General features: G+C 67.4%; 61 protein-coding genes and 1 tRNA gene (2 of these 62 running past the window's edge). 39 read left to right on the top strand and 23 right to left on the bottom strand.

Annotated elements, in window-relative coordinates; translation table 11 throughout:
- From AVTE2539_RS06935 to AVTE2539_RS06950, 4 genes are all read right to left on the bottom strand, one after another.
- Nucleotides 1–967, bottom strand: partial view of a DUF1501 domain-containing protein gene (locus tag AVTE2539_RS06935; RefSeq protein ID WP_284409141.1) — the 5' portion only. Its footprint begins 302 nt before the window's first position; the window shows 967 of its 1,269 coding nt (coding positions 1–967); its start codon is at nucleotides 965–967; the stop codon falls past the left edge of the window.
- 88 nt (nucleotides 968–1,055) lie between these two features.
- On the bottom strand, nucleotides 1,056–2,642 hold the full coding sequence (locus AVTE2539_RS06940; RefSeq protein ID WP_284409142.1) for a DUF1800 domain-containing protein: 1,587 nt from the start codon (nucleotides 2,640–2,642) through the stop codon (nucleotides 1,056–1,058).
- A gap of 235 nt (nucleotides 2,643–2,877) precedes the next feature.
- Nucleotides 2,878–4,158: an MFS transporter gene (locus AVTE2539_RS06945; protein ID WP_284409144.1), complete on the bottom strand. Its 1,281-nt coding sequence runs from the start codon at nucleotides 4,156–4,158 to the stop codon at nucleotides 2,878–2,880.
- Between the two features lie 108 nt (nucleotides 4,159–4,266).
- Entirely contained in the window at nucleotides 4,267–4,695 is a 429-nt protein-coding gene (locus tag AVTE2539_RS06950) for a thermonuclease family protein (RefSeq protein ID WP_284409146.1), read from the bottom strand.
- 413 nt (nucleotides 4,696–5,108) lie between these two features.
- Here AVTE2539_RS06950 and AVTE2539_RS06955 point away from each other — a divergent pair, with 413 nt between their 5' ends.
- On the top strand, nucleotides 5,109–5,804 hold the full coding sequence (locus tag AVTE2539_RS06955) for a hypothetical protein (protein WP_284409148.1): 696 nt from the start codon (nucleotides 5,109–5,111) through the stop codon (nucleotides 5,802–5,804).
- Nucleotides 5,805–5,867: 63 nt separating this feature from the next.
- On the opposite strand, the gene AVTE2539_RS06960 is transcribed toward AVTE2539_RS06955, so the two are convergent.
- From AVTE2539_RS06960 to AVTE2539_RS06975, 4 genes are all read right to left on the bottom strand, one after another.
- On the bottom strand, nucleotides 5,868–6,830 hold the full coding sequence (locus AVTE2539_RS06960; RefSeq protein ID WP_284409153.1) for a tetratricopeptide repeat protein: 963 nt from the start codon (nucleotides 6,828–6,830) through the stop codon (nucleotides 5,868–5,870).
- A gap of 138 nt (nucleotides 6,831–6,968) precedes the next feature.
- Nucleotides 6,969–7,658, bottom strand: a complete 690-nt coding sequence (locus AVTE2539_RS06965) for a pseudouridine synthase (RefSeq protein ID WP_502868876.1) — start codon at nucleotides 7,656–7,658, stop codon at nucleotides 6,969–6,971.
- Nucleotides 7,659–7,740: 82 nt separating this feature from the next.
- Nucleotides 7,741–7,929: a hypothetical protein gene (locus AVTE2539_RS06970; RefSeq protein WP_284409155.1), complete on the bottom strand. Its 189-nt coding sequence runs from the start codon at nucleotides 7,927–7,929 to the stop codon at nucleotides 7,741–7,743.
- A 110-nt stretch (nucleotides 7,930–8,039) separates the two neighbouring features.
- Entirely contained in the window at nucleotides 8,040–8,972 is a 933-nt protein-coding gene (locus tag AVTE2539_RS06975) for a M23 family metallopeptidase (RefSeq protein WP_284409158.1), read from the bottom strand.
- A 291-nt stretch (nucleotides 8,973–9,263) separates the two neighbouring features.
- Here AVTE2539_RS06975 and AVTE2539_RS06980 point away from each other — a divergent pair, with 291 nt between their 5' ends.
- The 6 genes from AVTE2539_RS06980 (at nucleotide 9,264) to AVTE2539_RS07005 (ending at nucleotide 16,357) form a co-directional block, all read left to right on the top strand.
- Entirely contained in the window at nucleotides 9,264–10,493 is a 1,230-nt protein-coding gene (locus tag AVTE2539_RS06980) for a GGDEF domain-containing protein (RefSeq protein ID WP_284409159.1), read from the top strand.
- A 115-nt stretch (nucleotides 10,494–10,608) separates the two neighbouring features.
- Nucleotides 10,609–11,892 carry a phospholipase D-like domain-containing protein gene (locus AVTE2539_RS06985; protein ID WP_284409164.1) on the top strand — a complete coding sequence of 428 codons (1,284 nt, stop codon included), beginning with the start codon at nucleotides 10,609–10,611 and terminating at the stop codon, nucleotides 11,890–11,892.
- A gap of 216 nt (nucleotides 11,893–12,108) precedes the next feature.
- Nucleotides 12,109–13,071 carry an AAA family ATPase gene (locus AVTE2539_RS06990; RefSeq protein WP_284409166.1) on the top strand — a complete coding sequence of 321 codons (963 nt, stop codon included), beginning with the start codon at nucleotides 12,109–12,111 and terminating at the stop codon, nucleotides 13,069–13,071.
- Between the two features lie 10 nt (nucleotides 13,072–13,081).
- The gene (locus tag AVTE2539_RS06995; RefSeq protein WP_284409168.1) at nucleotides 13,082–14,269 is read left to right on the top strand and encodes a DUF58 domain-containing protein; all 1,188 of its coding nucleotides are present in this window, start codon (nucleotides 13,082–13,084) and stop codon (nucleotides 14,267–14,269) included.
- A complete protein-coding gene (locus AVTE2539_RS07000) occupies nucleotides 14,266–15,717 on the top strand; it encodes a TgpA N-terminal domain-containing protein (protein ID WP_284409170.1) in 1,452 nt (483 codons plus the stop codon). The genes AVTE2539_RS06995 and AVTE2539_RS07000 overlap by 4 nt, the downstream gene beginning before the upstream one ends.
- A 91-nt stretch (nucleotides 15,718–15,808) precedes the next feature.
- On the top strand, nucleotides 15,809–16,357 hold the full coding sequence (locus tag AVTE2539_RS07005) for a hypothetical protein (protein WP_284409172.1): 549 nt from the start codon (nucleotides 15,809–15,811) through the stop codon (nucleotides 16,355–16,357).
- Nucleotides 16,358–16,400: 43 nt separating this feature from the next.
- Here the strand turns inward: AVTE2539_RS07005 and AVTE2539_RS07010 are convergent, their stop codons facing one another.
- From AVTE2539_RS07010 to AVTE2539_RS07020, 3 genes are all read right to left on the bottom strand, one after another.
- Complete coding sequence (locus tag AVTE2539_RS07010) at nucleotides 16,401–17,297, bottom strand: alpha/beta hydrolase (protein WP_284409174.1); 897 nt, start codon at nucleotides 17,295–17,297, stop codon at nucleotides 16,401–16,403.
- A 172-nt stretch (nucleotides 17,298–17,469) separates the two neighbouring features.
- Nucleotides 17,470–17,802 carry a DUF2322 family protein gene (locus AVTE2539_RS07015; protein ID WP_284409176.1) on the bottom strand — a complete coding sequence of 111 codons (333 nt, stop codon included), beginning with the start codon at nucleotides 17,800–17,802 and terminating at the stop codon, nucleotides 17,470–17,472.
- A 122-nt stretch (nucleotides 17,803–17,924) separates the two neighbouring features.
- Nucleotides 17,925–19,736, bottom strand: a complete 1,812-nt coding sequence (locus tag AVTE2539_RS07020) for a glutamine--tRNA ligase/YqeY domain fusion protein (protein ID WP_284409179.1) — start codon at nucleotides 19,734–19,736, stop codon at nucleotides 17,925–17,927.
- A 166-nt stretch (nucleotides 19,737–19,902) separates the two neighbouring features.
- Between AVTE2539_RS07020 and AVTE2539_RS07025 the strand changes: the two genes are divergently transcribed.
- The 8 genes from AVTE2539_RS07025 to hmuQ all read left to right on the top strand — a co-directional run bounded on the left by AVTE2539_RS07025 (nucleotide 19,903) and on the right by hmuQ (nucleotide 25,477).
- Nucleotides 19,903–20,274 (top strand): hypothetical protein, encoded by a 372-nt coding sequence (locus AVTE2539_RS07025; RefSeq protein ID WP_284403508.1) that lies wholly within the window; start codon nucleotides 19,903–19,905, stop codon nucleotides 20,272–20,274.
- Nucleotides 20,275–20,412: 138 nt separating this feature from the next.
- On the top strand, nucleotides 20,413–20,856 hold the full coding sequence (gene aroQ / locus AVTE2539_RS07030) for a type II 3-dehydroquinate dehydratase (protein ID WP_272564006.1): 444 nt from the start codon (nucleotides 20,413–20,415) through the stop codon (nucleotides 20,854–20,856).
- Nucleotides 20,850–21,794 (top strand): alpha/beta fold hydrolase, encoded by a 945-nt coding sequence (locus AVTE2539_RS07035; RefSeq protein WP_284409181.1) that lies wholly within the window; start codon nucleotides 20,850–20,852, stop codon nucleotides 21,792–21,794. Before aroQ ends, AVTE2539_RS07035 begins: the two co-directional genes overlap by 7 nt.
- The gene (gene arfB, locus AVTE2539_RS07040; protein ID WP_272564004.1) at nucleotides 21,791–22,210 is read left to right on the top strand and encodes an alternative ribosome rescue aminoacyl-tRNA hydrolase ArfB; all 420 of its coding nucleotides are present in this window, start codon (nucleotides 21,791–21,793) and stop codon (nucleotides 22,208–22,210) included. The genes AVTE2539_RS07035 and arfB overlap by 4 nt, the downstream gene beginning before the upstream one ends.
- A 119-nt stretch (nucleotides 22,211–22,329) precedes the next feature.
- Nucleotides 22,330–23,172: a DODA-type extradiol aromatic ring-opening family dioxygenase gene (locus tag AVTE2539_RS07045; protein WP_284409183.1), complete on the top strand. Its 843-nt coding sequence runs from the start codon at nucleotides 22,330–22,332 to the stop codon at nucleotides 23,170–23,172.
- Between the two features lie 81 nt (nucleotides 23,173–23,253).
- Nucleotides 23,254–23,931: an alpha/beta hydrolase gene (locus AVTE2539_RS07050; protein WP_284409185.1), complete on the top strand. Its 678-nt coding sequence runs from the start codon at nucleotides 23,254–23,256 to the stop codon at nucleotides 23,929–23,931.
- A 225-nt stretch (nucleotides 23,932–24,156) separates the two neighbouring features.
- The gene (locus AVTE2539_RS07055) at nucleotides 24,157–25,044 is read left to right on the top strand and encodes a DUF3014 domain-containing protein (RefSeq protein WP_284409187.1); all 888 of its coding nucleotides are present in this window, start codon (nucleotides 24,157–24,159) and stop codon (nucleotides 25,042–25,044) included.
- A 130-nt stretch (nucleotides 25,045–25,174) separates the two neighbouring features.
- Nucleotides 25,175–25,477 carry a heme-degrading protein HmuQ gene (gene hmuQ / locus AVTE2539_RS07060; RefSeq protein ID WP_272564000.1) on the top strand — a complete coding sequence of 101 codons (303 nt, stop codon included), beginning with the start codon at nucleotides 25,175–25,177 and terminating at the stop codon, nucleotides 25,475–25,477.
- 84 nt (nucleotides 25,478–25,561) lie between these two features.
- Here hmuQ and AVTE2539_RS07065 read toward each other — a convergent pair whose 3' ends face one another.
- The 6 genes from AVTE2539_RS07065 to AVTE2539_RS07090 form a co-directional block, all read right to left on the bottom strand.
- On the bottom strand, nucleotides 25,562–26,383 hold the full coding sequence (locus AVTE2539_RS07065; RefSeq protein ID WP_284409189.1) for a M90 family metallopeptidase: 822 nt from the start codon (nucleotides 26,381–26,383) through the stop codon (nucleotides 25,562–25,564).
- 53 nt (nucleotides 26,384–26,436) lie between these two features.
- A complete protein-coding gene (locus AVTE2539_RS07070; protein ID WP_284409191.1) occupies nucleotides 26,437–27,225 on the bottom strand; it encodes a UDP-2,3-diacylglucosamine diphosphatase in 789 nt (262 codons plus the stop codon).
- A gap of 37 nt (nucleotides 27,226–27,262) precedes the next feature.
- Nucleotides 27,263–27,769 (bottom strand): peptidylprolyl isomerase, encoded by a 507-nt coding sequence (locus AVTE2539_RS07075; RefSeq protein ID WP_284402562.1) that lies wholly within the window; start codon nucleotides 27,767–27,769, stop codon nucleotides 27,263–27,265.
- Nucleotides 27,770–27,829: 60 nt separating this feature from the next.
- Nucleotides 27,830–28,414, bottom strand: a complete 585-nt coding sequence (locus AVTE2539_RS07080) for a peptidylprolyl isomerase (protein WP_284409193.1) — start codon at nucleotides 28,412–28,414, stop codon at nucleotides 27,830–27,832.
- On the bottom strand, nucleotides 28,411–29,694 hold the full coding sequence (locus tag AVTE2539_RS07085; RefSeq protein ID WP_284402560.1) for a L,D-transpeptidase family protein: 1,284 nt from the start codon (nucleotides 29,692–29,694) through the stop codon (nucleotides 28,411–28,413). Before AVTE2539_RS07085 ends, AVTE2539_RS07080 begins: the two co-directional genes overlap by 4 nt.
- Before the next feature lie 100 nt (nucleotides 29,695–29,794).
- Nucleotides 29,795–30,889: a L,D-transpeptidase Cds6 family protein gene (locus tag AVTE2539_RS07090; RefSeq protein ID WP_284402559.1), complete on the bottom strand. Its 1,095-nt coding sequence runs from the start codon at nucleotides 30,887–30,889 to the stop codon at nucleotides 29,795–29,797.
- Between the two features lie 213 nt (nucleotides 30,890–31,102).
- Here AVTE2539_RS07090 and cysS point away from each other — a divergent pair, with 213 nt between their 5' ends.
- From cysS to AVTE2539_RS07120, 6 genes are all read left to right on the top strand, one after another.
- Nucleotides 31,103–32,482: a cysteine--tRNA ligase gene (gene cysS / locus AVTE2539_RS07095; protein WP_284409195.1), complete on the top strand. Its 1,380-nt coding sequence runs from the start codon at nucleotides 31,103–31,105 to the stop codon at nucleotides 32,480–32,482.
- Nucleotides 32,483–32,544: 62 nt separating this feature from the next.
- Nucleotides 32,545–33,204 carry a DNA-3-methyladenine glycosylase family protein gene (locus AVTE2539_RS07100; RefSeq protein ID WP_284409197.1) on the top strand — a complete coding sequence of 220 codons (660 nt, stop codon included), beginning with the start codon at nucleotides 32,545–32,547 and terminating at the stop codon, nucleotides 33,202–33,204.
- Between the two features lie 88 nt (nucleotides 33,205–33,292).
- Nucleotides 33,293–34,270, top strand: coding sequence for an acetyl-CoA carboxylase carboxyltransferase subunit alpha (locus tag AVTE2539_RS07105; protein WP_272563991.1), 978 nt, complete (start codon nucleotides 33,293–33,295; stop codon nucleotides 34,268–34,270).
- 107 nt (nucleotides 34,271–34,377) lie between these two features.
- Entirely contained in the window at nucleotides 34,378–35,328 is a 951-nt protein-coding gene (tilS, locus tag AVTE2539_RS07110) for a tRNA lysidine(34) synthetase TilS (protein ID WP_284409221.1), read from the top strand.
- Nucleotides 35,329–35,425: 97 nt separating this feature from the next.
- The gene (locus AVTE2539_RS07115; RefSeq protein WP_284402556.1) at nucleotides 35,426–36,694 is read left to right on the top strand and encodes an aspartate kinase; all 1,269 of its coding nucleotides are present in this window, start codon (nucleotides 35,426–35,428) and stop codon (nucleotides 36,692–36,694) included.
- 42 nt (nucleotides 36,695–36,736) lie between these two features.
- Nucleotides 36,737–36,829: transfer RNA gene (locus AVTE2539_RS07120), tRNA-Ser, on the top strand.
- Here AVTE2539_RS07120 and AVTE2539_RS07125 read toward each other — a convergent pair.
- Nucleotides 36,797–37,123: a hypothetical protein gene (locus tag AVTE2539_RS07125; protein WP_284409223.1), complete on the bottom strand. Its 327-nt coding sequence runs from the start codon at nucleotides 37,121–37,123 to the stop codon at nucleotides 36,797–36,799. The two genes, AVTE2539_RS07120 and AVTE2539_RS07125, sit on opposite strands and share 33 nt — an antisense overlap.
- 81 nt (nucleotides 37,124–37,204) lie before the next feature.
- Between AVTE2539_RS07125 and AVTE2539_RS07130 the strand changes: the two genes are divergently transcribed.
- The 15 genes from AVTE2539_RS07130 (at nucleotide 37,205) to AVTE2539_RS07200 (ending at nucleotide 45,899) form a co-directional block, all read left to right on the top strand.
- Nucleotides 37,205–37,567 (top strand): hypothetical protein, encoded by a 363-nt coding sequence (locus AVTE2539_RS07130; protein ID WP_284409224.1) that lies wholly within the window; start codon nucleotides 37,205–37,207, stop codon nucleotides 37,565–37,567.
- Nucleotides 37,564–37,815, top strand: coding sequence for a hypothetical protein (locus AVTE2539_RS07135; RefSeq protein WP_284409226.1), 252 nt, complete (start codon nucleotides 37,564–37,566; stop codon nucleotides 37,813–37,815). The genes AVTE2539_RS07130 and AVTE2539_RS07135 overlap by 4 nt, the downstream gene beginning before the upstream one ends.
- A 1-nt stretch (nucleotide 37,816) precedes the next feature.
- The gene (locus AVTE2539_RS07140; RefSeq protein WP_284409228.1) at nucleotides 37,817–38,068 is read left to right on the top strand and encodes a hypothetical protein; all 252 of its coding nucleotides are present in this window, start codon (nucleotides 37,817–37,819) and stop codon (nucleotides 38,066–38,068) included.
- The gene (locus AVTE2539_RS07145) at nucleotides 38,065–38,289 is read left to right on the top strand and encodes a hypothetical protein (protein WP_284409231.1); all 225 of its coding nucleotides are present in this window, start codon (nucleotides 38,065–38,067) and stop codon (nucleotides 38,287–38,289) included. Before AVTE2539_RS07140 ends, AVTE2539_RS07145 begins: the two co-directional genes overlap by 4 nt.
- A complete protein-coding gene (locus AVTE2539_RS07150) occupies nucleotides 38,286–39,263 on the top strand; it encodes a replication initiation factor domain-containing protein (protein WP_284409232.1) in 978 nt (325 codons plus the stop codon). Before AVTE2539_RS07145 ends, AVTE2539_RS07150 begins: the two co-directional genes overlap by 4 nt.
- Nucleotides 39,260–39,793 (top strand): replication initiation factor domain-containing protein, encoded by a 534-nt coding sequence (locus tag AVTE2539_RS07155; protein WP_284409234.1) that lies wholly within the window; start codon nucleotides 39,260–39,262, stop codon nucleotides 39,791–39,793. The genes AVTE2539_RS07150 and AVTE2539_RS07155 overlap by 4 nt, the downstream gene beginning before the upstream one ends.
- Entirely contained in the window at nucleotides 39,790–40,119 is a 330-nt protein-coding gene (locus AVTE2539_RS07160; protein WP_284409236.1) for a hypothetical protein, read from the top strand. The genes AVTE2539_RS07155 and AVTE2539_RS07160 overlap by 4 nt, the downstream gene beginning before the upstream one ends.
- A 73-nt stretch (nucleotides 40,120–40,192) precedes the next feature.
- On the top strand, nucleotides 40,193–40,405 hold the full coding sequence (locus tag AVTE2539_RS07165) for a hypothetical protein (protein WP_284409238.1): 213 nt from the start codon (nucleotides 40,193–40,195) through the stop codon (nucleotides 40,403–40,405).
- A 3-nt stretch (nucleotides 40,406–40,408) separates the two neighbouring features.
- Entirely contained in the window at nucleotides 40,409–40,600 is a 192-nt protein-coding gene (locus tag AVTE2539_RS07170; RefSeq protein WP_284409240.1) for a hypothetical protein, read from the top strand.
- Nucleotides 40,600–42,093 (top strand): hypothetical protein, encoded by a 1,494-nt coding sequence (locus tag AVTE2539_RS07175; protein ID WP_284409243.1) that lies wholly within the window; start codon nucleotides 40,600–40,602, stop codon nucleotides 42,091–42,093. The genes AVTE2539_RS07170 and AVTE2539_RS07175 overlap by 1 nt, the downstream gene beginning before the upstream one ends.
- A complete protein-coding gene (locus AVTE2539_RS07180) occupies nucleotides 42,090–42,377 on the top strand; it encodes a DUF2523 domain-containing protein (protein ID WP_284409245.1) in 288 nt (95 codons plus the stop codon). The genes AVTE2539_RS07175 and AVTE2539_RS07180 overlap by 4 nt, the downstream gene beginning before the upstream one ends.
- Nucleotides 42,374–43,477 (top strand): zonular occludens toxin domain-containing protein, encoded by a 1,104-nt coding sequence (locus AVTE2539_RS07185; RefSeq protein ID WP_284409247.1) that lies wholly within the window; start codon nucleotides 42,374–42,376, stop codon nucleotides 43,475–43,477. The genes AVTE2539_RS07180 and AVTE2539_RS07185 overlap by 4 nt, the downstream gene beginning before the upstream one ends.
- 264 nt (nucleotides 43,478–43,741) lie before the next feature.
- Nucleotides 43,742–43,975, top strand: coding sequence for a hypothetical protein (locus tag AVTE2539_RS07190; protein ID WP_284409250.1), 234 nt, complete (start codon nucleotides 43,742–43,744; stop codon nucleotides 43,973–43,975).
- Between the two features lie 592 nt (nucleotides 43,976–44,567).
- The gene (locus tag AVTE2539_RS07195) at nucleotides 44,568–45,134 is read left to right on the top strand and encodes a recombinase family protein (protein WP_284409252.1); all 567 of its coding nucleotides are present in this window, start codon (nucleotides 44,568–44,570) and stop codon (nucleotides 45,132–45,134) included.
- A 384-nt stretch (nucleotides 45,135–45,518) separates the two neighbouring features.
- Nucleotides 45,519–45,899, top strand: a complete 381-nt coding sequence (locus tag AVTE2539_RS07200; RefSeq protein WP_284409255.1) for a hypothetical protein — start codon at nucleotides 45,519–45,521, stop codon at nucleotides 45,897–45,899.
- Nucleotides 45,900–46,006: 107 nt separating this feature from the next.
- Here the strand turns inward: AVTE2539_RS07200 and AVTE2539_RS07205 are convergent, their stop codons facing one another.
- The 5 genes from AVTE2539_RS07205 to AVTE2539_RS07225 form a co-directional block, all read right to left on the bottom strand.
- A complete protein-coding gene (locus AVTE2539_RS07205) occupies nucleotides 46,007–46,186 on the bottom strand; it encodes a hypothetical protein (RefSeq protein WP_272563984.1) in 180 nt (59 codons plus the stop codon).
- A gap of 284 nt (nucleotides 46,187–46,470) precedes the next feature.
- Nucleotides 46,471–46,917, bottom strand: coding sequence for a hypothetical protein (locus AVTE2539_RS07210; protein WP_284409257.1), 447 nt, complete (start codon nucleotides 46,915–46,917; stop codon nucleotides 46,471–46,473).
- A gap of 769 nt (nucleotides 46,918–47,686) precedes the next feature.
- A complete protein-coding gene (locus AVTE2539_RS07215; RefSeq protein WP_284409260.1) occupies nucleotides 47,687–48,106 on the bottom strand; it encodes an RNA-binding S4 domain-containing protein in 420 nt (139 codons plus the stop codon).
- On the bottom strand, nucleotides 48,103–49,563 hold the full coding sequence (locus AVTE2539_RS07220; RefSeq protein WP_284409263.1) for a sensor histidine kinase: 1,461 nt from the start codon (nucleotides 49,561–49,563) through the stop codon (nucleotides 48,103–48,105). The genes AVTE2539_RS07215 and AVTE2539_RS07220 overlap by 4 nt, the downstream gene beginning before the upstream one ends.
- Nucleotides 49,560–50,243: a response regulator transcription factor gene (locus tag AVTE2539_RS07225; RefSeq protein ID WP_272563980.1), complete on the bottom strand. Its 684-nt coding sequence runs from the start codon at nucleotides 50,241–50,243 to the stop codon at nucleotides 49,560–49,562. The genes AVTE2539_RS07220 and AVTE2539_RS07225 overlap by 4 nt, the downstream gene beginning before the upstream one ends.
- A 130-nt stretch (nucleotides 50,244–50,373) precedes the next feature.
- Between AVTE2539_RS07225 and AVTE2539_RS07230 the strand changes: the two genes are divergently transcribed.
- The 3 genes from AVTE2539_RS07230 to AVTE2539_RS07240 all read left to right on the top strand — a co-directional run.
- Nucleotides 50,374–51,333 (top strand): Bug family tripartite tricarboxylate transporter substrate binding protein, encoded by a 960-nt coding sequence (locus AVTE2539_RS07230; protein ID WP_272563979.1) that lies wholly within the window; start codon nucleotides 50,374–50,376, stop codon nucleotides 51,331–51,333.
- A gap of 134 nt (nucleotides 51,334–51,467) precedes the next feature.
- Nucleotides 51,468–52,034, top strand: coding sequence for a tripartite tricarboxylate transporter TctB family protein (locus tag AVTE2539_RS07235; protein ID WP_272563978.1), 567 nt, complete (start codon nucleotides 51,468–51,470; stop codon nucleotides 52,032–52,034).
- Nucleotides 52,034–53,130, top strand: the 5' portion of a protein-coding gene (locus tag AVTE2539_RS07240; RefSeq protein WP_284403549.1) for a tripartite tricarboxylate transporter permease. Its footprint extends 415 nt past the window's final position; the window shows 1,097 of its 1,512 coding nt (coding positions 1–1,097); it begins with the start codon at nucleotides 52,034–52,036; its stop codon lies off the right edge, out of view. Before AVTE2539_RS07235 ends, AVTE2539_RS07240 begins: the two co-directional genes overlap by 1 nt.

The raw sequence follows: 53,130 nt of genomic DNA on the forward strand, positions 1-53,130 counted from the left end.
GGTTCCACGCCGGCCCCATCTCGTCGGCGAAGGCCGCGAGGCCCCGGCCCAGCTCCTCGAAGCGGTTGGCGAGCGCGCCCGTGGCGTTGCCCTGGCCCACGTGCGTGTCCCACCCGCCCACGTCCACGAACCCCAGGTTGTAGCGCGACTGCATCAGCCGGGCCATGCGGCGTGCCGTGCCTTCGAAGCCCTTGGTGCTCAGCGCGTTGCGGCTGGCGGCATCCATCTCGCCCTGCATGGTGCGCGCCACCTCGTCGCGCGTCTGAAAGCCCTCGGCCACGGCGGCGGCCAGCGGCGTGCCGCCGTACATCGAGGCGATCAGCCCGGCCTGCCGGTCGTCGATGCCGGGCTTGGCCGCGCCCGCGGCGCCCAGGGCGGTGTTGGGCACGTCGTAGCCGCCACGCAGCACCAGCGGCAGCGTGTCGGTGAAGGCCATGGGCGACAGGTGGTCGTGCCAGCGCGGCTGCACGCCCAGTTCGGTGGCCAGGCGGTTGAGAAAGCCCGATCGGTAGTCGCGCCGCCCGCCCACGGGCTGGCCCAGTTCGATGCTGTCCTGCGTGTCGAAGTGGCTGCGCGTGAGGTCTTCGGTGCCCGAGAACGGCACGAACGCCACCTGCTTCTTCTCGTACAGCGGCATCAGCGAGCCCGCCAGCGCTGGGTTCAGGCCCCAGTCCGCGGTGAGCGGCAGCGCGCCCCCGGCTTCGCCTGGCTTGGCGATGGCGATGTTGGGCCGCGTCTCGTAGTAGTAGCTGCTGGAGGTGGGCACGAGCAGGCTGGCGCAGTCGTACCCGCCGCGCAGGAAGACCAGCAAAAAGCGTGCGTCCACCGCCTGCGGGGTGGCCGCGAGGCTGGCCTGCAGCACGCCCGGCGCGGCGAGCGCGGCCAGGGCCTGCAGGCACTGGCGGCGGGTGGGGGCGGGGCCGGCCCCGGAAGGGCCGGGGCGGCGTGGGGCGAAGAAGTGCGTCATGGCGAAGCCTTTCAGCGGAACAGCGAAACGGGGGGGCGAGGCGGACGATGGGCTGCGGGTGGCGGAGAGCGCCGTGCGGCCGGGCCGCTCAGGCGTACATGAACTCCGGCGCGCTGAGCAGGAAGGTGTTCCATTCCAGCGGCGAGGCCGCGCGCGCCAGCGCCACGCGGGTGGCCGGGGCCAGCTGCGGCTCCAGCGCGCGGTAGTAGGCGCTCTGGGCCAGCGCCGGGGGCGCCACGCGCGGCGGCGGTGCGCCGTCGGGGCGGTAGAGCGCGGCGGCGCCCGCGCCGGCCAGGGCCCGCGCCACCTCGAAGCGCACGGCCATCTGGCCCGAGCTGGTCCACGCGGCCGAATCGAGCGGGTAGCCGTCGGGCGTGGCGCGGCCATACAAGGGCTCGGCCAGGCGCTGCAGCCACGACAGGGCCGGATCGGGGTTGGCCAGCACGCGGTCGGCATAGCCCATGCGCAGGCCGGCCATCACGTACTGCACTGGGTCGCGCAGCCGCTTGCCCAGCGAGGCCTGGAACGGCGCGCTGGCGAACAGCGTCTGCAGCACGGCGGCGATGTGGCCGTCGCTGCGGGTGAACGACTCGGCCATGGCCTCCAGCAGCGCGGGCGGCGGCGCATCGCCCACGAGGTAGGTGGCGAGCTTGCGCGACACGAAGCGCGCCGTGGCCGGGGCGCGGGCCAGGCGGTCGAGCGCCTCGTCCAGCTCGGCCATGCCCTGGCCCTGCAGCGGCTGGCCCAGCAGCTCCTTGGGGCCCCAGTCGTGGCGCTGGGGGTGGAATTCGTACAGGCCGTGGCGCACGTACTGGCGCGTCCACTCGGCTTTGAGCTTCGGCGGCGGCTCGCCCAGCGGGCGCAGCGACACGCCGTGGCCGGTGAGCACGCGCGCCATCTCCTGTACGTCGCGCTGGCTGTAGCCGCCGTCCACGCCCAGGGTGTGCAGCTCCATCAGCTCGCGCGCGTAGTTTTCGTTGATGCGGTTGGCGGCGTTCTGCGCGTTGTCCAGGTAGCGCAGCATGGCCGGGTGGCGCACGGTGGCGCCGAGCAGGTCCCGAAAGCGCCCCAGCGCGTGCGGGCGGATGGCGCGGTCCTCGTAGTCGCCCACCATGGCGCGGATGTCGGCCTTGCCGGCGAAGACGCTGAAGTGGTTCATCCAGAACCAGGTCATCTTCTCCTGCAGCTGCGCGGGCGAGTACACGGCCCGCAGCACGAAGCGGCGCTCGGCCTCGCGCTGCAGGGCGCGCATGTCGCGCTGGTAGGTCTCCTGCGCGGCCTTGCGCGCCTCCTCGTCGGGCAGGTCCTTGATGGCCTGCTGGCGGCCCTGCATGTCGATGGCCAGCACCTCCATGGGGGTGCGGGTGATGGCCATGGCGTCGATCTGGGCCTGGGCCTCGGGCGGCAGGGCCGCGGGGGCGGAGCGCAGCTGGGCGGCCAGGTAGCCCGCCGTGCCGGCCTCAGCCAGCGCCTGCTGCGACGCCGCCGTGGCGCCCCACGAAAGGCGTTCCAGCAGGCGCACGCTGCCGGCATCGTCCAGCCCGGGAGGCGCGCCCCCCGGACTGCCGGCGGCCCAGGCGCCGCCGCCGCCGGCGGCGAGCGACACGGCGGTCCATCCCAGCCAGTGCCTGCGGGTGAGGGGCAGGGCGGTCGAAGCGGAGGGCGAGGGGGTCATGGCAGGGCTCCATGGGGAAAACGGTGCCCATGGTGCAGCGCGGCGCGGGGCGCGGCAAGGGGGGCCGCAGGGGTTTTACGCCCGGGATACAGATGTATCCGCGGCGGCCAAAAAAGCTTCAAGCCAAAACCGCCTGCAGCACAATATCCACTAGGGCATATTGCTATCGAAATATGAGCGAATGGGCGGGCTGCGGACTTTTTGGTAACCGCTGTCAACCGCCGGGCGTTCAGCGTCAGCGGCGCTGGCGTTCCTCGCTCGCTTCCTCGAAGCGGTCCACGTCGCGCAGGGGCTTGAACAGGAGCGTCCAGGCGCCCACCACCGCCAGGGTGCACAGCCCGCCCGCCACCGCGGCCGGCACGGCGCCCAGCCACGCGGCGCTGGTGCCGGCACGGAACTCGCCCAGCTCGTTGGACGAGCCGATGAACAGCATGTTGACCGCGTTCACCCGCCCGCGCATGGCATCGGGCGTGGAAAACTGCACCAGCGCCCCGCGGATGTACACGCTCACCATGTCGGCCGCGCCGGCCACCATCAGGGCCAGGAACGACAGCAGGAACCAGTGCGACAGCGAGAACACCAGGTTGGCCGTGCCGAAGATGGCCACCGCGATGAACATGCGCCGCCCCACGTGGCGGTTGAAGGGCCGCATCGTCAGGAACAGCCCCGCGCCCACCTCGCCGATGGCGATGGCGCTGCGCAGCGCGCCCAGGCCCTGCGGCCCCACGTGCAGCACCTCGTGCGCGTAGATGGGCAGCAGCGCCACCACGCCGCCCAGCAGCACGGCGAACAGGTCCAGCGAGATCGTGCCCAGGATGATCGGGCGCGTGCGGATGAAGTGGATGCCCGCGCCGAAGCGGTCCCACATGCGGCCCTGCGTCGACGAGGGCGGCGCGGCGTATGCCACCGTCACGCGCGACAGCAGCAGCGCGCCCAGCGCGAAGCCCGCACAGCACACGGGGTAGGTGAGCGAGGCGCCGCCGGTGGCATACAGCACCCCGCCGATCAGCGGCCCGGTGATGCTGGCCAGGCGCATCAGCATGCTGTTGGTGGCCATGGCCTGCGCCAGCTGGGCGCGCGGCACGATCTGCGGCAGCAGGCTTTGCAGCGCCGGTCCCGAGAACGCCCGCGAGCAGCCGAACAGCACCAGCGCCGCATAGATGCCCGCCACGCCCGCCGTGCCGTGCCCCGACAACCACCACAGCAGGGCACTGCACACCGCGCCCACCGACCAGCTCACGGCCAGGATGTGCCGGCGGCTGGCGCGGTCGATCAGGTCGCCGGCCGGCAGCAGCAGGCACAGCATGGGCAGGAATTGCGCCAGGCCCACGTAGGCCAGGGCGATGGGCTCGCGCGTGAGGTCGTACACCTGCCAGGCCACGACCACGGCTTGCACCTGGGTGGCGAACACGGCCACCAGGCGGGCGATCAGGAAGGCGAGGAAGCCGCGGTGCCGGTAGACGCTTTCGGTGGCAGGAACGGGGGGAGCGGGGGAGGCGGTGGGAAGGTCGGGCACGGCGCTGGGGAGGCTGGAGGGTGGCTGGCCGGAGCCTGCCCGGCCAGCGAACGGACGGACGCGGCGGGCGGCTCCAACGGTGGGAAGTCAGCGCCGCATGCTACCGGTTTATCCGCGCGGGTGCTGTCGCCGGTAGTCCCAGGGCGCGCGCGGGCGCTTTTGCGACCACAGCCCGGCGTGGCTGGCCTGGGCCTGGCGCTGCAGCGCCGCCAGTTGCGGGTAGGCGGCCGCGCGCGGCGTGTACACCCAGGCGAGCCCGGCGCGCACCTGGGCCGTGGCCGCATCGCCCTGGCCGCAGCGCACGTGCGCCACGGTGCGGCCGTAGGCGTCGCGGGCCACGGTCTGCAGCGTGGCTTTCTGCCGCAGGCACAGCCGCGCGAGGTTCTGGCGGGACGGCGGGCCGAACGCCTGGCGGCGCTCGGGCGCATCGATGGCGGCCAGGCGTACCTGGATCGGGCGGCGGTCGCCGCAGCGGGCGGTGAGGGTGTCGCCGTCGCTGACGGCGACGACCAGGCAGAGCAGGGTGGCGATGGGCACGGGGGATCGGGGCGGGGGATGGGATGCAATGAAGGCGGGCGCAGGGGCCGCGCCGGCCGCGCACTATAGCCGTACCCCGCAAAGGCGCCGGCCGCGCCCGGCCGCCACTGCCCAAAATGCAGGCACCGGGCTGCAAGCCACTGCCTGCGCCGATCCGGCGGGTTGTCCCTGGGGTTGTCCACAGAACGGCCCACAGAGGGCGGGCATAACTTCGGCATGCGGTGGAGGGGCGCTCGCAACGCAGGTGATCAAGGCGAAAAATGGTTCCAGGACAATCAGTACTAGGGCATTGCGCTATCAAAAAAGTAGCGTTTCACCGGCCAGCCTGAAACCACTGGATACACTGCCGTCCGCATGCGCCCCCTGACGTGGCTGCGCAGGCAGACATCGCACGACACGAAGGACACGAGGGCATGGCAACGGGGCACGACACATCCACATCCACATTCGATTTCGCGCGGGCGGCGTGCCGCCGTGGAAGGGTCCTGGCGGCCGGCATCGCGCTGGCGGGCCTGGGCGTGCTGGGTGCGTCGCTGCCCGCCCAGGCCAGCGGCGCACCGCAGTCCTGGGGCCAGCGCCTGGTGGAAACCCAGGAACTGCCGGCCGAAGCGCTGGCGAAGTTCGCACTGTTCCAGGACCGGAAAGACACCGCCGATTCGGCCCGTTCCGCAGGCGCACCGCCCCCGACCCAGGCCTGGACGGGCGAGGAGATGGCGCTGCCCCGCAGCGGCAACCCCTACACGCTGGTGGTGCGGGTCTCGGGCGTGGCGCTGGCCGACGGGGATGCCAGCGCGCGCTGGATGGCGGGCTGGTCCATCCATGGCGCACCGCGCGTGGGTGCCGTGCCCCAGGTCGCCGCGCGGGGCGTGCGCGCCGGCCAGGTCGTAGAGATGGCCGGCGCCGCGGCGCCCTTGAGCTTCAAGGAAGACCGCACGGTCCCTCCGGTGCTGGAGTTCGCAGGGGTGAGCAACCTGCGCATGGACCGGGTGCGGCTGGAGGTGTGGTCGGGCATGCGCTCGTCCAACCCCGTGGAGCGGCTCATGCCGTGGATGCCCCTTCTCACCGGGGCCGTGTTTCTCGGCCTGATGCTGTGGTGGCGCCGCCGTTGAGCGGGCGGTGGGACAGCGACGGTGGGGCAGCGGCGCCGAGCCTTGGGTCCCGCGCGCGTCCAGTCACAGGTCCAGCGGCTGCCCGGGCTTCCACGCATCGGCGCGCCGCCGCGCTTCGGCGATATCGACCGGGCCCATCCTGCGGGCCAGCAGCTGAAGGTGCACAGCCCCGTAGCGGGGCAGGGTGAGCGGGTCTTCCGGGTTGCCGCGACCCAGGCGTTCGGCCAGTTCCAGCAGCATGTAGGCGGCAACGGGCCGCTGGGCCACGGTGGCCGCGCCGTTGGCATAGAGATCGCCCAGCCGGTACAGCCCGGCCGCATCGCCCTGGCGCGCCGCGCGCAGGTACCAGTTCTCGGTCAGCGACATCTGGCGGGGTTCTCCGCCGCGGCCCTCCTGGTAGATGGCGCCCAGCCGCACCGCCGCCAGGCTGGAGCCCTGGTGGGCGGCCCGGGTCAGCCACTGCATGGACTCGGCATGGTCACTGGGGACGCCGTTGCCCTCGTCCAGCATGGCCGACAGCAGCACCATGGCCCGCAGGTGCCCTTGCTCGGCCATGGCCCGCACGGCGGGCAGAACGCCCAGGCCCTGGCCGCGGCGCCATTGGGTCTCGGCTGCACCGAGCCGGGCCAGTTGTTCCATGCCTTCCCGCTGCGCCGCGATCTGCAGGGCGCGCGCATCGCTTTCGGCGCGGGCGATGCGTTCGGCGGCCTGGGCCTTGTCGTGGTTCCACTTCCAGCCCATCAGCGCCATCAGCACCACCACGCCGCCGGCCAGGACGATCAGGGTCCAGGGCTTGTCGCCGGGGCCGGCGGCCGGCCGGGCGCGGGCGCCCTCGGGCTTTTGCCGCGCCGCCACGCTGGTGGGAAGCACCTTGTCGTAGGCCACCTCGCACCGCGGGCATTGCCAGGCCGGTGCGGTATCGGTGGCCTGGCGGGTGTGGCTGCAGCGCGGGCACACGCGCGCGGCAGCGGCGCGGGCGGCCTCGGGCGTCTCGACGGGTTCGAGCGAAAGATCAGGGGCGTTCACGGTTTCATTCCTTTTGGGGCAGCGATTGTGCTGCGCCTGCGCGGCCCGAAGCGCCAGCGGCTCGAATATTCGGTAAAAAGGCCGCCAGCACAATGAATTCTAGGGCATATTGCTATCAATTAAATAGCAATTTCTGCGCTATCCCCCAGGCTCTGCGGGCACCGCCGCCGCCTGCCAGGTCCCCGGCGCCAGCCCGTCCAGCGAATAAGGCCCGATGGCGGCGCGGATCAATCGCAACGTGGGCAGGCCGACCGCCGCGGTCATGCGCCGCACCTGGCGGTTGCGGCCTTCCTTGATTGCCAGTTCGATCCAGGCGGTGGGAATGCGCTGGCGCACGCGGATGGGCGGGTCGCGCTCCCACACGGCGGGCGGCGGCTCCATGCGGCGCGCCCGGGCCGGGCGGGTGGGGCCGTCGTTCAGCCGCACGCCGTCGCGCAGCGCGGCCAGGGCGGCTTCGTCGGGCGTGCCCTCCACCTGCACCCAGTACGTCTTTTCCATCTTGAAGCGCGGATCGGCGATGCGCGCCTGCAGCGCGCCGTCGCTGGTGAGCAGCAGCAGCCCCTCGCTGTCGGCGTCCAGCCGGCCCGCCACGTACACGCCGGGCATGTCGATGAAATCCTGCAGCCCGCGCCAGCGCCCCTCGGGCGTGAACTGGCTCAGCACGCCATAGGGCTTGTGAAACCGGATGAGGCGGGGCGTGCCGGGCGCGGCGGCGGCTGCCACGGCCCCCGCAGGGGATCGGGCGGAAGGGCGTGCGGCCGCTGGCCGGGGCGGGCGGGATGGCCGCAGGGGGCCAGGAGCGCGCGGTGCGCGGGGCGGGGTCGGCATGGGGCGGCAAGCATAGCGCGGCGGGCGGCCGACGCCGTGGCGACCGGCGCGGTACGGCAGGGCCTGCCGCTCGCGCGGGCTTTCAGTCGCTGCCGCCCGCCACGGCGCGCACGCCGGCCGCGCCCACGTCCACCGCCGTGCCCACCACCGTGGCGCCGATCTTCACCGTGGTCGCCACCACCGTCACCGCGGCATCGCCCACGGCCACCACGGCGCAGCCGCTGCACAGCACCGCCATCGCCGCGAGCGCGGCACCCAGAAAAGATCGCATGGAAACACCCAAAAAGGCCAGGGGATCGGAGGCGGAAATTGTCGCTGCCCGCTCCGCGAAGCGGCCCGTTCTTTACCTGCCCGTGTCGGCCCGGCGCAACGGGCGCCGGCTCACACGGGCAAGAAGAGCGCCGGGTCCACCATCGTGCGGTTGAGCATCACGCCCCAGTGCAGGTGCGGCCCGGTCACGCGGCCGGTGGCGCCCACCGCGCCCAGGCGGTCGCCGGTCTGCAACTGGTCGCCCACCTTGGCGTCGATGGCGCTCAGGTGGGCATACACGGTGAGCAGTCCGCCGCCATGGTCCAGCCACACGGTGCCGCCGCTGAAGAAGTATTCGCCGGTGTCGATCACCCGGCCCGGCAGCGGCGCGACGATGGCCGTGCCCTTGGCTGCGGCGATGTCCATGCCGCTGTGCGGATTGCGCGATTGCCCGTTGAACACCCGCCGCAGCCCGAACGAGCTGGACCGGGGCCCCGGCACCGGGACGTGCATGCGCAGGTCGGCCGGCTTGGGCAGCGGTGTGGAAAACGCTGCCGTCACCTGCCGCTGGTGTTCGCGCTCGCGCTCGAAGCGGGCGTTGTCCTCGGCGGAGAGGTCCACGGTGCGCGGCGCGACGCTCAGGCGCTGCTCGCGGTACTTCTTGGGCGCGATGGTGTAGGGCACCTTGCGCGCTGCATCGCCTTCGGTGGCCGAACCCCGCACCACGATCCCGGCGGCCCCCGCCTGGGCCGCCAGCGGGATGCCGACGATGGCCGTCCACTCGATCGCATCGCCCAGCACGAGCACCGGCACGTCGCCCGCGCCTTCGTCCACGTGCGCCACCGGCCGCGTGGCTGCCGGCCCCAGCGACAGGCGCGCCACGCCGCCGGGCACTTGCGATGCGCGGGGCCAGACGGATGGGGAGGGCGCTGACGAAGGCGCGCTGGCCCGGGGCTTGGCCGCTTGGACGGGGCCCTGCCAGGCCAGCAGGCCCAGCGTGGCCACGAGGGCGGTGCGCCGGCTGGCCTGCAGAGAAAGGGAGGGGGGAGTGCGGTGGTCTGCCATGGCGCGGGCGAAGGGAAGCGGGGATGCCGGCAGTTTAGCGACGGCGCCTGCGCCCGCGCGCGCCCGAAGCCCTGGCATGTGCGGACGGCTCGGGAGATACCCTGCCTTGGCCACGCCAGGGCCGCCGGGCGGCGCCGGCCCCGGTACGATGCCCTGCATGCGCCGCGCATGCCCGTTTCCGCCCTGCCATTCGGTTGCCGCGGGCCCTTGGCCGGGTCCGCTGGCACCGCCGTCACCGGCGCAGGCGCTGCCCTCCGGCTTTCGCCCCTTCAGCTCCTGAATTGCTGCGCCATGCCGCCTGCCGCCCGCCCCCATTCCCCACCGCCCGGCGGATCACCGGCGCGCCGCGCGGCCGATGGCGTCCTGCCGCCACCCCCGGGCCTGCGGGGCCGGATCGACCGGGCGCTGTTCGGCCAGAGCAAGCAGGTGCGCATCCGCATGTCGCAGTGCCTGCTGGCGTTCGGCCTGCTGTGCCTGATCGCCCTGGTGCAGCAGGCCGAGGTGATGCTGGGGCTGGTGGACGCCAGGCAGGCCTGTCCGCTGACCGCCTTCGCGCTGGGCACCAGCTTCGTCTGCTGCCTGCTCGTGCGCAGCGGCCAGGGCCGGCGGCTGTCGCCGCACGATCCGTCGCTGTCCATGCTGCAGTCGGTGCTGGCGGCCACGGCGCTCGGCTGGGCCTATGCCATCACCGGGCCGGCGCGCGGTGCGCTGCTGGGCCTGCTGGCACCGCTGTTCCTGTTGGGCGGCATGTTCCAGCTGCGGGCGGGGCAGACGCGCGTGCTCATGGCGTACTGGCTGGTGCTCGTGACCGGGGTCATGCTGTGGCGCACGTCGGGCGATCCGCCGCGCTACGACCCGCGCGTGGAGGCCATCCACTGGGCCTTTTCGCTCATCGTGGTGACGGCGGTGGCCGCGCTGGCCATCCGCATCGGCCGCCTGCGCAGCCGCCTGGCCCGGCAGAAGGCCACCCTCACCGAGGCGCTGGAGCTGAGCCGCAAACTCGCCGAGCACGATGCGCTGACCGGCCTGCTGAACCGGCGCGCCATGGGCGACCTGCTCACCCTACACTGGACGGTGGGCGCCGCGGTGCACCCTCAGGACGGCCGGCCGGGCGAGCCCGCCACGGCGCCGATGGCCATGGCCATGATGGACATCGACCACTTCAAACACGTGAACGACACGCACGGGCATGCGGTGGGCGACGCCGTGCTGCAGCGCTTCGCCGAGATCGCCCAGGCCGGCGTGCGCGGGCGCGACGTGCTCTCGCGCTGGGGCGGGGAGGAGTTCCTGCTGCTCATGCCCGGTACCGGCCAGAGCGGTGCGATGCGCGTGCTGGAGCGGCTGCGCGGCCAGATGGAGCGCGGCGGCTTCGAGGCGCTGGCCCCGGGCCTGGCGGTGACGTTCTCCGCCGGCGTGGCCGAGCGCGTGCCCGGCGAGCCCCACGCCGCCACCGTGGAGCGGGCCGACAAGGCGCTCTACCGCGCCAAGCACAACGGCCGCAACCGCTTCGAAGCCGGCTGACCGCCACAGGCCGGCGGCACGCCTGCGCAGTGCGCTGCCACGGCCCCCGTGCGCTGGCAGACTTGGAGGCGTGGGCTTACAAGCGCGCACCCGGCGCCCACCCACAATCGCGCACATGAAAAAAACAGGCCGCACCCTGCTCACCGTAGCACTCACCTTCGTGGCCACCACCGCCATCGTGCTGTTCGCACTGAACTTCACCGCCGGCGAGAAGAAAGTGCAGCACCAGATCCCGCGCCTGTACACCACCGCCCAGCCCCAGTACGAACGTGCCATGGGCAGCCTGCTGGGCCCGGGCATCACCAGCGGCAACGAGGTGGTGGAACTGCTCAACGGCGACCAGATCTTTCCGCCCATGCTGGCCGCCATCCGGGCCGCGCAGAAAAGCGTCACCTTCGAAACCTACATCTACTGGTCCGGCGACATCGGCAAGCAGTTCGCCGATGCCCTGAGCGAGCGCGCCCGTGCCGGCGTGAAGGTGCATGTGCTGCTGGACTGGGTGGGCAGCTCCAAGATGGACGAGAGCTACTTCACCGAGATGAAGGCGGCCGGCGTGGAGGTCGAGAAATTCCACAAGCCCCACTGGTACAACCTGGCCCGCCTGAACAACCGCACGCACCGCAAGCTGCTCGTCACCGACGGACTGGTGGGCTTCACCGGCGGCGTGGGCATCGCGCCCGCATGGACCGGCAACGCGCAGGACCCCGACCACTGGCGCGATTCTCACTACCAGGTGAAGGGCCCCGCGGTCGCGCAGATGCAGGCCACCTTCCTGGACAACTGGCTCAAGGTCACGGGCAAGGTGATGCACGGCGAAGCGTACTTTCCCGCCATCGCCCAGAGCGGCACGCAGAAGGCGCAGATGTTCTCCAGCTCGCCCTCCAGCGGCAGCGAGAGCATGCAGCTCATGTACCACTTGGCCATCACCTCGTCCGAGCACAGCCTCGACCTGTCGGTGGCGTACTTCGTGCCCGACGACCTGACCCGGCAACTCATGCTGGACGCCCTGGCGCGCGGCGTGCGCATCCGGCTCATCACGCCCGGCGAGCACACCGACACCGAAACCGTCAAGGCCGCCTCCCGCGCCACCTGGGGCGAACTGCTGCAGGCCGGCGCCGAGATCTACGAGTACGAGCCCACCATGTACCACTGCAAGGTCATGATCGTGGACCAGCTCATGGTGTCGGTGGGCTCCACCAACTTCGACAACCGCTCGTTCCGGCTGAACGACGAGGCCAACCTGAACGTGTACGACGCCCCTTTTGCCCAACGGCAGACGGTGGTGTTCGAGGACGACCTGAAGCGGTCGCGGCGGGTGACCCATCAGGACTGGCTGGACCGGCCGATGAAGGAGAAGCTGGCCGAGCGGATGGCGTCGCTGCTCGGCTCGCAGCTCTGATCCGCGGTGGCCGGCGGGGCACCTGCCCCAGCCGCTCGCGGCGCGTTGGCCGGCGGCGGGTGCCGTCTCGGGTGGCGAACTCCAGGGCGGCGCCGGCCTTGCATGGCGCGTCCACCGGCTCCCGGCCGGCCCGCGCTTTTGCGCTTACATTCCATGCTCCGAGAGGGCGAGACGCGTGCGTCGGCGCCCTGACTTCTTTGCACCAGGGCGGGAAAATTGAGCTCCACAACCGTATCGGCAGGCACCACGCCGCAGTGCGCGCAGCTTGCGCAGGCCATCGTTCAAAACGTAGAGAAGGTGCTGGAGGGCAAGCGCCCCCAGATCGAGCTGGCCTTGGCCGCGATCATGGCCGGCGGGCATCTTCTGATCGAAGACGTGCCGGGGCTGGGCAAGACGATGCTGGCGCGCGCACTGGCGGTGTCGGTGGGGCTGTCGTTCAAGCGCATCCAGTTCACGGCGGATTTGATGCCGTCCGACATCGTGGGTGGACCGGTCTACAACCCCAAGGATGGCAGCTTCATGCTGCGCCCCGGCCCGGTGTTCGCCAACATCGTTCTGGCCGATGAAATCAACCGTGCCAATCCCCGCGCCCAATCGGCGCTGCTGGAGTGCATGGAGGAAGGGCAGATCACCCTGGACGGGCAGACCCTGCCGCTGCCTGCGCCCTTCGCCGTTCTGGCCACGCAGAACCCCATCGACATGGCGGGCACCTACCCGCTGCCGGAGGCCCAGCTCGACCGGTTTCTGATCCGCCTGTCGCTGGGCTATCCCGACAGCGACACCGAGGCCGGGCTCATCACCAGCCAGCAGTTTTCCCACCCCATCCAACGCCTGCAGCCGGTCTGCGGCACCGGGCAGTTCGAGCAACTGGTGGCGGGTGCGCGCAACGTGTCGATCACGCCGGAGGTGGCCCAGTTCATCACCGCGATCGTGTCGGGCACCCGCAGGCATCCGGCGATCCGGTTCGGCGCCAGCCCGCGGGGCACGCTGGGCCTGGCACGCATGGCGCGGGCGCTCAGTTGCATCCGGGGGCGTTCCTATGTGGACCCGGCCGTCGTTCGCGAAGCGGCAGTGCCTGTGCTGGCCCACCGCATCATCGTGCAGACACAGGGCGCGCAGCCCAAGCCGGCGGCCGACCTGATCCAGGACATCCTGCTGTCGCAGCGCACGCCGGTGTAGGGCGCAGGGCATGGAGCGCTGGCTTTCCAGGTCGCGGGTGTTGCTCGCGCTGTGCGGGGTGCTGTTGGTCGCAGCACTCAATCGCCGCGACCCCATGGTCTACGGCATGTTCCTTTTTCTCGCGACCGTGACCGTGCTGGGGTTCGTGGTGCCTTGGCTTTCATTGCGCACCACCACCGTGCGGCTGCAGACCGCTGCCGGCACCGAGGTGATCGAAGGCACCGCATGCGATCTGAGCATCGTGGTGGAGCGGCGTGCCCGTTGGCCCGCCTTTTTGGTCGAGATCGAAACCGAGTGGGAGTGGGCTTCGCAACGCGTGGTGCTGCGCCAGACCTTGCCGATCGTACGGGCGCGTAAAAGCGCACCTGCATCAGGAACGGCGCTGGCCGGCGTGGTGCGCTTTCCGTGCCGCGGACATTACCGGCTGGTGGCGGTGCGCCTGTCCAGCGGCTTTCCTCTGGGATTGGTTCACGCACGCCACAGCATGCAGTGCCCGGACATCGCCCTGCATGTGCTGCCGCGTGCGCAACCGGTGTACTGGCCGCTGCCATGGAGCGTGGCGGCCGACCCGCGTGGCGAGTTGACCTTGCGGCAAAGGGGGGCGTCGTTCGAATTGGGCGCAATGCGCGCATACCAGCACGGGGATGCCGTGGGCCGCGTGAACTGGCGCGCGTCGGCCCGCGCTGGCGAACTGGTGATCCAGCACTTTCAGCAAACCGGTGCCATCCGCTTGCGCGTGGTGGTGCATGCCCCTTCGCTGCCGGCCTTGGGGAATGCGGACAGCGCGGGCGAGCAGGCCATTCGCCTGGCGGTTGGCGTGTGCGACGCGGCTGCGGCCCACGGTGCGCAGTTGTTCCTTTATGGGAGTGCCGACTTGTCGCCGGTGCAGGATGCTGCGTTGGCACGCCGTGCGCTGGCCGCAGCCTTGCCTGCCGGCGAAGACGGTTTGCGCTGGGCCAGCGCCCGCGCGGCGACCGACGCCGCTGCCGGGGAGCAGGTGGCGTTGGTGATCCCCTGCGATCTGCCGGTGATGGCGTTGCAGTCGGCGCTGGCCGAATGGAGCGGCCTGGATTGCGCCGTGGTGGTCTGCATCGCCCTCGGACGCGCCGGCACGACCGCGCAAACCACCGCGGCCGCGCAACTGCGTCGGACCGCCGCCAGCGCAGGGTGTGCCACTTTCATGGAGGTCGCAACGTGACGCCCGGTGACACCCCATGGGCCCTGCCCATCGCCGCCCGGAGACCTTCCGCACCGGCACCTTCGCCCGCGCTTCAGAGCCGTGGCGTGATCGTGTTCGTGGGATTGAGCTATCTTTTCATCGCGTTTGCGTTTTCGTACCTGGACCGCAGATTCAGGGGATTCGGCTTCGAAAGCCTGCTGTGGCTGGTGTGGGCCTTGCTTGGCTTCGGTGCGGGCGCGATCCATCTGAAGCGGCCCGAAGGCGCAGGCAGAACCCAGTGGCGTGTGCTGGGCTTGCTCGGGTTCGTCCTTGCGCTGTTTCCTGGCGTGGCGCTGTACGCCTTTCCCCGCTGGGTGTGCGTGGCCCTGCTCATCGTCATGGGAGCCCGCGCTGCCACGATGCGAACCCGGCGCGATTTCTACCTCACCCTCACGGTCGTCTTCGCCGTGAGCTTCATGGTGGCGACGCACTACAACGCCGACTGGAGCCTCTGGTTCTATCTGGGGCCGGCCTGGCTGTTCGGGGCCCTCGCGCTCGCATGGCTGCACGCGGAGGGCGTGGCCATTTCGCGCGCCACCAAACTGTCGATGGCGATCGGCTTCGTGGGGCTGTCGTTCCTGCTGGCGTCGATGCTCTTTCTGTTCGCGCCCCGGCCACCCGTGCTGGGTTTCGGCTTTTTGCCGCCCGGCGCCGACGTGCCCGGCCTGTTCGATAAACCGGCGGGCGACGCGGGAGGGGCGGCTGGCCAAAGCAGCCGGCCGGATGGCGGCGGTGCGGGGCCGGCACAGGGCGGTTCCGAGGGGGGCGCCACGCCACAGCCAGGAGGTTTGGCACAGCAGTGGGGCCGCATGCTGGACCACATGCGCGAGGCGGCGCGCGACCGTTCCGTGCCGCAGTGGCAGCGCAGTGTCATCCAGGGGGCGGTCGGTGTCGCCCAGGGGTGGTTGGATCGACTGGCCAGCACCCATGGCACGACACGGCCGGCGGGCGGTGCCGGGACCGGGGCGGGCGAGGGCGCAGGCACGCTGGAATCCCCAGCGACCACTGGCGCGGCCCGACGGCTCAGTCTCCTCGACCTGTTGCTCTGGGTGGCGCTTTTTCTGGTCGCCGTGCTGCTGTTCCGCTACCGTTATCGGATTGGGCTTGCGGCGGCACTGAGCGTGTCCTGGCTCCTGGCCCGGCCGTTTCCCGCGCAATCGATGCAGCTGTCTGCCCGGGCCATGACCTGGTGCCTGCGGGTTCGTGGCCATCCACCCCTGCCGGGCCAATCGGTGCGCGAGCACTGGTCGTCCTTCGAGGGTGCTGCGCCCCTGGCCGGTCAATGGCTGGGCTATGCCTTGGAGTGCTATTGCGCCACGCGCTTCGGTGGCGTTCCGGCCACCCGCCAGCGCGCGCTGCACATGCGGCAGGCGGTGCAGGGCACCTGCGACCTTCTGATGGGTGCGATGCCCGAGCTGGGACGTTGATGCCGGTCGCTCAACCGGGGTGGGCGTCGATCAGGTCGGAACCGGCCGGGGGGGCGTGCCATCCCCGTCAAACATACAAGGAAGCAACCGAATGAGTGAAAAGACCGTGCCCCAGTGGCTCAAGGGAGTGGTGCTGATTTTTCTGGTGCTGCTGGCGCTGATGGTGTTCACCAATCGCGACCGAATGGACGTGTACGGCCGCTATTTCCGCGAGACCTCGCCGTCCGTGACGCTGCGCCTGGCCGAGCTGTCGTCCACCATGGACGAAGCCGCGCTCAAGCAGCACTTCGCCGGCGTGCCTCTGCGCTGTGTGGGCCAAGCCCCGGGCGCGGACAGCCTGGGCGATCGCGTTTGCTACGCGACCGTCAGCCAGGCGGACGGCCACGGCGCCCTGACCTTGGCCAATTTCTTTCGGGAGGGCCACTTGGTGCGAACCATGGTGCACGTGCCCTGGTGGGTGCATGGCACCTGGATCGACCGTTTCAATGCGGCCTACGGCACGCCCTACCACGCAGGCAAGGTCTCCGACTGGGGCGGCCCGGTGCTGCGCTGGAACATGCCCAATGGCTATGTGGACTTCAACCGGGACCGCAGTTTCAATCCGCTGGAATGGAACGTCATCCTGTGGACGGGGCGCTGAGGCGCGTGCGAACGGGTGCATGTCCCGTGAGGGCCGCCCTGGTTTATCGCACTGGCGGCGTCGACTGAATGAACGCCTCCACATCGTCCACCACCGGCGCGACCCAGCGCAGCGGCCACGCGAATGCGCCGACGAGCGTGGTGTGGCTGGCCCGGGGATACGACTTCAGCGTGACCTGCACGCCAGCGGCCTGCAGCTTCTGCGCCATCTGCTGGGTGCTGCGCTCCGGGCTCACGAGCCGGTCGTTGACCGGGGCCGCCAGGAAGGTGCGCGGCGCACCGGGGTGTGCGAACTCGATGGGCTGGGCCTTGGGCGGGTAGTTCGGGTGAAAAAACACCGGCTGCGCTTGCGGGTTGTCGGTGGGAAAGAAGTCGTACGGCCCCGCCAGGCCGATCCAGCCGGCAAGATCGTTCGGCGTGTGGCCTGTGGGCTGCAGCCAGCGCGGGTCCAGCGCCAGCATCGCGGCGTTGTAGCCACCGGCGCTGTGGCCCATGGCGAACACCCGTTTCGGGTCGCCGCCCCACTGCGCCGCATGGTCCAGGCCATAGGCCACGGCCAATGCGCTGTCGTGTAGGAATTCGGGGTAGCGCACCTCGGGATAGAGGCGGTAGTCGGCCACCATCGTCAGCACGCCGCGTGCCGCGAGCGCTTCGCCCAGGAACAGGTAGTCGCCGCGCTCGCCGCTGTTCCAGGAGCCGCCGTAGAAGAACACCGCGACCGGCCAGCCGGCCGCTGGCGCAGTCGTTTTCGGCCGGTAGATGTCCAGTTGCTGGCGCGGCAGCGTGCCGTAGGCCACGCCGGCCTGGAGGGTATGGCTGTCCTTGGCCGTGAGTGCATTGAGCGTGCCGACGCCGGAGCAACCGGTCAGCCACGCGGCCAAGGCCAGGATGCCGGTGACTTGCCATGCCGCGCGGGCCCATGAACGGTGAGGGTGTTTCAATCGCGCCTCCAAGTGGGTGGTCCGGCGATCGGGCCGGGACACAGGCGACAGGCCGGTGCCGGGCGGATTATGGTTGGCGCGCCAGCGCCGTGGCCGTCAGAGATGACGCCGCCATGGAGCGGGTGTCACTGCCGAAATCGCGATGCTTCCGAACCGGCCTTGCCCGCGGATGTCAGGCGGCGGCCGGGAGCGCTGGTACCCGCTGCGCACGGTAGCTGGCCGTGCCGGACGCCCAGGCCACCAGACGGTCGATGTTGGGGTGCTTGCCGGGGTGGGCGTGTGCATCGGCCGTGTGCTCTGCGTACCACTCCAGGCCCAGGCTGGCCGCTGCGGGCGTGATGGTGCCGCCGTACAAGGTGGACAACGCGTTGTAGACGGCCAGAGAGCCCGCTTGTCCGGGCTTGTTTTCCAGCGTGGCGATGACCTGTCCGTCCGGGTCCAGCAGGTGCAGGGCGGAGAGGTCGGCAACGGATGGGAGTTGTTGAAGGCGCGCGGAAAAGTTCATTCTCGAAATCGGGAGTGCGATGCGTCCCTGGCGCTGGATGGCCAAGGACTGCCATCGTTGGATAACGGGACCGGCCCGCGACGGCGATGGCCGCCGTTGTCCGGGCCGGCTGTTGCGTTGGCTTACTTGCCCCAGGAGTCCTTCAGGCCCACGGCCAGATTGAACACCGGCTTGCCCGCCGCATGGTCCTTGCTGTCCGCCACGAAGTACCCGTGCCGCTCGAACTGGAACTGGTCGCCCGGTCGGGCGTTGGCCAGCGAGGGCTCCACGATGGCCGTCACAACCTTCAGGCTGTCCGGGTTCAGCAGCGTGAGGAAGTCTTTCCCGCCGGCATCGGGCTGCGCATCGGTGAAGAGCCGGTCGTACATGCGCACCTCCGCCTTCACGCCATCGGCCACGCCCACCCAGGTGATGGCGGCCTTCACCTTCACGGTGTCGGCGCCGGGGGTGCCGCTCTTGGTGTCGGGCACCACGGTGGCCAGCACTTCGGTGATCCGGCCATCGGCGTCCTTGTTGCAGCCCGTGCATTCGATCACGTAGCCGCCCTTGAGGCGCACCTTGTTGCCGGGGAACAGCCGCTTGTATCCCTTGGGGGGCACTTCCTCGAAGTCTTCGTGCTCGATCCACACCGCCTTGCCGATCGTGAAATGGCGCAGGGGCGATTCGGTGCCCTCGGGCGGGTGGGGCAGGGCGGGCAGGCTGCAGGGCTCCAGGTGGCCGGCACCCATGACCTCGTCCCAGTTGGTCAGCACCAGCTTGACGGGGTTGAGCACCGCCATGCCGCGGTGGGCCTTGGCTTCCAGGTCTTCGCGCAGGCAGCCTTCCAGCGTGCTGTAGTCGATCCAGCTGTAGTCCTTGGTCACGCCGATGCGTTCGCAGAACAGGCGGATCGATTCGGGCGTGTAGCCGCGGCGGCGCAGGCCGACGATGGTGGGCATGCGGGGATCGTCCCAACCGGTCACGATGCCGTTGTCCACCAGGTGCTTGAGCTTGCGCTTGCTGGTGACCACGTAGGTGAGGTTCAGGCGCGCGAACTCGTACTGGCGCGACTGCGGCGCGGCGATGAGGCCGCCTTCCACCAGGCGGTCCATGAGCCAGTCGTAGAAGGGGCGCTGGTCTTCGAATTCCAGCGTGCAGATGCTGTGGGTGATGTGCTCCAGCGCGTCCTCGATGGGGTGCGCGAAGGTGTACATGGGGTAGATGCACCACTGGTTGCCGGTGTTGTGGTGCTCGGCGTGCTTGATGCGGTAGATGGCCGGGTCGCGCAGGTTGATGTTGGGCGAGGCCATGTCGATCTTCGCGCGCAGCACGGCGGCGCCGTCGGGCAGCTTGCCCTCGCGCATTTCGCGAAATCGCGCGAGGTTCTCGGCAACGGTGCGGCTGCGGAAAGGGCTGTCCACGCCGGGTTTGCCGAAGTCGCCGCGGTTGGCGCGCATCTCGTCGGGGGTCTGCTCGTCCACGTAGGCTTTGCCGTTTTCGATCAGGTACTCAGCCGCGCGGTACATGAAGTCGAAATAGTTGCTGGCGTAGTACAGGTGGTCGGCGCCATCACCGCTGGCCTTCCAGTCGAAGCCGAGCCAATGCACGGCGTCAATGATGGCGTCCACGTACTCCTGGTCTTCCTTCTCCGGGTTGGTGTCGTCGAAGCGCAGGTGGCACACGCCGCCGTAGTCGGCGGCCAAGCCGAAATTCAGGCAGATGCTCTTGGCATGGCCGACGTGCAGGTAGCCGTTGGGTTCGGGGGGGAAACGCGTGCGGATCTTCGCCGGGTCGGGCTGCCCGCCGGCATGGTGCGCCGCATCGCCGGGCGTGCCGCCCCAGCGCGCCTGGGCATGCGTGCCCTTGGCGAGATCGCTCTCGATGATCTGGCGAAGAAAATTGCTGGGCTTGGCCGCGGCGTTGGAGGAGGGGTCGAGGGGGGCTGGGGAACTCATGGCGGCATTCTAGGCGGCGGTGCCGGGGGCGTTACCGGGTGAAACACAGCGCGCTACGTCCAGAAACAACATTGCAGGGGGTTTGTGCCATCCTTTCGGACATGTGATGCGTTGAGCATCCACGGGAGTTCCGCGATGGCGGGGCTCCCATCCAAAGGAGATTTCCATGACGAACAGCCGCTCTCTCTCAGCCATGGCCGCCACCGCCGGCGTGGCGCTCGCCCTCCTGGCGGGCACCGGTGCCGCCCAGGCACGCGATATTTCCTGGTCTGTGGGCATCGGGGCGCCCGGCGTGGCGGTCGGTGTCGGGGGCGGTGGTTACCCCGTCGTGGTGGCCCCGCCAGCCTATTACCCACCGCCCCGTCCCGTTTATTACGGCCCGCCCCCGGTGGTCTATGCACCCCCTCCCGTCTACTACCCGCCGCCACGGCCGGTGTACTACGCGCCCCCGCCTCCGGTGGTGGTCGCCCCCTACGGGTACTACGGCGGCGGCCGCCACTGGCACGGACGGGACCGGGGCTACTACTACGGTCGCTGAAACCCATCGCTGTCCCCCTGGCTGCCCATGCAGCCCCAACGGCCCCCTCGGGGCCGTTTTCTTTGGGAGCGCCACGCATAATTCGCCCTGTTCGCGTTCGCCGACTGGCGGCGACGCCTTGCCTGGAGTGCTGGCCCTGTGAAAACCGTCTTTGTCCTGAACGGACCCAATCTGAACCTGCTCGGCACGCGCGAGCCCTCGGTGTACGGCGTGCATACGCTGGCCGACGTGGAGCGGCTGTGCGCCCAGGCGTGCGAGCGCCATGGGTTTGCACTGCAGTTCCGCCAGAGCAACCACGAGGGCGACCTGGTGGACTGGATCCATGAGGCCGGCCGCCTCCACGGCGCGGGCGAGCTGGCCGGCGTGGTGCTGAATGCCGCCGCCTACACCCACACCAGCGTGGCACTGCTGGATGCCGTCAAGGGCACGGGCGTGCCGCTGGTGGAGTTGCACATCAGCAACGTGCATGCCCGCGAAGCCTTCCGCCACCATTCCTATCTGTCCGGCGTGGCGCGCGCGGTGATGTGCGGGTTCGGCGTGCAGGGCTATCCGCTGGCCATCGACGGCCTGGCGGGATGGTGACGGCGCCCTCCGCCCCAGCGACCCACCCCGGACCTGCCGGGGCCGCGGCGCCCGATGGCACCCCGCCCGAAGTGCGGCGCCTGCAGGCGCTGGCCACGCGGCACACCACGCCTTGCGGCGACGGCGATCTGGTGTGGCACGCCTGGGGCCCGGCCGTGCCCGGGCAGCCGCCGCTGGTGCTGCTGCACGGCGGCAGCGGCAGCTGGACCCACTGGGTGCGTAACATCGAAGACCTGGTCGCGGCGGGCCACCAGGTCTGGGTGCCGGATCTGCCCGGCTTCGGGGAGTCCGCTCTGCCCCCGGCCGGCGCCGATGCCGACGCGCTGGTCGAGCCGCTGTGCGAGGGCATGCGCGCGCTGTGGGGGCCGCAGCCCTGCGATCTGGTGGGGTTCTCGTTCGGCGGCATGGTGGCAGGCCTGCTGCTGGCAGACCACCCCGAACTGGCCCGGCAATTGGTCATCGTGGGCGCGCCGGCCATGGGCGTGGTGCCGCACCGCCAGTTCGAACTGAAAGGCTGGCGGCACCTGCCCCCGGACCAGCAGCCGCAGGTGCACCGCCACAATCTGGCCGTGCTGATGCTGCAGGACCCGGCGCTCATCGAAGGCCTGGCGCTGGGCCTGCACGTGGCCAACGTGGTGCGCGACCGCATGCCGCGCCGCCGGTTGGCGCACACCGACATCCTGGCGCGCTCGCTGCCCCGGGTGACCTGCCCGGTGCACGCCATCTATGGCCGCAACGATGCGCTCTACAAGCGCTGGATCGTGGAGCTTGAGGCGGCGTTCCGGGCCGTGGTGCCGGACTTCCGCGGCCTGGACTTCATCCCCGAGGCCGGCCACTGGGTGCAGTTCGAACAGCCCCGGCCCTTCATGGCCGCACTGCTGGCCGCGCTGGCGGATGGGGCACAGCCGGCTGCCGCACCCTTGGCGGCCGGCCGATGACCGCGCCGCCGGCGGCCTTCGTGCCCCAGGTGGACGAGCGTGAGGTGGAGATCACCGCCATGCGGGCGCAGGGCGCTGGCGGGCAGAACGTCAACAAGGTGTCGAGCGCGGTGCACCTGCGCTTCGACATCGCGGCGTCTTCGTTGCCCGACGGCGTGAAGGAGCGCCTGCTCGCTCTGCGCGACAGCCGGATCACGCAGGAGGGCGTGCTGGTCATCAAGGCGCAGCAGTACCGCAGCCAGGAAGCCAACCGCCTCGACGGACTGCAGCGCCTGCAGGCCCTGGTGGCCAGCGTGGCGCAGCCGCCGCGCACCCGCCGGGCCACGAAGCCGACCTACGGCTCCAAGCAGCGGCGCCTGGAATCCAAGAGCGTGCGCTCGGGCATCAAGGCGCTGCGCGGCCCGGTGCGCGACTGAAAAGGCGGTCAGCGCCACGGCGGGCGTTCGCTGGCCCGTGGCGGCACAGGCTGCGCCGATCGCCCAGGGGGTTGGAACCGCCGCCACCGACCCCATCTGTCTGCAACCGAGGAATCTTCATGTCCGATCTGGAACGGGCCCGCGCACCCACCGACAGCGGCAGGAATGCCGAACTCCCCGCGCTGTATCTCTCCCATGGCGCCCCGCTGTTCGCGGTGGATGCCGGCGAAACCGGCCCGGCCCTCACCCGCTGGGGCCAGGAGGTCCAGGTGCGCTTTCCGCACCTTCGCGGGGTGGTGGTCATGTCGCCGCACTGGATGCCGCGATCGCCGAAAGTGATGACCGGGCCGCAGCCCGCCACCTGGCACGACTTCGGCGGATTTCCGCCGGCCCTGTATGCCTTGCGCTACCCGGCCGCAGGCGCCCCGGCCCTGGCCGAAACGGTGCTGGCGCGCCTGCGTTCGGCCGGCATCGCGGCCGAAGGCGATGCCGAGCGGCCCTTCGACCATGGCGCCTGGGTGCCACTGATGCACCTGTTTCCCGACGCCCGGTTGCCCGTGGTGCAGGTGGCGCTGCCGTCCACCGCCGGGCCTGCCGAGGTCTACGCCATGGGCGCCGCCTTGCAGGGCCTGCGCAGCGAAGGCGTGCTGGTGGTGGGCTCCGGCAGCATGACGCACAACCTGGCGGAGTTCTTCGGCGGCGCCAACGAGCCCTTGCCCTATGTGACTGAATTCAGCCGCTGGATCGAAGACGCCATGCAGCGGCGCGACTGGCCCGCGCTGCTGGACTACCGGCGGCAGGCGCCACATGCCGAGCGCGCCCACCCCAGCGAAGACCATTTTCTGCCCTTGTTTTTCGCCCTGGGCGCCGCCGGCCCCGAGGCGCAGGCGCACTACCTGAGCCGGGAGGTCCGCTATGGTGCCCTGGCCATGGACGCCTTCGCCCTGCAGTCCGCGGCATGAACTCCCCGGGCCCCGATCCACTCCAACCCCGATTCGCAACCCTTCATCCCTGCCTTGAACGCCTTTTCAGGGCACCCATCGATGCTTGATCTGCCGCTTCCCTTCCTGAACCGCCCCGCCGCGGCCCACACCACCTCTCCCTGGCTGCTCGTTCTCATGCACGGCGTGGGCAGCAACGAGGGTGACCTGTTCGGCCTGGCCCCCTACGTTCCTCCGCATTTCCATGTCGTGAGCCTGCGCGCGCCGCATGCCATGGGGCCGGGCTCCCATGCGTGGTTCGAATTTTCCGTGCTGCCCAATGGCAGCCGTTCCATCCACGAGCCGCAGGAGGCGGCCAGCCGCTCGCTGGTGGCGCTCACGGTCGAGGCCGCTGCGCTGCAGTTGGGCGTGCCGCCCGAGCGGGTGGTGGTGGGCGGTTTCAGCCAGGGCGGCATCATGGCCTTGTCCCTGCTGTTCACCCGGCCGGAGCTGCTGCACGCCGCCATGGTGTGGCACAGCCGGCTGCTGCCCCAGGCGATGCCGTTCGCCGCCGCGGCCGAGAGCCTGCACGGCAAGCCGCTCTGGGTGAGCCATGGCGTGCAGGACAACGTGATTCCCCTGGCCCAGGCCCACGCCATCCGCGACCATGCCCGGGGGCTGTCGCTGGACCTGACCTACCGCGAATACCCAGGCGCGCACGAGATCCGGCAGGCCGAACTGACCGATGCCATGGGATGGCTGGGCGGCCTGCAGCACCCGCAGCCGCAGGCCTCGCGCTGAGCGGCTGACCGATGGGCCCCCGCGGGCCCACCGTTCCTTGCATGGACCCCGGCCGGCTTGCATCGGCCACCGCGCGGTGCACGACGCCCCCCATGCCAGCGGTGGCCGGACCCGTCACACGGCGTTACGGCCCGGTGGAGTCCATCGCTTCCAATCGATGGGCGGCCGCGGGGCGTCTTGTCTTTCTACTGCGGCTTTCCCGAAACCCAAGAAAAGGAGGCATTCATGCCTGAACGTGACACGGTGGAGTTGCGGCCCGCGCAGCAGGCTTCGCGCGCCTGGATTCCGTGGGTGCTGGTGGCTGGCGCACTGGGCGCCGGCGCGGCCTGGTGGTTCTGGGGGCGCACGGCGTCCGAGCCGGTGGCATTGCCGCCCGTGGCCAGCCAGTCCGCGTCCCCGGCCGCCGCGCCACCCGCATCCGCGGCCTCCGGCCCCCAGAACCCCATGGACACGGTGCAGCCGCCCGATACCAAACTCCCCACCCTGGCCGAATCGGACCGCCCCCTGACCGAGGCGGTCACGGGATGGGTCGGGGCGGACTCGGTCGCGTCGCTGCTGCGCATGGACGGCTTCGTGCAGCGCGCGGTCGCCACGGTGGACAACCTGTCGCGCCAGAGCGCGCCGTCCCGCCTGTGGCCCGTGCAGCCCATGCCGCAGCGGTTCCTGGTGGATGGCGAGGGCAGCGACACCGAGACGATCGCTGCCACCAATGCGGGCCGCTACCGCGCCTTCGTCATGCTGGCCGAAGCCATTCCGCAGGACCAGGCCGTTGCGCTGTACGCCCGGCTGTACCCGCTGTTCCAGCAGGCGTACGAAGAGCTGGGCTTTCCGCGCCGCTACTTCAACGACCGGCTGGTGGCCACGCTGGACAACCTGCTGCAGGCGCCCGAGCCCACCGGCCCGGTGCAGGTGCAGCTCACCAAGGTGACCGGCGAGGTGCCCTCCACGCGCCCTTGGGTGCGCTACGAGTTCGCCGACCCGAAGCTGCAGGCCTTGTCCAGCGGCCAGAAGATCCTCGTGCGCATGGGCGTGGAGAACGAGCGGCGGATGAAAACCGTGCTGGCCGAGCTGCGCCGCCGGGTCGCGACGGGCGAGATGGCGCGCAAACCCTGAGCGCCACGGGCGCGCCGACCCTGCTGCGGCGGGCGCGCGCCGCGCCTCGCCGTCCGGTGAACGCGGCCCCTCCTGCGGTTTCACTTCTGCGGTTTCATTTCTGATCTTTCACTTCGAGGAGCTTCCCACCATGTTCGTTGCCATGAACCGTTTCCGCATCGCCCCCGGCCGTGAGGAAGAGTTCGTCGAGATTTGGCGCCAGCGCGACAGCCATCTGGCGCAGGTGCCGGGCTTCCAGTCCTTCCACCTGCTGCGGGGCGACACGACGCCCGAGCACACGCTGTTCGCCTCGCACACCGTCTGGGCGTCGCGCGCGGATTTCGAGGCGTGGACCCGCTCCGACGCCTTCCGGGCCGCGCACGCGGGCGCGGGGCAAAAGCGCGATCTGTACCTGGGGCCGCCGCAGCTGGAACTGTTCGAATCCGCGCTGTGAGCGCCCGCGCCGGTCAGGCGGTTGATTGCTATATAAGTAGCAGCAATGAGGGCAATGAAATCTAGGGCGTGAAAGGGTTTTGACTCACAATCCCCGGCGGTAGAAGGCGTCCAGCGTGGGCATCAGGTCCGGGAACTCGGCGGCGAACGTCGCCCGGTCCACGAAGTACGCCTCGCACGCCACGGCGAAGAATTCGGCCGGGGCCGTCGCGCCGTAGGCATCCAGCCAGGGCCATTCGCCGCCAAAGCGCTCGGCGATGATCACGCGCTCCCGGAAGGCGTCATAGGCGGGCTGCCACGCCGCGCGCCAGGCCTGCCGCGCCGCCTGCGGGCCGGGGGTGCCCAGAAAGCCCGGCGGCAGGGGAGGGTAGCCGTCGGCATTGCCGTTGCGCATGTCCAGCTTGTGCACGAACTCGTGGATGACCACGCTCATGCCCCGGTCCTGGCCGCTGCCCGCGCTGTCCACGGCCGGCCAGCTCAGCATGACGGGGCCCCGGTGCATGGCCTCGCCCAGCAGCACCTCGGTGTAGTCGTGCACCACGCCGGCCTCGTCGGTGGACTGCCGGCGCGCCACGGCCTCGCCGGGGTGGACCACGATGCCCACGAAATCGTCGTACCAGTCGAGTGCCTGAGCGGGCGTGCCCCAGTGCAGCACGGGCAGGCACGCCTGGGCCGCGATGGCGACCGCCATGGCATCGGTGACCTGCAGGCCGTGCGCGCCGGTGAATTCCTTGCGCTGCAGAAAGAGGGCGCTGAGCGCCCTCAGCTTGGCCTGGTCCTGCAGCGGCAGGGCGGACAGGAACGGGTAGCGCTGCAGGGTCTGCAGCCAGAGCGGGGCGGAGATCTCCGGCACGGGGGCGACGGTCGCGCGCACGCGGTGCCAGAGTTTGTTCCAGAGAGCAGGCATGAAAGAGGGGGAGGGCCTGCTCGCGCACTCCCTGGCGGGAAAAGAGATGCCGCCTACATGGGGACGGCGGCGAGCCGTTCCAAGCCCCGGCCGGGCGACAGGCGCAGCACCTCGGCGCGCGGCGGGCGAGCGGCCGCGTCCCAGTCGCTCAGCACCACGCGCTGCAGGCCCGGCCCCACGGCGTGGACGGCGGGGCGGTGCGTGTGGCCGTGGATCAGCGTGCTGGCGCCAGCGGCCTGCAGCCACTGCTGCGTGGCCGGGCCGTCCAGATCGGCGTAGGCGGCATCGCCGGACTGCTTGCGCGCCTCGCTCTGCTCGCGGATGCCGCGCGCCTGCGCGCGCCGCACGGCCAGCGGCTGGGACAGGAACCGCTGCTGCCACTCCGTGCTGCGGGCCTGCGCACGAAAGCGCTGGTAGTCCACGTCGTCCAGGCAGAGCAGGTCGCCGTGGCTGAGCACGGTGCGTTCGCCGCCGAACTGCAGCACCGTCGGGTCGTGCAGCCCCGTCAGGCCACAGTGGGCCAGAAAGCGCTGCCCGACCAGGAAGTCGCGGTTGCCGTGCATGAAGAACACCGGCCGCTGGCGGGCTGCCTCGCGCAGCAGGGCGCCGCATTCGGCCTCGAAGGCGCCCTCGGCATCGTCGATGCAGTCGTCGCCCACCCACACTTCGAACAGGTCGCCCAGGATGAACACCGCGCTCGCGTCGGTGGTCCGCAGGTAGCGTCGCCAGGCGTCGAACGTGGCGGGCTCGCTGGCCTGCAGATGCAGGTCGGAAATGAATTCGACCGTGCGCCAGTCCGAAGGAGCGGCAAGCTCCTCGAACCGGGGCACGGTCGTGGACACGGGGCGGGCGGGGATGGGTGCGCCGCGGTCGCCGCGATTACAGGGCGACGGCCTTCTCGATGATCACGTCGTCCTTGGGCACGTCGTCATGGAAGCCCTTGCGGCCGGTTTTCACGCCCTTGATGGCATCGACCACTTCGGTGCCCTTGACCACCTTGCCGAACACGGCATAGCCCCAGCCCTGGGCGGACGGCGCGGTGTGGTTCAGGAAGCCGTTGTCGGCCACGTTGATGAAGAACTGGGCGGTGGCCGAGTGCGGATCGCTCGTGCGGGCCATGGCCACGGTGTAGTTGGCGTTCTTCAGGCCGTTGTTGGCCTCGTTCTCGATCGGGGCTTCGGTGCCCTTTTGGTTCATGCCGGGCTCGAAGCCGCCGCCCTGCACCATGAAGCCGGGGATCACGCGGTGGAAGATCGTGTTGTCGTAGTGGCCCTTCTTCACGTAGGCCAGGAAGTTCTCGGTGGACTTCGGCGCCTTTTCGGCATCGAGTTCGAGGGTGATGACGCCGTGGCCGGCGATGTGCAGTTCGACTTGGGGATTGCTCATGGGATTCCTTGGAAAGCGTTGGGGGCCGGGAGGGCCGTGGTGAAGAGGGGCCGCGGGCTCTTACTTGACCACGGTGGCGGAGGTGATGACGACGGGCGTCGTGGGCACGTTCTGGTGCATGCCCTTGTTGCCCGTGGACACGGCCTTGATCTTGTCCACCACGTCGGTGCCCGAGACCACCTTGCCGAACACGGCGTAGCCGTTGCCTTCACCGGTAGCGTTGAGCATGGCGTTGTCCTTCACGTTGATGAAGAACTGCGAGGTGGCCGAGTCCGGGTTGCCGGTGCGGGCCATGGCGATGGTGTAGTTGTCGTTCTTGAGGCCGTTGTTGGCCTCCAGCGGAATCGGTGCCTTGGTGGGCTTTTGCTGCATGTCGGGCGTGAAGCCGCCGCCCTGGATCATGAAGCCGTTGATCACGCGGTGAAAGACGGTGCCGTCGTAGTGCTTGTCCTTCACGTAGGACAGGAAGTTGTCCACCGTCTTCGGGGCCTTGGCGGGGTCGAGCTGGACCACGATGTCGCCCAGCGACGTGGCGAGCTTCACCTTGGGGGCGGCCGCGTCCTGCGCCTGGGCGGGTGCTACGGAAACGATAGCTGCCAGCGCCATGCTGGCCAGCGCCAGGGTCGAATTTCTTCTGGAAATCATCCAATCACTCCTTCGAAAAATATCTGCCATTGGTTGCCCTTGCGGGTCCAGTACTGGCGCTTGACGGGGCCGGTGCGGGCCCCTTCGATGACCTCGCCGAACGTTACCACCATGGTGTCGGAGGCATCCGTCCAGCGCAGCAGGGTCTTGTCCTTGAGCTGGATCGGCCGCCCGCGCAGCGCGCGCGTTTCCGCGCCCAGCTGCTTGGAAAACTCCTGCAGCGGCATCTTGCCGTAGCTCTGGAACGTGGGGGCGTAAAACCCCATCAGGCGCTGCAGGTCGCCCTGCGACTTGGCGGTGCGCCAGGCATCCAGCACCGCATCGAACGCCTTGCGGTCGGCCTGCACGCTATGGGGCGGTACCCATTGCAGCTGCCGTGCGATCACCACCGGTGTGGAGCGTGGCTCCACCGTGCGCAGGATGCGCTCCAGGTCCGGGTTGGCCAGGGCTAGGCACCCGTCGGTGGCCAGCGGCGCGCGCGAGAACTGGTCCGGCGGCGTGCCGTGCAGCCAGATGCCGCTGCCCGTCTTGCCGCGGCTCTGGTCCAGCGGATTGGGGTAGTTGATGGGCAGGGCGCCGGCACCATAGAAGTCCTTGAGCGTGGCCGGGTCCAGGCGGCTCGTGATGAAGTACACGCCCAGCGGCGTGCGCTGGTCGCCCTCGATGAGCTTTTCGATGCCGAGCTTGCCCACCGAGGCGTAGTAGTCGGCCACGAGCTCCAGCCCGTTGGGCGTGTTCTCGAACAGATAGAGCCGCGAGCGCGACGCATCGACCGCGATCGCGTGCCGTGAACGCAGCGACAGCTCGATGAACTGGGCGGGAATGGTGCGCGCCTGGGGGCGCACCCGCAAGGCGTCCGTGCGCTGGCGCGACTCCGCGCGCAGCTCGGCCAGCACGTCGGCGGCTTCCTGGGGTGGCGGGGCATCGCCCTGGCCGGCCGGTACGTCGCCCATCTGCCGCAGGGGGCGCGTGCGGGCCGACAGCAGGTCGCCCAGCGCCAGTTGCGCGAGCTGGAAGTTGGGGTGGTCGCGCACCAGGCTCTCGGCCTTGGCCAGGGCTTCCCGGCCCTTGCCTTCGCCGGTGAGACGGTAGACCTCCATGAGGCGCTTTTCCGCCTGCCCATCGGCCAGCGGGGCGATGCGCACGGGCGCCGTGCGCGCGTTCTTGCCGACGCCGCGCAGCTTGTCGCCCTGGGCGTGCGCGGGCCAGGCTGCCGCCAGCAGCGACAGCGCCATGCCCGCCGCAATGCCGCGGCTCCAGGGGGAACGTCCCGCAGGCATGCGAGGCTTCAAGCGGGAACGAATGCGGCGCGGTGCGCCAGCAGAGGGCAAGGGAGCATCCCGAAGGCGATGGTGGAGCGCGTCAACGAAACGATCGCCATCAACCGCCGGTGGCCTCGCGCACGATGGTCCACTGGCCGCCGGTGTTCACCAGGTCCAGGGTCTTGCGGCTGTTCACGCTATAGCTGCCGGAGCTGTAGCCCTGGCGAAAGCGCGCCTGCGCCTTGTTGCCGTTCACGGAAATGCGCAGATCGTTCACGCTGACATTGATCTTGGCGCGGCCGACGATGCGGTCGCGGCGCTCTTTTTCCCAGGCGGCGTGGCTTTGCTTGCCGTTGGGCGTGTAGTTCTTGTCGTAGGCGCCCAGGTAGGCGTTCATGTCCTGGCTCTCCCAGGCCTTGGCCCAGGCGTGCACTGCAGCGGACACTTCCCGTTCCGCCGCGGCGGCGGCGCTGGAGGCGGTGTTGCCCGTCACTGCGGGAGCGGGGGCCGGAGCCGGGGTGGGCGCCGGTGCAGCGGCCACGGCCGGTGCGGCCGGGGTGGGTGCGGGGGCCGGCGCAGGGGTGGCAGGCGCCGGGGAGGCCGCCACGGGCGCGGGTGCCGGTGCAGGGCGGGGAGCCGCTGCTGCCACGGGTGCAGCCGCGGGCGCCTTGGCGGTGGAGGCCTTGGCCTCGGTCGAGAACAGGTCGCGGATCAGAGCCAGCTTGGGCTTGACCGAGCTTGCGTGCGTGGCATCGAGCTGCAGCGCCTTGTTGTAGGCCTGGCTGGCCAGCTTGGCGTAGATGTCGCCCAGGTTTTCATGCGCGGTGGCATAGCTGGGGTTGGTGCGGATGGCCATCTCGAGCGCGGTGCGCGCCTTGTCGAGCTGGTTCTGGTTGGCGTACAGCACGGCCAGGTTGTTGTAGGGCTCGGGCAGCTCGGGATAGTCTTCCGTGAGCTTCGTGAAGGTGGCCACCGCTTCGGTCTGCTTGCCCGAATCCGCCTGGGCCACGCCGCGCAGGAAGCGCAGTTGCGGGTCGCGGGGGTTGGCGGTGAGCCGCTGGTCGGCCTTGGCCAGGGCATCCGCCGGCTTGCCTGCCTTGAGCAACTGGGTGATCTCGGCATAGTCGTCCGCGTGGGCCAGCGGGGCACCCAACAAGGCCGACAGGGCAATCAGGCGCAGGAGATGGGCAAGGGTGCGTTGTGGATGCTTCATGGGCGGACGGGAATGGTTGGAGGTGTCAAGCCGTAACGGGGGCTTATACTGCGGCGGATTGTAGCTGAGGGGTTTGTCATGCCGGTACGCTGTTGCCGCTCCTGATTTTGCATGTGCGCACCGCCGCGCACGGCCCTTCCGGGAGGCTCCCGCCTCTTTGCGCAGCCCCTGCCAGGGCGCCGGCTGCACCATCCACCCCTTGACTGAATTTCCATGAGTTTGCGTATCTACAACACGCTGTCGCGTGCGCTGGAGCCTTTTTCTCCGCTGGAGCCCGGACATGTGCGCATGTATGTCTGCGGCATGACCATTTACGACCTGTGTCACATCGGCCACGCCCGCATGATGATGGCGTTCGACGTGGTGCAGCGCTGGCTCAAGAGCAGCGGCCTGCGCGTGACCTACGTGCGCAACATCACCGACATCGATGACAAAATCATCCGGCGCGCGGTGGAGCGCGGCATCACCATCCGCGAGCTGACCGACGAGATGATCGCCGCCATGCACCAGGACATCGGCGCTTTGGGCATCGAGCCGCCCTCCATCGAGCCGCGCGCCACCGAATACGTGCCGCAGATGCTCGCGCTGATCGGCGCTCTGGAAGACAAGGGCCTGGCCTACCGTGCCAGCGGCGGCGACGTGAACTACGCGGTGCGCAAGTTCGCGGGCTACGGCAAGCTGTCCGGCAAGTCGCTCGACGAATTGCGCGCGGGCGAGCGCGTGGCCGTGGCCGACGGCAAGGACGATCCGCTGGACTTCGTGCTGTGGAAGTCCGCCAAGCCCGAGGAGCCGCCCGAAGCCAAGTGGGACAGCCCCTTCGGCGCCGGCCGGCCGGGCTGGCACATCGAGTGCTCGGCCATGAGCTGCGCCACGCTGGGCGAGAGCTTCGACATCCATGGTGGCGGCGCCGACCTGCAGTTTCCGCACCACGAAAACGAGATCGCGCAGAGCGAAGGCGCCACCGGCAAGCCGCTGGCGCGCTTCTGGGTGCACAACGGCTTCGTGCGCGTGGACAACGAGAAGATGAGCAAGTCGCTCGGCAACTTCTTCACCATCCGCGACGTGCTGGCCAAGTACGACGCCGAGACCGTGCGCTTTTTCATCGTGCGCGCCCATTACCGCAGCGCCCTCAACTACAGCGACGCCCACCTGGACGACGCGCGCGCCGCACTCAAGCGCCTCTACACGGCATTGAGCCTGGTCGCGCCGGCGCCCACACCCTCGATCGACTGGGCCGATCCCTACGCGGCCCGGTTCAAGGCCGCCATGGACGAAGACTTCGGCACCCCCGAGGCCGTCGCTGTGCTGTTCGATCTGGCTGGCGAGGTCAACCGCACGCAGTCGCCGCAGACCGCCGGACTGCTGAAGGCGCTGGCCGGGTGCCTGGGCCTGCTGCAGGGCGATCCGCAAGCCTTCCTGAAGGCCGGCGCCACGCTGGACGAAGCCGCCATCCAGGCGCAGATCGCCGCGCGCGCCGCCGCCAAGGCCGCGAAGGACTTCGCCGAGGCCGACCGCATCCGCAAGGCGCTGCTGGAGCAGGGCATCGTCCTCAAGGACTCCGCCGCCGGCACGACCTGGGAGGCGGCGCAGTGAGCGGTTCCTGGATGAAGCGGCCTTTGGCGGCGGTGAAATTTCTGGTGCGGGCGGGATAAGCGGTGGCTGCGACGAAAAAGACAGCCCATGACGGGCCGCAACTGGTCGCGCCCGCGTACTGGGCCGAGGCCTGCAAGCACCTCGTCAAGAAAGACCGCGTGATGAAGCGGCTCATCCCGCAACTGGGTGATGTGGCCCTGCGCCAGCGCGGCGATGCGTTCACCACGCTCGCGCGCAGCATCGTCGGCCAGCAGGTGTCGGTGGCATCCGCGCAGAAGGTGTGGGACCGTTTCGCGGCCCTGCCACGAACCATGACGCCGGCCAGCGTGCTCAAGCTCAAGGTGGACGACATGCGCGGCGCGGGCCTGTCCGCGCGCAAGGTGGACTACCTGGTCGATCTGGCGCTGCACTTCGATACCGGCAAGCTGCACGTCAAGGACTGGGATGCGATGGACGACGAGGCCATCACGGAGGAGCTGATCGCCATCCGCGGCATCGGCCGCTGGACGGCGGACATGTTCCTCATCTTCCACCTGGCCCGCCCCAACGTCATGCCGCTGGACGATGCCACCCTGATCCAGGGCATCAGCCAGCATTATTTTTCGGGCGATCCCGTGAGCCGCAGCGATGCCCGCGAAGTGGCTGAGGCCTGGAAACCCTGGTGCAGCGTGGCGAGTTGGTATATTTGGCGGTCGCTCGCCCCGTTGCCGGTGGACTATTGACGCCCTCGCGGGAGGGCGCGGCAACCGATGCTGCGTCCGTGCCCGTGGTGCTGGCCTGAACAGGGCGAGGAGCCCAAGGAGAATTACGTTGGCGAAAAAAACCTTTCTGGATTTCGAGCAGCCGATTGCCGAGCTCGAAGGAAAAATCGAAGAACTGCGCTACGTGCAGACCGAAAGCGCGGTCGATATTTCGGAAGAGATCGACCAGCTGAGCAAGAAAAGCCATCAGCTCACCAAAGACATCTACAGCGATCTGTCGCCCTGGCAGATCACCAAGATCGCCCGCCATCCCGAGCGCCCCTACACGCTCGACTACGTGCGCGACATCTTCACCGACTTCGTCGAGTTGCACGGCGACCGCCACTTCGCCGATGACCTGTCCATCGTCGGGGGCCTGGCCCGCTTCAACGGGCATGCCTGCATGGTGCTGGGCCACCAGAAGGGCCGAGACACCAAGGAGCGCGCCGCGCGCAACTTCGGAATGAGCCGCCCCGAGGGCTACCGCAAGGCCCTGCGCCTCATGAAGACGGCCGAGAAATTCAAGCTGCCGGTGTTCACCTTCGTGGACACGCCCGGCGCCTATCCCGGCATCGATGCCGAAGAACGCGGCCAGTCCGAGGCCATCGGCCGCAACATCTTCGAGATGGCGCAGCTGGAAGTGCCCATCATCACCACCGTGATCGGCGAGGGGGGCTCCGGCGGCGCGCTGGCCATCAGCGTGGCCGACCAGGTCGTGATGCTGCAGTACTCCATCTACTCGGTGATCAGCCCCGAAGGCTGTGCCTCCATCCTCTGGAAGACCAGCGACAAGGCGCAGGACGCGGCCGATGCCATGGGCATCACGGCCCACCGCCTCAAGGCCCTGGGCCTCGTGGACAAGATCGTGAGCGAGCCCGTGGGCGGCGCCCACCGCGACCACAAGCAGATGGCCGCCTTCCTCAAGCGCGCCCTGGGCGATGCCTTCCGCCAACTGGCCGATCTCAAGCCCAAGGAACTGCTGGACCGCCGCTACGAGCGTTTGCAAAGCTACGGCCGCTTCACCGACACCAAGGCCGAGACGCGCTGAAGCACAGGGCTCCGGCACCACGCCCCATGCCATGAACGCAGCGGCCCTTCGGGGCCGTTTTGCATGGAAGTCGCTGCCATCACAGCCCTTTGAAACGTCCCTTTGGCATGACGCAATCCTTCGACGCCGCCATGGCGGCCTTCGCACCGGCCCTGCCGCTGGCCGTGGGGCTGAGCGGCGGGGCCGACTCCACCGCGCTGCTGCTGGCCTGCGCAGGGCGGTGGCCCGGCCAGGTGCATGCGTTCCATGTGCACCATGGGCTGCAGGCGGCGGCCGATGGCTTCGAGCGCCACTGCGCCGACCTGTGCCAGCGCCAGGGCGTGCCGCTCCAGGTGGCGCGCGTGAACGCACGCCCCGCGCCGGGCCAAAGCCCGGAAGACACCGCCCGCCGGATGAGGTACGAGGCTTTTGCGGGTCTGGCACAAGTAACACTAGGGCATGATGCTATAAAAACAATAGCATTGGCCCAGCATGCGGACGACCAGGCGGAGACCCTGCTGCTGGCGCTGTCTCGGGGCGCCGGCGTGCCGGGTCTGGCGTCCATGCCTGCGCACTGGCAGCGCGATGGCCTCGATTGGCATCGGCCCCTGCTGCGGGTGGCGGGTGCCGATGTTCGCACCTGGCTGGTGGCGCGGGGCGAGGCGTGGGTGGAAGACCCCACCAATGGCGACGAGCACTACACCCGCAACCGCATCCGCCACCGGCTGCTGCCGGCGCTCGATGCCGCATTTCCCCAGTTCCGCGACACCTTCGCCCGCAGCGCCGAGCATGCCGCGCAGGCCAGCGAACTGCTGCAAGAACTGGCCGAGGCCGATCTGGTCGCCGTGGGCGTGCCGCCGCGGCTGGCGGCCTTGCAGGCGCTGAGCCGGGCCCGGCAGGCCAACGTGCTGCGCCACTGGTTGCGCAGCGTGCACGGCACCACGCCGGCCGCGGCCCAACTGGTCGAGCTGCTGGACCAGATCGCCGCGTGCACCACGCGGGGGCACCGCATCCGCATCAAGGTCGGCCGCGGCTTCGCCGTGCGCGAAGCCCAGGTGCTCGGTTGGTACAATTCCTAGGTTTTGGTCCCCATCCCTGCACGAAAAACGGCGGCGCGCCAGAACAATTTTTCTCCTTTCCCTGCGCCGTCTTGCGTTTCGTCATTCCAGATATCCAATGGCACTGATCGTTCATAAATACGGCGGCACGTCGATGGGCTCCACGGAGCGCATCCGCAACGTCGCCAAGCGCGTGGCCAAATGGGCGCGGGCCGGCCACCAATTGGTGGTGGTGCCCAGCGCCATGAGTGGCGAAACCAACCGCCTGCTCGGGCTGGCCAAGGAACTGGCGCCTTCTCGCGCCACGTCCGCCTACCACCGTGAACTCGACATGCTGGCCTCCACCGGAGAGCAGGCGTCTTCCGCGCTGCTGGCGATCGCGCTGCAGTCCGAAGGCATGGAGTCGGTGAGCTATGCCGGCTGGCAGGTGCCGATCCGCACCAACAGCGCCTACACCAAGGCCCGCATCGAATCCATCGACGACCAGCGCGTGCGCGCCGACCTGGCCGCCGGCAAGGTCGTGATCGTGACGGGCTTTCAGGGCATCGACGAGCACGGCCACATCACCACGCTCGGCCGTGGCGGCTCCGATACCTCCGCCGTGGCCGTGGCCGCAGCGATGAAGGCCGCCGAATGCCTGATCTACACCGACGTGGACGGCGTGTACACGACCGATCCGCGCGTGGTGCAGGAGGCGCGCCGCCTGGCCACCGTGAGCTTCGAGGAAATGCTGGAGATGGCCAGCCTGGGCAGCAAGGTGCTCCAGATCCGCTCGGTCGAATTCGCCGGCAAATACAAGGTGCCCCTGCGCGTGTTGTCCAGCTTCACGCCCTGGGACATCGACATCAACGAAGAAGCCCGCTCCGGCACGCTGATCACTTTTGAGGAAGACGAAAAAATGGAACAAGCCGTTGTATCCGGCATCGCATTCAACCGCGACGAGGCCAAGATCTCCGTGCTCGGCGTGCCCGACAAGCCCGGCATCGCCTACCAGATCCTGGGGGCCGTGGCCGATGCGAACATCGATGTCGACGTGATCATCCAGAACCTGAGCAAGGACGGCAAAACGGACTTCAGCTTCACCGTGAACCGCTCGGACTACGCGCGCACGATCGATCTGCTCAAGGAAAAGGTCGTTCCGGCACTGGGCGCGCAGGAAGTGGTGGGCGACGCCAAGATCTGCAAGGTCAGCATCGTCGGCATCGGCATGCGCAGCCATGTGGGCGTGGCCGCCAAGATGTTCCGCGTGCTGAGCGAAGAGGGCATCAACATCCAGATGATCTCGACCTCCGAAATCAAGACCTCCGTCGTGATCGACGAGAAGTACGTGGAACTGGCGGTGCGCACGCTGCACAAGGCGTTCGAACTGGACCAGTCGCCCGCTTAACGAGTCAAAACCGCCTTCAATCTGAGGCATAATAGCCGGATTGGAAACGTGACCGAGTGGCCGAAGGTGCTCCCCTGCTAAGGGAGTATGGGGTGTAGAGCCTCATCGAGGGTTCGAATCCCTCCGTTTCCGCCAATCCGAAGGAAAAGCTGCAAGCATGGCCGCAAAGCCATCTGCAGCTTTTTTTTCGTCCTCGTTATCTGACGCGGACAGATCCTCAGCCATTGAGGTCACAAACGCGCGTGCTGGCTCCTCGCCCAGGATCACGCGCATCTTTCCTCTGAGCCGCCAGCTGCAGGCGCGCTTTCCCTGTTTCATTTCAATCAGGTTTGATGGGTTCACATCAAGCAACGCTGCTAGCTTGCGTTGGCTTCCAGCAGCCTCTGCTGCGCGCTCGATTAATTCGCTGAGTGTTGCAAGTGGTGCCATATTGAGTCCATTTGTGTTAGATTGCGTCCGGTACCAATTTGAGTCCAGTCTCATTTTGGTAATTCTCACACAGGAGCCGGCATGCCCCCCGTTTCAACCATCACCGCAGGCGCGCGCGTCACCTACCAGGGCGACGAGTACAAGGTCCGATCAGTGGACGGCAACGTCCTTGAACTGGCTTACGACACAGGCTGCTTCTTCCGCTTGGTGCACGTGTCCAGCGTTACCGTTTGCCCGACCCCTGCCACCCAAACGGTGGCCAGCTTGCCGGCTCCAGCCGCCGGGCAGGGGGAGGGCACCATGCCCTCCAAGCTGGGGTACCTGTTCTGCACTCATTGCGACTGGTCTGGCTTCAGCGACGAGCTAGAAGCTGATCGGTCAATTGGCTACCAGGGCGGTCTTTGCCCTGACTGCTTTTCGCACTGCGAGGAGCAGCCCGCATGAGACTCGTCGCCAAGCACGCCCAGGTGGGCTACCAGACCCCCGGCGACCGCCCAGGCTGCCGCAACTGCGCGCACTTCGAAGTGGTGCGCCACGACAGCCCAGTGATCGCTCCGCGCACGGCCTGCACGCTGCACGACCTCGAGGTGACCAGCGGCGGCATCTGCCCTGACCACAAGCCGATGGTCGTCGCCAACCAAGCCCAGCTCGCGTTCCTTGCCAGGCAGCGAGATCTATTGGGAGCTTGTTGACATGGGCTACATCAATCCGCTTCTTAAGCTGCCCGCAGCGCAGAAGCGCTCTGAGCTTTCACCTGGCGAACGTCAGTTTCTCGCTGAGCTCATGACGGAACTTCGTCAGCATGCTAATGCCGAGGCCGAAATTTGTTGGAAGCGTCGCAAGGCTCCTATGGCTGCCTACTGGCGCGCTGTGAGCACTTATGCGCGCCACATCGCCCACTGTCTTCGTCACGTTGACCAGGTCAACCAGGATCCGCGCGCATGAGGCTCATCAACGGCGGCCAATCGGCCCTCATCCACATGGAGCCAGCGCCTGCGCGTGCCTGGCTCGTTCGGTGCCCTCTGGGCATGTTGGCCGATGGCCACTTAACCAAGCGATTCAGCAACGTGCAAGCATTCGACGGCTACGTGCGCCAGGTGCGCGACATGGGCATGACGGTTCGGTTTGAGACGCCGTTCGCGGCGGTTGTGGAGGCCTCGGCATGACGCGGCGCCAGCCTTCCCCCAGTGCTGTAACACTGGGGGAAACTCCCAAGCAACGCGCGAAGGTCGATTGGCTCACGGCGACTTGGAAGCCGGAGCCCGACGAACACGTCGTCGCCACCGTGCTGGACCTGTTGCGCGGTTGCGGCCTCGCTGTCGAGGCCGAAGGTGGGCGCGGACATTTCGGCTTCGAGTTCGGTGCCCGGCTGTTTATGCGGCTGGACGATGGCTCACGCTCCCAGGTCGCTCTGCTTGACTGGGGCGGCGATCGCATGCGCGGCCGCGCTCGCCTGGACCTCTCCGGCAGCGCCTGCGCCAAGGTCAGCGACTGGCAATCGGTGCAGGACTGGCTCGGCTCTCAATGGGAAACGACTATCACACGGGTGGACTTGGCCGTTGACTGCCTCAACGGCGAATTCACCGTCGAAGACGCCCGCGACTGGATGCACGCAGGCGAATTCACGGCAGGCGAAGGCCGCCCGCCGAGGCACAGCACGCCAGGCGATTGGCTGTCCGACCAGCCGTTCTACGGCCGCACCTTGGAGATCGGCCGACGCGAGAACGGAAAGATGCTGCGCGCCTATGAAAAGGGCCTCCAGCTCGCGCCAGGCAGTGGCGACAAGTGGACGCGCTTCGAGGTCGAAATCCGCAACAAGGATCGCGACGTGCCGCTCGACGTCCTCACCCGCTGCGACGTGTATTTCGTCGGTGCCTACGAGTGCTTGCAGCGCTTGCTGCCCGTCGCCGGCGAGCGTATCGCCACGCATCAGAAAGAGGGCGATCTGAGCCTGGACACGATGGTCCATCACGCCAGTGTCGGCTACGGGAAGCTCGTGCACGTCATGCGCGGCCACGTCCCTGCAGAGACCCTCTTAGACCTCATTTCCCGGCCAGGCGTCCCACGACGACTGGAAAAGGCCACCCTGGCCGGATTCATCGCGGCGTCGTCGGTCGCACTACAGGAGAAAAGGCCATGAAAGCACACGTTATCGGTATCGAAATCAGCGAAGGCGTCAGCAAGAAAACTGGCAACGCTTATGCCATCGGCAAGCTGTACACCGCCCTCCCCTTGGAGATCGGCCGACGCGAGAACGGAAAGATGCTGCGCGCCTATGAAAAGGGCCTCCAGCTCGCGCCAGGCAGTGGCGACAAGTGGACGCGCTTCGACGTCGAAATCCGCAACAAGGATCGCGACGTGCCGCTCGACGTCCTCACCCGCTGCGACCTGTATTTCGTCGGTGCCTACGAGTGCTTGCAGCGCTTGCTGCCCGTCGCCGGCGAGCGTATCGCCACGCATCAGAAAGAGGGCGATCTGAGCCTGGACACGATGGTCCATCACGCCAGTGTCGGCTACGGGAAGCTCGTGCACGTCATGCGCGGCCACGTCCCTGCAGAGACCCTCTTAGACCTCATTTCCCGGCCAGGCGTCCCACGACGACTGGAAAAGGCCACCCTGGCCGGATTCATCGCGGCGTCGTCGGTCGCACTACAGGAGAAAAGGCCATGAAAGCACACGTTATCGGTATCGAAATCAGCGAAGGCGTCAGCAAGAAAACTGGCAACGCTTATGCCATCGGCAAGCTGTACACCGCCCTCCCCATCGTGGGGAAGGGCGCTCGCGGCCTCATGGGCAGCGAATACCAATGCGAGCCTGCGGTACTTCGCAAGCTCGACGGTCTGGAGCTGCCGTGCATGGCGGAGCTTGAGATGCAGGACGTTATGCGTTACGGCCAGCGTCGTCAGGAGATCGTCTCCGTGGTCCCGCTGCCTCCCCAAGTGACTCCCGGCAAGCCCGCTCAGGCCGCGCCTGGCACCTCTGTCGCTCCGCGCTGAGTGATTGAAGCCTGAAGGGCAGCGTGCTGCTCTTTGGGCTGCAATTCCGCAGCAACCAACCTGGAGAAACTCAATGAACCCGAAGACCCTTGCCGCAAAGCTGGCAGCTATCCCCGCTGTCCTGTTCGCCACTGCTGGTGCGGCCTACGCGGAGCTGCCTGCATCCATCGCTACCGACGTGGGCGCAGCCAAGACCGACATGCTGGCCGCCATCGCCTTGGTGATTGGCGCCATGGTGGCAGTGTGGGGCCTGCTGAAGCTGGCCTCCAAGCTCGGCTGGCGCTAAGCCATGGCCACGAACACCGCCACAGCGTCCACGGACACCGTGACGGTGGTCGTGCAGGTGGAGCCGGCCCCACCGAATGAAGACCGCATGGCGGACCTGCTCGCCTTGTTCGGCTTGGTGATTGGCGCCTGCGTGGTGATCTGGGGCGCCAAGCAGGTTTTGAATCTATTCAGCATTAATCCGGATCACGACTAATGAAAGATAGAAATGCCTTCTTCTCTCGAAATGTTGTTCGCTGGATCGTTGCTGCTTTTGCTTTGGGTGGCGTTTCGGTAGTCGATGCGTCCACATATCCAAATGCTCGGCTTGCAACGCTGCAGGCGGCCTATGGAAATGTCCTTGGCAATACATCTACCATAACCATAGCCTCTGGAACTGGTACGCCTTGGACAACTTCGGCGTATGGCCTCCCAAATGCTACGGGCCGAGTGGGGAATTATGGGCTTGCTCAAAATGGCACCGGCGTGGTGATGGGCGGTACTGTAAAGACACCTCTCGGCAATACTGGCAAGGTGGTAGAAGCTGTAGCAAAAGCACCAATCACGCGTGCGGGATTCGCTCGCGCTGTGGGCGGTTTGTTAACCGGCCCAGTTGGAGCAACGGCATTAATGGTTGGCGTGCCCCTTGTGGCTGACTGGTTCGCCCAACGCGGTGTTACTCCCAATCCTAATCCTGCTGATTATCCGGAAAAGCCTTGGTTAATGCGGCAAAAAGGTGATGGTTATCAATACCAAATACAAAACATTACTGGCTGGTTTGGGAGTTATCAAGCAGCGTGCAGTGCGTTGCAGGCTCATACGATGGCTGAATATCCAAAAATTGGCAGAAATGGTCCGTCTATTTCTAATGCCGGCTCCACAAAATCAAGTTGTTGGTTTGATGTCGCATATCGCGATTCCGTGAGCGGGCAGAGGGAAACAGTGTGGATTAGCATGCCGATTCTCTCTCAGCTGTCAAATTGGGTAGATAACCTGCCCGCATCCATGGATGACATTGCTCAATACATGGATGAACCAGAGGCCCCAATTTTGACTCCTCGAATTGTGGAGCAAGCCATAACAAGCGCTGGAATTGACCCATTTGGCGCTTCCGGACCTGACACCTCGGTGTCTGGCCCATCTAGCGTGCCTGGTGAGCAAAAACGGGTTTCCACGCAAATTCAGGTTCAGCCAGGCACCACCAATCAAGCGCCTCCCGGCTCGTCCAATACCCAGCCTGCAACGCGCACCGAGACCTCAACGGCTACGCACAACGTGAGCTACACCGATAACAAGGTCACGTACAACACCACCACGGTAAACAACACAACGATCACCAACAACGTGACCGGTGACACGATCACCAACAACGACACAGTCACCGAGACAAATGACGATTCGACGGCTGAGGACAAGCCGGATTTCTGCAAGCAGAACCCTGGTGTCTTGGCCTGCGAAAAACCTGATTTGGACACACCAGACGGCGACATTCCAAAGGCGACCTTCGATGTGACTTACCAGGTGGAAAACAGTTGGGGCAGTGGGTCGTGCCCTGCCTCTGTGTTCGCCAACATCAACGGCCGTTCCGTCATGGTGTACGACTGGCCGCAGACGTGCAGTTATGTCGCAACCTATGTGCGACCCCTGCTCCTTTTGATGTGCGCACTCGGCGCGCTGTTCATCGTGATGCCTGGAAAGGCCGACGCATGAAGATCGGAACATGGCTTCTGTCGATGATGCAGCCGCTCATCGCACGCATCCTGACCTCCATCGGTTTCAGCGTCGTCACGATCACTGGCTTTCAGATCGCCGTCGGCCAGGTCAAGGATCTGGTGAAGGGTGGCATCAACACTTTGCCTGCCGACATGCTGAATTTGTTTCTGTACGCAGGCGGCGGCACCGGCGTTGGGATGATCCTCGGTGCCATCACCACAAAGCTCCTGCTGTGGCAGATCCAGTCCGCAACCCAAATTCTCGGGAAGAACCCAGGATGATCACCGTCATTACTGGCACGCCTGGTGCCGGAAAAACGCTTTACACAATCGAGAAGCTGCTGCTGCCGCTGGTTGGCACGCACATTCCCCAAGAAGGGGCGGACGGTGTCATCACCATGCACCCTCGTACGATTTACACCAACATCAACGGGCTGTTGTTGGATCACGAGCTCATCGACGGTGGAGACAACCAAGGCCTTCGCGATTGGCACACCTGGGCCAAGCCTGGCAGTGTCATCGTCTTCGACGAGGTCCAGCGGCACTGGAAGCCAAGGGCCAACGGCAGCGCGGTGCCGGCCGATATCGAAGCCCTGGAGACCCATCGCCACATGGGGGTTGACTTCATCATCATCACGCAGAATGTCATGCTGGTGGACAAGAACATCCACGCCTTGGGTGGTCGCCATTTACACGTGCGCCGCATTGCCAACATGCCCATGGCCATCGTTTACGAATGGGATCACGTCTCCCGCGGTTTGCTCTACGCAAAGAGCATGACCAAGTCCCCTTGGCGCTACAGCAAAAAGGTGTTCAAGCTGTACAAGAGCGCAGATCTGCATACGAAGCAACCGCGGCGCATCCCCGGCCTGGTGTGGTTCATTCTGGCTGGCATCGTTGGTGTTGGCGTGATGGCTCCAACGACCTATGCCAGACTGGCAGATCGCTTCGCTGGAGGCCAAGCCAAACCTGCCCAGGTCGCTCAGGCACCGCAGCCAGGCGCAAAGGCCCCTGGCGCCCCGCCTGCGGCCCTTGCGGCGTCTAGCCCTGTCGACACCCTCAGTCCCGTTGCTGTCGCTGCTCCTGCCTCTCCTGCGGCTTCTGTCCCTGTGTTTGCCGGCTGCATGGCTACTGCTACAGCCTGCCGGTGCTACGACACTACCGGCAAGTCGCTTGACCGTGAGCCCGAGGCCTGCAAAGCCATCACCAAACCGCCAGCGGTGGTGCTTACTGGTGGCACCATTCCAGACAATGAGGTGCTTGCTGTTTCTCCTCCCCCAAAGTTTGTCCCTCCGGCGGAGTCTGGCCACGGCCTCCTTGATCTGCGCCGAGCGTTGCGTGAACAGTATCCAGACAGTCACCCTAGGCCTGTGAACTTCTGATGTTTCACATGTCTTAAAACTTCATAATAGAGCCATGAGCAGACCACCATTGACTGTTGAAGACTGGGAGGCCTATCACAGCAGGAAGGCCCTTCGCTGTCGTCGTCTTCGCGCTTGTCATGAGCTGGCTTACAAACGTGCTTTTGTGCAGTGGTTGCGTTCAAAGCTTGGGCTAAAGCCTTCGAAGCGGCTATTCACCGTTGCCTAGACAGCATCCTTGGTCTGTCAATGTCTGACCTTCTAGAATCTCGGTAGGGAGGCTGTATGGGCATTGAGGACAGAGACTATTACCGCCAAGACTACGCGCGTAAAAATGGCATGCGTTATAACGAAAGAAACGCTACCTATTCGGCATCCGAAAAGGCAACGCATAGAGATTTTGTATTGCCTGAGCAAAAACCGTTTGAATGGCATTGGTCATTGGTTTTGGTCATCTGTTTGCTCATGGCTGTAGTCGCCGCCGCCATCGTGCACTACTTCCCCCCCGCTCCTTTCTGAGAGACAAACGGGGCCCCGGTTGCAGACCTTGTGTCTGCTTTCCGGGGTCGGGGTATGGGGTGACAAACCCCATGTAGGACCTCACCTCACCCTGTGCCTTATGTCATCGCCAGGGCGCTAACTGTCCCCCGCGCAAGGGATCGTTAGTCACGCAGTGATTGAGACGGCGCGCTAGGCGCTGCCCCATCGAATGATCGGCCCCGAGCATGTGTGCAACACCCCCTGCGCGCAGTGATACACCCCGAGCACATGTGCCTCGCTCCTCACGCGCAACGCGCGCCAGAGCGGCCGAGGTGGGCAAGCGCAGCGCCGCACGCCGACAGCCGCGGCGGCTTGCCTTGAGCATGAGTGCATGGCCCCATGAGCGCAATGTGGATCCCCGAGCACAGGTGTGATGCCCCGCACGCGCAGTGCTGATCCCCGAGACGGAGACAGAGCCTGGCGAGTTGGCTCAACCGAAGGCCAGAGCCCGGTCCACGAAGTGGATGCGCCCTGCATATTCCACTGACCTAGCCCTTAAGTCCTAGCGCGATACTTTGGACCTTCACGCGATTGACCGGGCCATACATTTCCGTCCCAGAAAGGGACATCGATGCTCATCGGATATGCAAGGGTCAGCACCCAAGATCAGGACACAGCACTGCAGCTGGATGCACTGGTCAAGGCTGGCTGTGAGAGGATTTATCAAGAGAAGGCCAGCGGTGCTACTAGGCGTGGCCGGCAGGAGTTGGCGCGGTGTCTCTCCAACCTGGGGAAGGGCGATGTACTTGTCGTCTACAAGATCGACCGAATAGCTCGCAGCTTGTTCGATTTGCTGGATATGCTCCGTCATCTCGATCGCGTCGGTGCCACCATCAAGAGCGTGACCGAGCCGCTGGACACGACCAACAGCATGGGCGTGTTTGTCGTTCAAATCCTGGGCGCGGTTGCCCAGCTCGAGCGGTCGATGATCAGGGAGAGATCTATTGCGGGTCAGATCGCGGCTAGGGAGAGGGGCCGGATTCCCGGAAGAGTGCGGGCGCTGAGTCCCGAAGATGAAGTCAGGCTGGTTGCTGAGTACCGAGCCGGAGGGATAACGCAGGCTGGGCTATCAACAAAATACGGTGTGTCGACCTCGGTTGTGAAGCGCGCACTGCAGCGTGTACGCAACGTTTCGTAGGGCCACAAACATCCGTTTCCGCCAGGTACAAAAGCCCCAAGTGATTTTTCACTTGGGGCTTTTTCCTTTTGAGCGGTGGCATCAGCGCAGGACGGCATATCGATGCCGCTCCCTGCGCCCGCGATAGCGTTCTTTTCAAAACCCGCTTCGGCGGGTTTTTCGTTTCGACCGGGTTGCCGTTTTGAACGCGCCATGCCTGCGCCGTGGCGCAGATTTCGATCCGCACCCTGCCAGAAATGACCTGGGTCAAGTAATTTGCCGCGATTGCGTGTCGTCCGACATCCACGCGGTGTTCGGGACGGCGAGGCGAGGGTGATGGGCTCTTTACAACGGAATGGCAGCGGGCATTTCGCCTGCGAAGCGACAACCTCAAAGGAGCCCACCATGAACGCATCTCATACGCCCCTGGCTGAAACAAGACCTGCCGGCACTGACTTGGCCGAGCAGGCCCGTCCCGGTCACGGCATTCCTTCGCAGGACCCGGCCGTGGCGGCCCAATACGCGCTGTCGCCTGAGGAGGCCGAGCGCGAATCGAAATCTTCGCTGATGGGCGGCGGTGTCATGGCCGGTACGGCCGCAGGCGCGGCCGTTGGTGCGGCCGTGGCAGGGCCTGTCGGAGTATTCGTGGGTGGCACCGTCGGTGCCGTGGCGGGCGCGTTGGGCGGGGCTGCCGCGGGAAGTCTGGTCGAGCCCGATGCCCCGTTAGCCGACGAGCAACCAACGCATGACGCAGGCAAGACCCCCAATACCGTTTTGCCTCGCTGAAATTGCACACATCTGAATCCATGGGCAGCCACCATCAATCGGTGGCTTGTCCATTGGGAATGAGTGGCTCCGGCGAGGCGCCGCAGAGCGTGTGGATTCCGTTGCGCTCAGTCGCCCCGCGGCGCGGTTTCCTGTTCCAGTTCCTCCAGAACCTGGATCGCTCCACGGATGCGCATCAGGGTATGGCTGAGTTCAGCTTGCCGCGCTTCCAGTTGCCGGAGTTGCTGCTCGCCTGCAGAAAGCTCGCTCTTGAGTTGCGCAAGCCGTGCTGTCAGTTGTTCACGCATCGGAGTGGGGTGGAGAGTGGTTGAAGCCTTGCATTGTGGATGCGCTTTATCAGGCCACAAAAAAAGACAGGGTGAATGCGCTCGACGCGCGCGCGCTGAGCACAAACGCCTTCACCGCGAGTGGACACGGCGTTGGCCTGAGACCCCGTCACCTGGCCAGGCGAGGCGATGATAGTTCGAGGGCGTGGATACACCCTGTGAGATGCGGTAAGTGCGGCCAGCGCATGTCAGTTCCACCCATTAGCCGCTGGCTTTGCGCATGTTTTTTGCGACCGAAGACGGCCTCAGGTGGCAGACGTCAGGTACAGCGAGGCCGCATCCGTGGCCAGTGCATTGAGTATCCCATCCGCGCCAATGCGAAAGTGGGCGCCAGTCGTGTTTGCAATCGCGGCATAGGCGGCAAAACAATGGGCCGGCAGCGTCATCATTCCAACAGCATCGCCCGACAAGATTTCGAACGCGGGTGGCGGTGCCGCTGCATCCAGGGTGAATCCGATCATCAGCATGGTGCCGTGCACCCCGACTTTTCCGCCGGTGATCTCGATGCAGCCTGCCGCGTTCTGCACGGTGTAGCCGTTGGCCGAGTAGGCGGCCTGGCCGGACAACGCCACGATGCGGACGCCGCGGGCTTTGATCACGTTGTATTCCGCCCAATCGGTGGAGAGGTTCAAGGGGGTGAACTGTTGCATGAGGCCGCGATGTTTCGCGCTCCTTGCCGGGTAGTTGTCCATGGGATGGGGTGGGTTGGGCAATGACTTACGCCTTTTGGCCAAGTCTTTAATTAGTGGGTAAAAAAAGGGTTCAGGGTGGAGGCAGCGAATTACCTGCTGATGGGCGGTTGAGCGTGTGAGGCGCTCCGGTTGAACTGCCTGTTTTGGTTGTCTTGCGGAGGAGGGCTCATCGGCATCGCTTTTTTCCTTGTTGCTGGAGTTCACAAACAAACGCACTTGAAGCGTCTCCTGTGCGTTCAAAGGTTGCGCTTTCACCACGGAAAAGAGCGTAGGAGAAACCTGAGTCGGAAGTCAGGGATGCATGGTTTTATGTAACTTTTTGCGTCTTTTGTGGCGATGTGAAAAATTTGACGCGCGTGGCGCTTGCATCGCGGCAAATCAGCGCAGGTGACAAAAGCCGTGAACTTGGCCTCTCGATTTGTGCAGAATCGACGTCAGGAATAGCATATTTCTCAAATTCCGTCAGGCGAAACGATAGACCTGCTTTTTTCGAACGTGAGAGGGTTATGATTCATCCCGTCGGCACCTCCAGCCGACACCTCCCTTTCTTGCTCTTTAGCAAGTTTTGCCCGCCTCGTGCGGGCATTCTTTTTTGTGCTGTCAGCGGAGAGTAAGGGTCGTGCTCAAAATGGATTCCACCGGACGGGGCATCGCCTCCCCTAAGGAATTCGGGCTGTGACCAGGCCGCAATGCCTGCCCGACTTTGCCCGCCCCTGTGCGGGCATTTCTTTTGGCGCGGTGCCCCGGCATGGCGCCGAGGAGCCGCCGGTCAATCGTCGGCGGACGCGCTCCAGCGACTGCCCCAATCACGCGCTTGGTCGATGTTGCGGCGATCCCGTTTGGTCGGCCGGCCTTCATGCAGGCTGGCGGCGGGCTCGGGCGCCAGGCGGCGCTGCTCCGCGGCGTTTTCGCGAGCGGCGATGCTTTCCGCCGTTTCTTCATAAAGCAATTGCGCCACAGGTGCAGGACCGCGCATGCCGCTGAGCGCTCGCACTTGCACCGTGCGCTGCATGGGGCCCTGGCGCAGATCGACGGTATCGCCGGCCCGCAGTTCTCTGGCTGCCTTGGCCGCCTGGCCATTGACGGTCACGCGGCCTTTGCCGATCTCTTCCACAGCCAGCGAGCGGGTTTTGTAGAAACGGGCACACCACAGCCATTTGTCCAGGCGCATCGATTCGGGAGGGTTCATGCGGCCATTTTCTTCCGATCCGCGGGCGGCGGATTGTCGGCCGATGCCAACGGAAGGCGCACCACCGCATCCAGCCCGACAACCCGTGCGCCGTCCATCCGGTTGGACAGCTCGATCTGTCCGTCCAGCGCTTGCACGATCTCCTGGCAGATGGCCAGCCCCAGTCCGGACCCGGTGCGCACGTCGCCGGCCGAGAACGGCTGGAACAGGCGCTGCGCCAGCTCGGCATCGATGCCGGGGCCGCTGTCGGCCACGGTCAGCGCCACGTGGCGACCGTCCGTGCGCAATTCCACCGACAGCACGCCGGACACCGGTGTATGGCGGATCGCGTTGTGCAGCAGATTGCGGGTGAGTTCACGCAGCATCCATTCGTGCGCCTGCACGGGGGCCGGGTCGGTGTGGATGCCGAAGTCCAGGTCGCGCTGGGCGATGAGGGGCGACAGTTCCAGGGCAATCGCCCGCAGCTCTTCATCCAGCCGGGTCACGGGTGGGGCACTTTGCTGGCGCAACTGCTCGACCTTGGCCAGCGCGAGCATCTGGTTGGCCAGCTGGGTGGCACGCTCCACGGTGTCTCTGATCTCGTGCAGCGCCTGCTCCGGAGGCGCATCGCCACGCAGCGCGGACTGCACCTGGGTCTTGAGCACGGCCAGCGGCGTGCGCAATTGGTGCGAGGCATCGCGCACGAAACGTTTCTGGTGCGCCAGCAGGTGCGACAGTCGCAGCATGACGTGGTTGGTGGCGTCGATGAGCGGCTGCAGTTCGCGCGGCGCGGACGGTGCCGAGATGGGGCGCAGGTCGTCCTCGGGCCGGTTCTGCAGCCGCGCGCTGAGCTGCCGCACAGGGCGCGTGGCCTGTTGCACCACCAGCACCACGATGACGCCGATGGCCACCACCAGCAGTGCCTGCCGCGCCAGCGTGGTCCACAGGATCTGCAGGGCCAGTGTCTGGCGCAGCTCCAGCGTTTCAGCCACCTGGATCACGGCCATGCCGCGGCCCTGGGGCGTGGCCACGGGCTGCAGCAGCACGGCCACGCGCACAGGGCGGCCGCGGAACTGGTCGTCGTAGAAATCCACCAGTGCGGCATACGGCGGGCGGGCAGGAATGCTGCCGTGCCAGAACGGCAGTTCGGCAAACCCTGACACCAAGCCGCCGTGCAGGTCGGACACGCGGTAGAACATGCGGCTTTGGTTGTCCGCCTCGAAGGCCTCCAGCGCGGAGTAGGGAACGATGGCACGCAGCTGGGCCGCGTCGTCGTAGCCGGTCACGTCGATCTGCTCGCTGATGCTCTTGGCCGAGGCGAGCAGCGTGCGGTCATAGGCGGTGTGCAGCGAGGCCAGTGTCTGCCGGTACAGGCTGTGGGTGTTGTAGGCGATGAACAGCGAGGCGGGCACCAGGATGCCCACCAGCAGTTGCCGGCGCAGAGATCGCGTGCGGGGGCGCGCGTCGGCGCGCTTCATGCATCGGCCTTGAGCAGGTAGCCCAGCCCCCGCAGGGTCATGAGCGTGAGGCCGGTGCCCACCAGCTTCTTGCGCAGGCGGTAGACGACGACCTCGATGGCCTCGTACTGCACGTCGAGCTGCCCGGGAAAGACCAGTTCGTACAGGCGCTCCTTGGTCACCGCATGGCCGGGCTGGGCGAGCAGGGCGTGCATGAGGGCCAGTTCGCGCGGGGTGAACTCCATGACCTCGTTGCCCAGGTAAATGGCGCCGCTATCTTTTTCATAGCGAACTGCCGCGATGTTGATTGTGCTGGAGGCCGATTTGGCCTCAGGTGCCTCGCCGGTCCGGCGCACCAGCGCGCGCAGCCGCGCCTCCAGTTCGTCCAGGTCGAAGGGCTTGGGCAGGTAGTCGTCGGCGCCGGCGTTCAGGCCCAGCACACGGTCTCCCACGGTGCCGCGTGCGGTGAGCAGCAGCACCGGGGTGCGCAGCCCCTTGGCACGCGCCTGCTGCAGTACCTGCAGGCCGTCGAGGCCGGGCAGGGTGAGGTCCAGCACGACGGCATCCGGGGCACGCGCGGTCCATTGCGCGAGGGCGGCGCGGCCGTCGCCGAGGGCCGTGACCTCCATGCCGCGGCGGGTCAGGGAGCGTTGCAGCGTGGCCTGCATGGCCGGGTCGTCTTCCACGAGAAGCAGTTGCATGCGCGGCACCTTAGCACCGCTCGCAGCGGCGCCGAAGATGGGTGTTTACCCTGAGCGCGCGGACAGCCGTTTGACAGGAACGGCGCGCATCATCAGCCCGTTCGTACAACTATGAATCCAGGAGACAACGATGCGCCGTGACACCTTCCTCAAATCCCTGGCGGCCCTGGCCGCGGCCGGCGCGCTGCCGCTGTCGGCCCGCGCTGCCACCGCCGTCAAGATGATGCTGCCGGCCAACCCCGGCGGTGGCTGGGACACCACGGGCCGCGCCCTGGGCCGCGCGCTGCAGGACGCCGGCGTGGCCTCGTCCGTCACCTACGACAACAAGGGCGGCGCGGCTGGCGCCATCGGCCTGGCGCAGTTCGTCAACTCCAGCAAGGGCGACCCGAACGCGCTGATGGTGATGGGCTCGGTGATGGTGGGCGGGATCATCACGGGCAAGCCGCCCGTGAACCTGTCGCAGGCCACGCCGATCGCTCGGCTGACCAGCGAATACAACGTGTTCGTGCTGCCGGCCAGCTCGCCCTTCAAGACCATGGGTGACGTGATCGCCCAGCTCAAGAAGGACCCTGGCAGCGTGAAGTGGGGCGGCGGCTCGCGCGGCTCCACCGAGCACATCGCCGCGGCGATGATCGCCCGCGAAGCCGGTGTGGACCCGGCCAAGATCAACTACGTGGCGTTCCGCGGAGGCGGCGAGGCGATCGCGGCCATCCTGGGCGGCAACGTGACCATCGGCGGTGGCGGCTACAGCGAGATGGCCGAGTACATCAACACCAAGAAGATGGTGCCGGTGGCGGTGACCTCGGGCCAGCGCCTGAAGGGCTCTTCGGTGCCCACGCTCAAGGAGCAGGGCATCAACGTGGAGATCGGCAACTGGCGCGGCGTGTACGCCGCCCCGGGCATCTCGGCCGAGCAGCGCAAGGGCCTGGTGGACATGGTGGCCAAGGCGCTCAAGAGCAAGAGCTGGGCCGAGTCGCTGGAGAAGAACGACTGGACGCCCGCATGGCTGGCCGGCGATGAGTTCGGCGCGTTCGTCGATGCCGAGTTCGCCAGCCTGCGCGCCACGATGGTCAAGGCCGGCATGGTCTGACCCCCGGTGTTGCCCACGCGGTGCGGCGCCCGGCCCGGGTGGCGCACCGCCGTGACCTGCGCGGCCGCCGAACCCCAGCGCTGAAATCAATGCACCCCGTGCCGGTGGCCCCGGGGGATGACGAGGACACAAGCATGTCGGAGCCTATCGCTTCTTCCCCCCCTTCCCTGGCCGAGCCCGACCCCGGGCCCAGCACGGTGCCCGGCGCGCGCATGCAGGCGGCCGTGGGCGCCGCCGTGGTGCTGATCGCGGGCGGCCTGGCCTTCGGCGCCGTGAGCATTCCCTCGAACGCGGGCTACGGTGGCGTGGGCCCGAGCTTCCTGCCCTGGCTGGTGGCAGGGGTGCTGGCCTTGTGCGGCGGGGTGCTGCTGTGGGAGGCGCTGTCAGGCGGCTTTCGCTCCATGGACGAGCCCGGCGGCGCCGCGCGCGCCAACAAGGTGGCGTTCGTCTGGGTGTCGGCCGGACTGCTGCTGAATGCAGCGCTGATCGCCACGGTGGGCTTCATCCTGAGCTGCACGCTGTGCTACGTGCTGGCGGTGCAGGGGCTTCGCCGGGCGGCCGGGCAGCCGTCGGCCGGTGCGGCGCGCACCTGGGCGATGGACGTGCTGACCGGCGCGCTGATCTCGGCGCCGGTCTATTGGGCTTTCACGCAATTCCTGGCGATCAACCTGCCGGGCCTCACGCAAACAGGGTGGCTGTGATGGAAATCTTCGACGCATTGCTGGCGGGCTTCGCCACCGCGGCCACTCCGGCCAATCTCCTGTGGGCCCTGGTGGGCTGCGCGCTGGGCACCGCCGTGGGCGTGCTGCCGGGCATCGGCCCCGCCGTCGCGGTGGCCATGCTGCTGCCGATCACGGCCAAGGTCGAGGTCACGGCCTCGATGATCTTCTTCGCCGGCATCTACTACGGCGCGATGTATGGCGGATCGACCACTTCGATCCTGCTGAACACGCCCGGGGAGACGGCGAGCATGGTCACGGCCATGGAGGGCAACAAGATGGCCAAGAGCGGGCGCGCGGGTGCGGCGCTGGCCACGGCGGCCATCGGCTCGTTCGTCGCCGGCACCATCGCCACCGTGGTGGTGACGCTGTTCGCCCCCTACGTGGCCGACTTCGCCGTTCGCCTGGGGCCGCCGGAATATTTCATGCTGATGGTGCTGGCCTTCACCACCGTGAGCGCGGTGCTGGGCAAGAGCACGGTGCGCGGCCTCACAGCGCTGTTCGTGGGCCTGGCCGCCGGCCTGGTCGGCATGGACCAGATCTCCGGCGCGGCGCGCTACACGGCCGGCCAGCCCGAACTGCTGGACGGCATCGACATCGTGCTGGTGGCCGTGGGCCTGTTCGCCGTGGCCGAGGTGCTGTATGCCGCCATGTACGAAGGCCGGGTGGTGGACACGCAAAACCGCATGGGGCGCGTGCACATGACGGCGCGCGACTGGAAGCGCTCCATTCCTGCCTGGCTGCGCGGCACGCTGATCGGCACGCCGTTCGGCTGCATTCCCGCCGGCGGCACGGAGATCCCGACCTTCCTGAGCTACGCCACCGAGAAGAAGCTGGCCAAGGGCGATGACAAGGCCGAGTTCGGCAAGGAAGGTGCCATCGAAGGCGTGGCGGGCCCCGAGGCCGCCAACAACGCCACGGTGACGGCCGCGATGATCCCGCTGCTCACGCTGGGCATCCCGACCTCCAACACGACGGCCGTGCTGCTGGGCGCGTTCCAGAACTACGGCATCAACCCCGGCCCGCAGCTGTTCACCACGTCGGCCACGCTGGTGTGGGCGCTGATCGCCTCGCTGTA

It is taken from the genome of Acidovorax sp. SUPP2539, from assembly GCF_030158975.1.
Lineage (GTDB): Bacteria > Pseudomonadota > Gammaproteobacteria > Burkholderiales > Burkholderiaceae_C > Paracidovorax.

Excerpts from the sequence above, each read along its gene's own strand:
- AVTE2539_RS07055 (WP_284409187.1), top strand. The coding sequence starts at position 24,157 with ATGCCTGAACGTGACACGGTGGAGTTGCGGCCCGCGCAGCAGGCTTCG.
- AVTE2539_RS07165 (WP_284409238.1), top strand. The coding sequence starts at position 40,193 with ATGAACCCGAAGACCCTTGCCGCAAAGCTGGCAGCTATCCCCGCTGTC.
- AVTE2539_RS07220 (WP_284409263.1), bottom strand. The coding sequence starts at position 49,563 with ATGAAGCGCGCCGACGCGCGCCCCCGCACGCGATCTCTGCGCCGGCAA.
- AVTE2539_RS07195 (WP_284409252.1), top strand. The coding sequence starts at position 44,568 with ATGCTCATCGGATATGCAAGGGTCAGCACCCAAGATCAGGACACAGCA.
- AVTE2539_RS07200 (WP_284409255.1), top strand. The coding sequence starts at position 45,519 with ATGAACGCATCTCATACGCCCCTGGCTGAAACAAGACCTGCCGGCACT.
- AVTE2539_RS06955 (WP_284409148.1), top strand. The coding sequence starts at position 5,109 with ATGGCAACGGGGCACGACACATCCACATCCACATTCGATTTCGCGCGG.
- AVTE2539_RS07215 (WP_284409260.1), bottom strand. The coding sequence starts at position 48,106 with ATGAACCCTCCCGAATCGATGCGCCTGGACAAATGGCTGTGGTGTGCC.
- AVTE2539_RS07170 (WP_284409240.1), top strand. The coding sequence starts at position 40,409 with ATGGCCACGAACACCGCCACAGCGTCCACGGACACCGTGACGGTGGTC.
- AVTE2539_RS06995 (WP_284409168.1), top strand. The coding sequence starts at position 13,082 with ATGGAGCGCTGGCTTTCCAGGTCGCGGGTGTTGCTCGCGCTGTGCGGG.
- AVTE2539_RS07175 (WP_284409243.1), top strand. The coding sequence starts at position 40,600 with ATGAAAGATAGAAATGCCTTCTTCTCTCGAAATGTTGTTCGCTGGATC.
- AVTE2539_RS07145 (WP_284409231.1), top strand. The coding sequence starts at position 38,065 with ATGAGGCTCATCAACGGCGGCCAATCGGCCCTCATCCACATGGAGCCA.
- AVTE2539_RS07160 (WP_284409236.1), top strand. The coding sequence starts at position 39,790 with ATGAAAGCACACGTTATCGGTATCGAAATCAGCGAAGGCGTCAGCAAG.
- AVTE2539_RS06965 (WP_502868876.1), bottom strand. The coding sequence starts at position 7,658 with ATGCCGACCCCGCCCCGCGCACCGCGCGCTCCTGGCCCCCTGCGGCCA.
- AVTE2539_RS07050 (WP_284409185.1), top strand. The coding sequence starts at position 23,254 with ATGCTTGATCTGCCGCTTCCCTTCCTGAACCGCCCCGCCGCGGCCCAC.
- AVTE2539_RS07150 (WP_284409232.1), top strand. The coding sequence starts at position 38,286 with ATGACGCGGCGCCAGCCTTCCCCCAGTGCTGTAACACTGGGGGAAACT.
- AVTE2539_RS07005 (WP_284409172.1), top strand. The coding sequence starts at position 15,809 with ATGAGTGAAAAGACCGTGCCCCAGTGGCTCAAGGGAGTGGTGCTGATT.
- AVTE2539_RS06970 (WP_284409155.1), bottom strand. The coding sequence starts at position 7,929 with ATGCGATCTTTTCTGGGTGCCGCGCTCGCGGCGATGGCGGTGCTGTGC.
- AVTE2539_RS07190 (WP_284409250.1), top strand. The coding sequence starts at position 43,742 with ATGGGCATTGAGGACAGAGACTATTACCGCCAAGACTACGCGCGTAAA.
- AVTE2539_RS07235 (WP_272563978.1), top strand. The coding sequence starts at position 51,468 with ATGTCGGAGCCTATCGCTTCTTCCCCCCCTTCCCTGGCCGAGCCCGAC.
- AVTE2539_RS07075 (WP_284402562.1), bottom strand. The coding sequence starts at position 27,769 with ATGAGCAATCCCCAAGTCGAACTGCACATCGCCGGCCACGGCGTCATC.
- AVTE2539_RS07135 (WP_284409226.1), top strand. The coding sequence starts at position 37,564 with ATGAGACTCGTCGCCAAGCACGCCCAGGTGGGCTACCAGACCCCCGGC.
- AVTE2539_RS07115 (WP_284402556.1), top strand. The coding sequence starts at position 35,426 with ATGGCACTGATCGTTCATAAATACGGCGGCACGTCGATGGGCTCCACG.
- AVTE2539_RS07230 (WP_272563979.1), top strand. The coding sequence starts at position 50,374 with ATGCGCCGTGACACCTTCCTCAAATCCCTGGCGGCCCTGGCCGCGGCC.
- AVTE2539_RS07205 (WP_272563984.1), bottom strand. The coding sequence starts at position 46,186 with ATGCGTGAACAACTGACAGCACGGCTTGCGCAACTCAAGAGCGAGCTT.
- AVTE2539_RS06940 (WP_284409142.1), bottom strand. The coding sequence starts at position 2,642 with ATGACCCCCTCGCCCTCCGCTTCGACCGCCCTGCCCCTCACCCGCAGG.
- cysS (WP_284409195.1), top strand. The coding sequence starts at position 31,103 with ATGAGTTTGCGTATCTACAACACGCTGTCGCGTGCGCTGGAGCCTTTT.
- tilS (WP_284409221.1), top strand. The coding sequence starts at position 34,378 with ATGACGCAATCCTTCGACGCCGCCATGGCGGCCTTCGCACCGGCCCTG.
- AVTE2539_RS07045 (WP_284409183.1), top strand. The coding sequence starts at position 22,330 with ATGTCCGATCTGGAACGGGCCCGCGCACCCACCGACAGCGGCAGGAAT.
- AVTE2539_RS07130 (WP_284409224.1), top strand. The coding sequence starts at position 37,205 with ATGCCCCCCGTTTCAACCATCACCGCAGGCGCGCGCGTCACCTACCAG.
- AVTE2539_RS07185 (WP_284409247.1), top strand. The coding sequence starts at position 42,374 with ATGATCACCGTCATTACTGGCACGCCTGGTGCCGGAAAAACGCTTTAC.
- hmuQ (WP_272564000.1), top strand. The coding sequence starts at position 25,175 with ATGTTCGTTGCCATGAACCGTTTCCGCATCGCCCCCGGCCGTGAGGAA.
- AVTE2539_RS07085 (WP_284402560.1), bottom strand. The coding sequence starts at position 29,694 with ATGCCTGCGGGACGTTCCCCCTGGAGCCGCGGCATTGCGGCGGGCATG.
- AVTE2539_RS06980 (WP_284409159.1), top strand. The coding sequence starts at position 9,264 with ATGCCGCCTGCCGCCCGCCCCCATTCCCCACCGCCCGGCGGATCACCG.
- AVTE2539_RS07015 (WP_284409176.1), bottom strand. The coding sequence starts at position 17,802 with ATGAACTTTTCCGCGCGCCTTCAACAACTCCCATCCGTTGCCGACCTC.
- AVTE2539_RS07080 (WP_284409193.1), bottom strand. The coding sequence starts at position 28,414 with ATGATTTCCAGAAGAAATTCGACCCTGGCGCTGGCCAGCATGGCGCTG.
- arfB (WP_272564004.1), top strand. The coding sequence starts at position 21,791 with ATGACCGCGCCGCCGGCGGCCTTCGTGCCCCAGGTGGACGAGCGTGAG.
- AVTE2539_RS07020 (WP_284409179.1), bottom strand. The coding sequence starts at position 19,736 with ATGAGTTCCCCAGCCCCCCTCGACCCCTCCTCCAACGCCGCGGCCAAG.
- AVTE2539_RS06975 (WP_284409158.1), bottom strand. The coding sequence starts at position 8,972 with ATGGCAGACCACCGCACTCCCCCCTCCCTTTCTCTGCAGGCCAGCCGG.
- AVTE2539_RS07065 (WP_284409189.1), bottom strand. The coding sequence starts at position 26,383 with ATGCCTGCTCTCTGGAACAAACTCTGGCACCGCGTGCGCGCGACCGTC.
- AVTE2539_RS07210 (WP_284409257.1), bottom strand. The coding sequence starts at position 46,917 with ATGGACAACTACCCGGCAAGGAGCGCGAAACATCGCGGCCTCATGCAA.
- AVTE2539_RS07025 (WP_284403508.1), top strand. The coding sequence starts at position 19,903 with ATGACGAACAGCCGCTCTCTCTCAGCCATGGCCGCCACCGCCGGCGTG.
- AVTE2539_RS07125 (WP_284409223.1), bottom strand. The coding sequence starts at position 37,123 with ATGGCACCACTTGCAACACTCAGCGAATTAATCGAGCGCGCAGCAGAG.
- AVTE2539_RS07155 (WP_284409234.1), top strand. The coding sequence starts at position 39,260 with ATGAAAGCACACGTTATCGGTATCGAAATCAGCGAAGGCGTCAGCAAG.
- AVTE2539_RS07090 (WP_284402559.1), bottom strand. The coding sequence starts at position 30,889 with ATGAAGCATCCACAACGCACCCTTGCCCATCTCCTGCGCCTGATTGCC.
- AVTE2539_RS07180 (WP_284409245.1), top strand. The coding sequence starts at position 42,090 with ATGAAGATCGGAACATGGCTTCTGTCGATGATGCAGCCGCTCATCGCA.
- AVTE2539_RS07225 (WP_272563980.1), bottom strand. The coding sequence starts at position 50,243 with ATGCAACTGCTTCTCGTGGAAGACGACCCGGCCATGCAGGCCACGCTG.
- AVTE2539_RS07035 (WP_284409181.1), top strand. The coding sequence starts at position 20,850 with ATGGTGACGGCGCCCTCCGCCCCAGCGACCCACCCCGGACCTGCCGGG.
- AVTE2539_RS07140 (WP_284409228.1), top strand. The coding sequence starts at position 37,817 with ATGGGCTACATCAATCCGCTTCTTAAGCTGCCCGCAGCGCAGAAGCGC.
- AVTE2539_RS06985 (WP_284409164.1), top strand. The coding sequence starts at position 10,609 with ATGAAAAAAACAGGCCGCACCCTGCTCACCGTAGCACTCACCTTCGTG.